The organism is Enterobacter sp. TCD1-1, assembly GCF_020567405.1.
Lineage (GTDB): Bacteria > Pseudomonadota > Gammaproteobacteria > Enterobacterales > Enterobacteriaceae > Enterobacter > Enterobacter quasiroggenkampii.
This window is the reverse complement of the sequence record NZ_JAJCXF010000001.1, coordinates 2,636,913-2,693,466: the sequence shown is the minus strand read 5'-3', so window position 1 is coordinate 2,693,466 and position 56,554 is coordinate 2,636,913. Positions and strand designations below refer to the sequence as shown.

Below are 56,554 nucleotides of genomic sequence, written 5' to 3'. Positions count from 1 at the left end.
CTCAGAAGTGAAACGCCGTAGCGCCGATGGTAGTGTGGGGTCTCCCCATGTGAGAGTAGGGAACTGCCAGGCATCAATTAAGAAGAACCCCGTACCGGAAGGTGCGGGGTTTTTTGCTTTTGTTTTTCCACTCTGGCTTTTGTCTTAATCCCTTATCTTGCTAATGGAATGTGTGATCTCTGTCTCAATGTGATTTATAACAAAATTATAACATTTCATTTACGAGGTTATTGAGTCTCCAGGCTCAATACGCCGCAGTTTATGGCAGGAGCATAATCACAATGACAGAAAGCATGACATCAAACGGGACGCTGGCTCACAGTGATACCCGAAGAAGGGTATGGGCAATCATCAGCGCCTCTTCAGGGAATCTGGTTGAATGGTTCGACTTTTACGTCTACTCATTCTGTTCACTCTACTTTGCACATATTTTCTTCCCCTCCGGCAACACCACCACGCAGCTGCTACAAACGGCAGGAGTCTTCGCCGCAGGCTTCTTGATGCGACCCATCGGGGGATGGCTGTTCGGCCGTATTGCGGATCGTCGCGGGCGTAAGGCCTCTATGCTGATCTCGGTGTGCATGATGTGCTTTGGCTCGCTGGTGATCGCCTGCTTACCGGGATATGCATCGATTGGTACCTGGGCTCCGGCACTACTTTTGCTGGCACGCTTATTCCAGGGATTATCGGTGGGCGGTGAATACGGTACCAGTGCAACCTACATGAGTGAAATTGCACTGGAAGGCCGTAAAGGTTTTTACGCCTCATTCCAGTACGTCACGCTGATTGGCGGTCAACTGCTGGCCATTCTTGTGGTGGTGATCCTGCAGCAAATTCTGACGGACGAACAACTTCACGCCTGGGGATGGCGGATCCCTTTCGCAATGGGCGCTGTACTGGCGGTCGTTGCACTTTGGCTACGCCGTCAGCTAGATGAAACCTCTCAGAAAGAGGTCAGGATGCTGAAGGAGGCGGGAACATTCAAAGGATTATGGCGTAACCGTAAAGCTTTCCTGATGGTGCTGGGCTTCACCGCGGGCGGCTCTCTCAGTTTTTATACGTTCACCACCTATATGCAAAAATACCTGGTAAACACCACCGGCATGCACGCAAACGTCGCCAGCGTGGTCATGACCGTGGCACTGTTTGTCTTTATGCTCATACAGCCGATCGTCGGCGCGCTCTCGGATAAAATTGGCCGACGTACGTCGATGCTCATTTTTGGCGGATTGTCGGCATTATGTACCGTCCCCATTCTGACTGCGCTTCAGCATGTCTCTTCACCGTATGCTGCCTTTGCGCTGGTGATGGTGGCGATGGTGATTGTCAGTTTCTATACCTCCATCAGCGGGATACTGAAAGCCGAGATGTTCCCGGCGCAGGTCCGTGCATTAGGGGTAGGGCTCTCTTATGCGGTCGCCAACGCGGTGTTTGGCGGATCGGCGGAGTACGTAGCGCTGTCGCTTAAATCATGGGGAAGCGAAACGACATTCTTCTGGTACGTAACGGGAATGGGGGCACTGGCGTTTGTTGTCTCCCTGATGCTGCATCGCAAAGGGAAAGGCATTCGACTTTAATACCGCGCCATCTGCCATACGGCATAGCCGGTCGTTGCGCCAGCGACATCCCAGGCGAAATCTTTCCAGCTCCAGCCGCTCCCTGCGGGGCGGCTATCCCACAGTTCTTTTGATGCCCCAAGACTTACTGAGAACATCAGCCCGATCGCCGCGCTACGGTCCCGGCTGTATCCCTGATGCTGGGCATATTCATTACCGGCTGCGGACAACATCGCGGAGGCGAGAAAATGCTGTGCTTTATCCTGTCCGGACCAGCTATCGTTGGCCATATGGCTACAGCCACTCAGGAAAATGACGCTCAGTAACAGAGGAATACGCATCAACGGGCCCCATAAAAAAGCCCTGCGGGTGACAGGGCCTGGACATTACAGAATACGGCTGATAAGTCGGTCGATACGGATACGACGTAAGCGGCGAATAAGCTTGCGAACTTTCACCGGATAATCGGCAATGCTCTGCAGTTCGCGGTAGTGATTCACCACGGTTGTATGGGTGCGAATCAGCTCCAGCTCGCGTTCACGTTGGGCGGCTAACTCATGCTGCGGATCATGGATCAGGATAGCGTTTTCCAGATCCAGTCGCCACGCGCGCGGGTTCAGGTTGTTACCGGTCAGCAGCATCCACTCATCGTCGACCCACATGCCTTTCAGATGGTAACTATTGTCTTCATCTTTCCAGAGACGCACAACCAGCTGGTCAGTGTTGACGTAATACTGTAAGCGGCTCAGGAAACGGCGAAGGTTAATCTCATAGAGATAAGGCAATGCACCGATGATTTTGAACGGCTGATCTTCGGGAATAAAGAAGTCGTTTGCCGTTTTATCACCCACGATGATTTCCACTTTTTTACCCTCGCGCAGCAGCTGAATGATATTACGCACCAGCACGGCAGGAAGGTTGAAATACGGCGTGCAGATAGTGAGTTTCTGCTCCGCGCACGGCATCAGATGGAAAATCGTTTTGTTCAGCAGGCTCGATTTGCCGAGCCCTACCAGCGGGGTAACGGATAACTCTTCGTTATTCGCATCGCCCTGGAAATGATAGACCGCATCGCGCAGCTCCTGGCGGAAGGCGCGAACATCATTTTTGATTTCCGGGCTTTTAGGGCGCTCGGGATCGTCAAGACGATTAACACCACGGCCATGAACCAGATTTTTATCAACCCAGTTGAACATGATATCGGCCATCTGCGGATTACGGATCAGATGGTAACGGTCGTAGCGATATTTATCGAGCTGATGAAGGTAGACATCATTGAGACTGGCGCCGCTGTATAGCACGCTGTCATCAATAATGAACCCCTTGAAATGAAGAACGCCGAGCGCTTCACGGGTATTCACCGGGACGCCATAAACAGGCACGTCAACGCCAGGATTTTCCTGCGCTGTGCGGCAATACCAGTCAGCATTGGTGTTTGACGCGGCAGCGCCAATACGGCCACGCTGGGCGCGATGCCAGTCTACCAGCACGCGTACATCCAGTTCCGGACGCTGACGTTTGGCTTCATAGAGCGCGTTCAGGATCGCGCGCCCGCCTTCATCCTGTTCAAGATACAGTGCCACAATGCAAATGCGTCGCGTAGCGCTGGCAATCTTTTCCAGAAGCGTCTCCCGAAAATGAGCGGGAGCGTAAAAGAACTCTACATCATCAACTGACTGAGAAATCTTCGGTAGTTGAGCAAGGTGTTGTTGATGTTTATTACGCTTAAATTTTGACAACATCACAGTGCGTTTCTTCTCTGTTCATTGAAGGGTTGTCTGTACTATGCAAACAACATAAGCGGACAATGATACCACCAGTCCCGTCCAAAGTGGGTAACATTTCCAGTAGCTTACTCGCGTTTGTCTGCTGATGACAGACTGAGGGACAAGGCAACAATACCTTCGTCCAGCTGAATATCAACGTCAAACCCAAGTTTTCGCGCCAGGGTCACCATACCGCGATTGTTAGGCATAGTAATGCCATTAAGGCGTAACAATCCGTGATCTCGCGTATAACTGATGAGTTTTTCCAGCAGTCGTCTTCCCAGGCCCAGACCTTTAAGATCGGAGCGTACCAGCACGGCAAACTCCGCATCGACGTTATCCGGGTCAGAAATCGCACGCGTGACGCCGAGGATCTCATCACCCTTATCGGCGCGACGAACGGCAACAAACGCCATTTCTCGATCGTAGTCGATCTGGGTCATATTGGCTAAATCATCGTGGGTAAATTCGTTGATTTCGCTAAAATAGCGATAATAGAGATCCTCTTTCGTGACCTGAGAGATAAAGGCCCGCAGCTGGGGCTCATCTTCCGGCAGAATAGGGCGGAACAAGGCGCGTTCCCCATTTTTCATCTCAACCCACTCCTCCAGCTGCAGGGGATACGGGCGGATCGCCAGACGGCTTTCTCTGTCTCCTTCAAAGGGCGCGATATCCAGGGTCACGTCCAGCGCCGTAAACTCATTGCCGGAGGCGAGCAGCGGATGAATGTCCAGCCGCTGGATCTCGGCACAATCCACAATCAGGTTAGAGACCTGTACCAGGAACTGACTTAGCCCGGCAATATCAAGCGGACGCAGCGCGCTCCGGCCGCGGATCTTTTTGCTTTTGATCGCCTGGATAATCAGATAACGCGCCAGGTTCATGTTCAGCGGCGGTAACGCCACCACGGCCTGTTCCTCCGGGCGCCACTCCACACCGCCTTCCCCCAGCATGATGAGCGGGCCGAAGACGGGATCGTGTTCGACCACCACCCGTAACTCCTGAGCGCCTGCGCGGTTAGCCATGCTTTGCACCAGCAAGCCGTGGATCCTTGCCTGTGGCCACGCCATTTTGACCCGGTCAAAAATGGCATCTGCGGCCTGCTGCACCTCAGTCGCCGTTCGCAGGTAGAGCATCACCCCCTGGACGTCAGACTTATGCGGGATATCCGGGGAGCGCAGCTTCAGGGCAACCGGATAGCCAATCTGCTCGGCAATATGCACGGCCTCAGCACTGTCGCTGGCGATCCAGGTCGGCAGGGTCTGCATCCCGTAGCTGCCCAGAATGGGCTGGACTTCATGCGTATCCAGCGACGTCGCGCCTTCTTCGATTGCCTGCTGCAACAGCCGGTGAACGTCGACGGTATTGGCCGTCAGATTACCGGGCAACGCCGGCGTCTCGCGGAGCTGTTTCTGATTGCGGCGATATTCCACCATGTGCATAAACGCGGTAATGGTGCCTTCCGGCGTGCGGTAGGTTGGCAGTCCGGCTTCGCTGAACAGGCGCCGAGCCTCCTGCGAAGAAAACTCACCGCACCAGTTGGTCAGCAGGGTGACATATTTGCCTCGCGGATGATTGCGCACGGCCTCAATGAGCGCGCGCGCGCTTTCGCTGCCCGGCGCGACCGCGCTGGGGGAGTGGATAATCATCAGCGCATCGAAATCCTGGCTATCCAGCAAAATGGAAATGGCCCTGATATAGCGGTCACTGCTGGCGTCATCGCGCAAATCAAGCGGATTGCCTGGCGTCACGCTGGCCGGAAGCGCGTCTTTCAGGCGCTGCAGCGTCTCTTCGCTCAGCGTGGCCAGCTTGCCGAAACGCCGCCACAGCTCATCCAGGGCGAGTGCGGCAGGGGCGGCGCCGTTACTGACAATCATTAACTTCTCGCCGCGCAACGGGCGCATATGGCTTAACGTCTCAACGGCGGAAAAAAGCTCGTGCGTATCCTGTACCCGCAGCAAACCCGCGCGCTGAATGGCGGCGTCCCAGGCGGGATCCATGCCGGAATGCGAATGCAGCAGACGCTGTGCCGCAGGGCTGCGTCCGCTTTTGATCACCAGGATCGGCTTATTGCGCGACGCGCTTCGCGACGCCGAGACAAAACGACGCGCGTCGCTGAGGTGCTCAAGATAAAGCAGGATCGCACTGGTTTTGCCGTCGCGCGCCAGAAAATCCAGTAGCTCATCGACGTCGATATCCAGACTGTCGCCGAGCGCAATGAAGTAGGAGAATCCCATTTCACGCTGCTGCGCCCAGTCGAGAATGGTGTTCGATACTGCAGCCGACTGCGAGATAAACGCGAGCTTGCCTTTGCGGATTGGAACCGGAGAGAAGCTGGCATTCAGCCCCTGCCAGGGGGCGAGCAGGCCCAGACTGTTTGGCCCAAGAATGCGCATTTGATAGCGGCTGGCGCAGGCCAGAAGCTCGGCTTTCTGTTCAGGCGGAGACGAGAGAATAATGCAGGTTTTACAGCCTTTCTTGCCGAGCGATTCCAGCAGTTCCGGATTCCGTTTTGCGTTTGTACACAGTACGGCAAGATCCGGTACGAAAGGCAGGCTCTGTACATCAGGCCATGCAAGCACTCCCTGAACCGCCTTATACGCCGGTGTGACGGGCATGACGGGACCATTAAATCCCCCGGCCAGCAGGTTGCGCATCATCAGATAGCCAGCACGATCCGGTTTCATTGATGCGCCGATGACGGCAATGGATTTAGGACGAAGTAGCGCTTCTAACCCTCGCTGGCTCATGCAGGCCTCCTGTGAATGCAAGCGACCTGATGATTTTAAACGCTTTCCGTCTCGGCTGCTGTGACGCTGCCCTTATGAACGGTTTTTCCCGCCAGATAGCGTTCCCGGAAACAGGAGAAATGGTTGCCCAGGGCGTGAGCCGCAGCGGTATCACCCGCCAGGTCCAGAAGCGCAATGGCCACTTCGGCGGTGCAGTATTGCCCGTCAGCATGCGCTTCACGCAGGCGATAGGCGGAGACGCGGGACAGATCGACAGAAATCACCGGCAGTGCGTCGAGATACGGGCTTTTACGAAACATTTTTCGCGCTTCGGTCCAGGTGCCGTCCAGCATAATAAACAACGGCGGTTTACCGGATGGCGGCGTCGAAAGCACCTGGCGATCGACACCTGCATATGACGCAGGGAAAACGACCATCGGCTGATAGTCCGGGCTTGCCACTAAGTCGAGCAGCGCCTGAGGGGGCTCAGTACGGGACCACTGAAATGCCGAGGTATCCGGCAGAATATCGGCAATGAGGCGACCTGTATTGCTGGGCTTCATCGGCTCGGTATCAAACATGACCAGACAAAAACGGCTCTGGGCCGTACTCGGCGCCAGCGTCTCGCACAGGCAAACCTTCAGCGGCAGCAGGCAGCGCTGACAGCGGCGAATACGGTTTCCGCGCGCGAGGAAGGGGCGGGTAGCGCGCGCAAGGCGTTCGGCGCGTAATTGAAGAACAGCGTTATCAGTCATGGGCGAAATGCAGGAAAAACCCTATTTTCGCAGAGGCGAGAACGGGGCACAAGATGTGCCCCGAGAATGTTACAGCGACTCGTTTAACCAGCTTTCAAAAGGCGCTTTAGGCACCGCACCGTTGAGCATATCGAGCACTTCACCATTTTTGAAAATCATAATGGTCGGGATGCTGCGAATGCGAAAACGGGCGCTCAGTTCAGGTTCAGCTTCAGTATTGACCTTAACGAAACGTATTTTTCCGCTGCGCTCTTCGGCCACGTCTTCGAAGATCGGCGCGAAGCTACGACATGGGCCGCACCAGGGCGCCCAGAAATCAACCACAACAGGAAGATCGTCCTTGAGGAGTTTGTCCAGCGTAGCACCCGTCGCGTTAATGACCTCGCCATCAAACAATTCATGGCCGCAGCGTCCGCATTTCGCACCATCTTCAATCCGATCGTCCGGAATGCGGTTAAGAGCCTGACAGTTGGCACATACGGTATTCATAACTAACCTCTGATAGAGCCGTGGGACAGCGGCAAAATGCCGATAATGTTTCTAATATGTTACATATTATCAATGAGCCTGTTTGAAACAACAATGCGTTTTATTCAATGAGAACAATAGTCACAGGCTTTTGTACGAAATTATGGCTATGCGCTGGCACATCGGGTAATCTGCGCGCTTCGCGCAGCGCTGGTGGAGAAAAGCATGAACGACGAAATGAAAAATAAAAGCGGCAAGGTCAAAGTGATGTATGTCCGCAGTGATGATGACTCTGATAAACGCACCCAAAATCCGCGTACCGGAAAAGGTGGCGGGCGTCCGGCGTCTTCTCGTGCAGACGGTGGCCGTCGCCCCGCCCGCGATGACAGAAACAACCGCGGTGATGACCGCAAACGTGATGACCGCAAGCGTGACGATCGCAAACGCGATGACCGTCCACGGGATGACTTCTCACGTGATAACGCCTCCCCGTGGCGCACCGTTTCTCGTGCCCCTGGCGACGAAACGCCAGAAAAGGCCGATCACGGCGGTATCAGCGGTAAAAGCTTTATCGACCCGGAAGTGCTGCGCCGTCAGCGTGCGGAAGAGACTCGCGTGTATGGTGAAAACGCCTGCCAGGCGCTGTTCCTGAGCCGTCCTGAATGTATCGTCCGCGCCTGGTTTATTCAGAGCGTAACCCCGCGCTTTAAAGAAGCGCTGCGCTGGATGGCGGCAAACCGCAAAGCCTACCACGTGGTTGATGATGCCGAGCTGACCAAAGCATCCGGTACCGAACACCACGGCGGCGTCTGCTTCCTGATCAAAAAACGTAACGGTACGACCGTTCAGCAGTGGGTCAGTCAGGCGGATGCCGATGACTGTGTACTGGCGCTGGAAGACGTGGGCAACCCGCATAACCTGGGCGCAATGATGCGTAGCTGCGCTCACTTTGGCGTGAAAGGCGTGCTGTTGCAGGATGCCGCGCTGCTGGAATCCGGTGCCGCGATCCGTACTGCGGAAGGCGGAGCCGAACACGTACAGCCGATCACCGGCGACAGCGTGCTGGATGCCCTTGAGCAGTTCCGTAAAGCGGGTTATTCCATCGTGACCACCTCGAGCCATGCCGGTACGCCGCTGTTTAAAGCGACGCTGCCACGCAAAATGGTGCTGGTGCTGGGTCAGGAACGCGATGGTCTGTCTGATGCGGCCCTCTCCAGTGCGGATCTGAGCGTCTCTATTGATGGGACAGGCAATGTGGAAAGTCTGAACGTATCCGTTGCGACCGGTGTACTGCTGGCCGAGTGGTGGCGTCAGAATAAGGCATAAGCCCCTTCATGTGCCGGGTCAGACCCGGCACATTCAAATACTATTCGCTCTCTGCCGGTAACACAGGCATCCAGTCAATGGGCGTTTCGCCACGTTTTTTCAGCCATTCGTTCGCCAGAACAAAATGATTACTGCCAAAGAAACCGCGATGTGCAGACAGCGGTGACGGGTGCGGCGCTTTCAACACGTGATGACGCTGACGGTCAATAATCGCCCCTTTCTTCTGCGCGTGCGATCCCCAGAGTAAAAACACGACCCCTTCACGGTGTTCGTTGATCAGGCTGATGACTTTATCGGTGAACGTCTCCCAGCCCAGGCTGGCGTGCGAGTGCGCCTGGCCGGCCCGAACGGTGAGTACCGTGTTCAATAACAGCACGCCCTGACGCGCCCAGCTTTCCAGGTAGCCATGGTTTGGTCGGGTAAACCCGGGCACGGTTCCCTCAAGCTCTTTATACATGTTGAGCAGAGAAGGGGGGATCGCCACGCCGGGACGTACGGAAAACGCCAGCCCATGCGCCTGACCCGGGCCGTGATAGGGATCCTGGCCCAGAATGACCACTTTCACATCGCTCAGTTCGGTGTAGCGAAAGGCGTTGAACACATCTTTCTGCGGCGGGTAAATCGTCTGTCCGGACTGGCGCTCAGCCGCAACGGTGCTGAGCGTATTGATAAAATAGGGCTGCTGCTTTTCTTCTGCCAGCACGTCATGCCAGGTTAAAGGTGTCGTCATCTCGCTCTCCTGCGAATTTCAATCTCTGACTAGCTTACCTGTTAAAGCCCGGTGAGCAAAATAGCACACTGAAATGCGCGCTAAGTGGCTAAATTTATGTTGAAAATGTGCAGGTTAAATTGAATTGGTAAGGTCATGAAATTGATCTAAAGCAATAAATTCAAACCACACTCTTTATGTGGTTGGTGTTTTTGTTGATTTAAATCAATAAATCACCGGGGTGTGAATGATATATATACACACAAGAAACAATGGTTTTACCAATTGGCCGCGAGAGGCCGACATCAGTTAATGTAGCCTAAGGGAGGCAACACATGATTACAGGTATCCAGATTACTAAAGCTGCAAATGACGATCTGCTCAACTCTTTCTGGCTGCTGGACAGCGAGAAAAACGAAGCGCGCTGTGTCGTCGCGAAAGCGGGTTTTGCTGAAGATGAAATCGTGCCGGTGAGCAAACTGGGCGAAATCGAATACCGTGAAATTCCAATGGAAGTGAAACCGGAAGTGCGCGTGGAAGGTGGTCAGCACCTGAACGTAAACGTACTGCGTCGCGAAACGCTGATGGACGCGGTTGAGCACCCAGAAAAATACCCTCAGCTGACCATTCGCGTGTCCGGCTATGCGGTACGCTTCAACTCTCTGACCCCAGAACAGCAGCGCGACGTTATCGCGCGTACCTTTACTGAAAGCCTGTAAGGCTTCAGCTACGGGGGGAATAAAAAAGCCGGGGATTTCCCCGGCTTTTTTTTACTCTTCCGTTTTTGTCTCTGGTGCAGCAGAGCTTGGCTTACGGCGCTTACCAATATTTTTGGTATCGCGGTGGCGCTGCTTCACGCGCGGTTTCTCTTTTTCTTTCTCTTTTCTCTCAGCACGTTTCGCGAGCGCTTTCTTGGACGGTTTACCCGTCATTTTTTCACTCGGCGCACGCGTGGTTGGGCGCAGGCCATCAATAACGCGCGCTTTCAGCGGCTCGTCAACATAGCGGCCAATTTTCTGCAGCAGCAGGTAGTCATGCGCTTCGACCAGTGAAATCGCAATCCCTTTGCGGCCCGCGCGGCCGGTACGGCCAATACGGTGCAGATAGGTATCGCCGCTGCGCGGCATATCGAAGTTAATGACGTGGCTGACGTCAGGGATGTCGATCCCGCGAGCGGCAACGTCTGTAGCAACCAGCACGTTAACGCGGCCATCGGTCAGGCGCTTAATGCCTTCGGTACGCTTGATCTGCGCCATCTCGCCTTCAAGATAGCAGTTGTTGATCCCGGCGTTACGCAGCATTTCTGCCAGCTCATGCACGCGCTCGCGCTTACGGACAAACACGATTGTGCGCAGCGCATCTTCCTGCTTCAGCAGGTGTTTGAGCAATTCGACCTTGTGCTCAAGGTTGTCCGCGCGGTAGTACCACTGGTGGATCTTCTTACGCTCACGGGTGGACGGCGTCGCCGACACTTCTACCGGATCTTCCAGCAGACGCTCTGCGAAGTCTTTAATCGCTTCCCCTTCGAGGGTGGCAGAGAACAGCATCGTCTGGTTACGCCAGCGCGTTTCCCCGGCAATGTGCTCGATATCCTGTGCGAAGCCCATGTCCAGCATACGGTCGGCTTCGTCGAGGATCAGCGTTTCAACCGCACGGCAGTCGAAGTTCTCTTCTTTAATGTACTGCAGCAGGCGGCCCGTCGTCGCAACGACGATGTCCTGGTTTTCGCTGAACACTTCGGCGTGGTTCATATACGCAACGCCGCCGGTGATGGTCGCGATATCCAAGTGGGTATTTGCCGCAAGTTCACGCGCGTGATCGGCCACCTGCATGGCCAGTTCGCGCGTCGGCGTCAGGATTAAAATACGCGGCGGGCCAGATTTTTTACGTGGAAAATCGAGCAGATGCTGCAACACAGGCAGCAAATAGGCTGCTGTCTTCCCCGTGCCGGTTGGCGCAGAACCGAGCACATCGCGGCCCTCAAGCGCAGGCGGAATGGCCGCTGCCTGAATGGCGGTCGGGCGTGTAAAGCCTTTGCTCTCAAGTGCATTGAGCAGGCTTTCATCGAGTTCAAGTTCGGAAAAAGTCGTTACAGTCATGTTCTACCTCTGTGTGGGGCGCTGATTATAGACGTTACGGCTGTAATCTTCATCTGTTTGTATGGATATCGCTTTTCGGCCACTTCGCTTTCCCCTATGCTACTCCAGTTTCACTTAGAAGGTTGCTCCGACATGTCTCAACTCAAAGCGCAGCTGCGCCGCGATGGTTTTACGTTTAAACAATTTTTTGTCGCTCACGATCGCTGTGCCATGAAGGTCGGTACGGACGGTATTTTACTGGGCGCGTGGGCGCCTGTCGCAGGGGTTAAGCGTATTCTTGATATCGGTACCGGCAGCGGGCTGGTGGCGTTAATGCTGGCGCAGCGCACGGAAGAACATGTCACCATCGATGCCGTCGAACTGGATGCGCAGGCGGCAGAGCAGGCAAGTGAAAATGTGGCCGAATCCCCCTGGGCTGCCCGCATGAAAGTGGACTGCGCCGATGTGCTCGCCTGGGCGCCTGAACAAACCGCGCGTTACGACCTGATCGTCAGCAACCCTCCCTACTATGCGCCCGGCGTTGAGTGCGGGACACCCGAGCGCGAACAGGCGCGTTATACCCGTTCCCTCGATCATAAAGCGCTGCTCACCAGTGCGGCCGAACTCATCTCCGAAGAAGGCTTTTTCTGCGTGGTCCTGCCAGAGAGTACCGGCAACACGTTCATCGGTATCGCGCAGGAGATTGGCTGGACGTTACGTCTGCGTACCGATATTTCGGATACGGAAGGGCGACTGCCACACCGCGTGCTGCTGGCGCTCTCGCCGAAAGAGGGTGAATGCTTTAACGATCGAATGGTGATCCGTGGGCCAGACCAGCGTTATTCCGAAGATTACACTGCCCTGACCCAGGCGTTTTATCTGTTTATGTAAACCTGCGGGGCGAGGATCGACGGGCCGGACTCCGCAAGCTGATCCGGATAGTCCAGCGTATAGTGCAACCCGCGACTCTCTTTACGCATCATCGCGCAGCGAACGATCAGCTCGGCAACCTGCACCAGATTGCGCAACTCCAGCAGATTATTCGATACGCGGAAATTGGCATAATACTCATCAATTTCCTGCTGCAGCATGGTGATGCGGCGCAGCGCGCGCTCAAGACGTTTCGTGGTACGCACAATCCCGACGTAATCCCACATGAACAGCCGTAGCTCATGCCAGTTATGCTGGATCACGACCAGCTCGTCCGGATTTTCCACGCGGCTTTCATCCCAGGCAGGCAGGCGCTCTGTCTCGCGGGCGTAGGGCATGCGTTTGGTGATGTCTTCTGCGGCCGACCAGCCGTAGACCAGGCACTCAAGCAGCGAGTTAGACGCCATACGGTTCGCGCCATGAAGCCCGGTATAGCTGACCTCACCGATAGCATACAGGCCATCGACATCGGTACGCCCATGATCGTCAACCATCACCCCACCGCAGGTATAGTGGGCGGCTGGCACAATTGGCACCGGATCGCGCGTTAAATCGATGCCAAGGTTGAGCAGCTTTTCGTAAATCATCGGGAAATGCTGGCGAATAAACTCTGCAGGCTTGTGGCTGATATCAAGATACATGCAATCCACGCCAAGACGCTTCATTTCATGGTCGATGGCGCGGGCAACGATATCGCGCGGAGCCAGTTCGCCACGAGAGTCAAAGTCTGGCATAAAGCGGGTGCCGTCAGGGCGTTTCAGATAGGCGCCTTCGCCGCGCAGGGCTTCCGTCAGCAGGAAGTTGCGCGCCTGAGGATGGAACAGGGCGGTTGGGTGAAACTGATTGAACTCAAGGTTCGCCACCCGGCAGCCGGCGCGCCAGGCCATCGCGATACCGTCTCCGGAGGCAATGTCCGGGTTCGTAGTGTACTGATACACTTTAGAGGCACCGCCCGTGGCCAGCACTACAGCTTTCGCCTGGCAAGTTTCCACCTTCTCTTTATTGCGGTTCCAGACCCAGGCGCCCACCACGCGACGCGTGCCCGGCAGGCCAATCTTGTCGGAGATAATCAGGTCAACGGCGTTACTTCGTTCAAGCACCCGAATATTAGGATGGCTCAGCGCCTTGCCGACCAGCGTGGTCTCCACTTCTTTACCGGTGGCATCCGCTGCGTGCAGGATGCGGCGGTGGCTATGACCGCCTTCGCGCGTCAGATGGTAGCTCTCTTCACCGTTGGGTTGAACCTGCGTATCGAATAAGACGCCCTGGTCGATGAGCCACTGCACGCAATGGCGGGCATTGCTGGCGACAAACTCTGCGGCGTGCGCATCCACGATCCCGGCCCCGGCAATCAGCGTATCGTCGACGTGGGAGGCAATGCTGTCTGTCTCATCAAACACGGCGGCAATCCCGCCCTGGGCATAAAACGTGGAACCCTCGCTTATCGGCCCTTTACTCAGAACGATAACGTTTTGATGCTCGGCCAGGCGTAGCGCCAGAGAGAGACCGGCAGCGCCGCTGCCGATGATCAGTACATCACAATGGAGTTCAGGTGTTGTGTTCATGATTGTTGTTTAATTTACTAAACAGTGTTGGGCCAGAATAGCACCTGAATGCGATTTATCGCACGTTTTTTTTAATGACTGTTGCAATGACTAAACGCGTAAGCAGAGGTAAACGGAGGGTAAATGAGTGAAATTATTTTGCGAAGCAGATCGTTAGCGTCAGATTTTGTGATGAAATAAAGACTGGCTTGCGTTACTCTTCTGGCGGGAAAAAGATGTTTCTTGTCAGAAAGTGGTGCGTATCGTGAACAGACTTATAATGAGAGAAAATGAACAGTCTGCGGCGCGATGAACAAAAACAAAGGCGTTACGGAACTTATTGAAGATCAGACACTCTAATTCGGTGCTTGCTCAAAGTGCGGTATTTTTAGAGTGGCGTTTCGATAACGCGTGGAATTTAGGTTTGGGGAGACATTACCTCGGATGAGCGAGCAGTTAACGGACCAGGTCCTGGTTGAACGGGTCCAGAAGGGAGATCAGAAAGCCTTTAACTTACTGGTGGTGCGCTACCAGCATAAGGTGGCGAGCCTGGTTTCCCGCTATGTACCGTCAGGCGATGTGCCTGATGTGGTGCAAGAGTCTTTTATTAAGGCCTATCGCGCGCTGGATTCGTTCCGGGGAGATAGTGCTTTTTATACCTGGCTGTACCGTATTGCGGTCAATACGGCAAAGAATTATCTGGTCGCTCAGGGCCGTCGTCCGCCTTCTAGTGATGTGGACGCAATCGACGCCGAAAACTTCGAAAGTGGCGGCGCATTGAAAGAAATTTCGAACCCTGAGAACTTAATGTTGTCAGAAGAACTGAGACAAATCGTTTTTCGCACGATCGAGTCGCTTCCGGAAGATTTACGCATGGCAATTACGTTACGGGAGCTGGATGGTCTGAGCTATGAAGAGATAGCCGCTATCATGGATTGTCCGGTCGGCACGGTACGTTCACGAATTTTCCGTGCGCGAGAAGCTATTGATAATAAAGTTCAACCGCTTATCAGGCGTTGACGATAGCGGGATACTGGAAAAGGTATTAGGCATGCAGAAAGAAAAACTTTCCGCTTTAATGGATGGTGAAACGGTGGATAGTGAGCTGCTCAACGAGCTGTCTCATTCTCCCGAAATGCAAGAGACCTGGGAGAGTTACCATCTCATCCGTGACACCCTTCGCGGTGACACCGGCGAGGTTCTCCATTTCGATATCTCAGCCCGCGTCATGGCGGCGATTGAGAATGAGCCTGTTCATCAGACCACTCCGCTGATTCCTGAAGCTCAACCCGCGCCTCACCAGTGGCAGAAAATGCCATTCTGGCAAAAGGTGCGTCCGTGGGCCAGCCAGCTTACCCAAATGGGTGTGGCTGCATGCGTATCGCTTGCAGTTATCGTTGGCGTCCAGCACTATAATACTCAGTCTGAAACTAATCAGCAGCCAGAAGCGCCAGTGTTTAACACACTGCCGATGATGGGCAAAGCCAGCCCGGTAAGCCTGGGCGTACCGGCTGATGCTTCCGCCAGCGGCGGTCAGCAACAGCAGGTTCAGGAGCAGCGCCGTCGCATTAATGCGATGTTGCAGGATTACGAGTTGCAGCGTCGTCTGCACTCTGAACAGCTTCAGTTTGAGCAGGCGCAGACACAGCAAGCTGCTGTGCAGGTGCCCGGAAACCAAACTTTAGGAACGCAATCGCAGTAATGAAGCAACTTTGGTTCGCCATGTCTCTGATGGCGGGTAGCCTGTTCTTCTCTGCCAACGCCTCGGCTGATGTATCATCCGGGGCGTTGTTGCAGCAAATGAATCTGGCCAGCCAGTCACTCAATTACGAGTTGGCATTTATCAGCATCAATAAGCAGGGCGTCGAGTCGTTACGCTATCGCCATGCCCGTCTTGATAATCAGCCGCTCGCCCAGCTTTTACAGATGGATGGCCCGCGTCGGGAAGTTGTCCAGCGTGGTAACGAAATCAGCTATTTCGAGCCCGGCCTGGAGCCTTTCACGCTGAATGGCGACTATATCGTTGATTCTCTGCCGTCACTCATTTACACCGACTTCAAACGGCTGGCCCCTTACTACGATTTTATCTCGGTAGGGCGTACGCGTATTGCGGACAGACTGTGTGAGGTGATCCGTGTTGTCGCCCGGGATGGAACGCGCTACAGCTATATTGTCTGGATCGACGCGGAAACCAAGCTCCCCATGCGTGTAGATCTGCTTGACCGTGACGGTGAAACGCTGGAACAGTTCCGCGTTATCTCCTTCAGCGTGAACAATCAGGTTGGCAACAGCATGCAGAATCTGGCTAAGGCCAGCCTGCCGCCGCTGCTTTCCGTTCCGGCAGGCGATTCCGTTAATTTCAACTGGGTACCTGCCTGGATCCCACAAGGGTTTAGCGAAGTGTCCAGCAGCCGTCGTCAACTGCCAACGATTGAAACGCCGGTGGAATCGCGCCTGTATTCCGATGGTTTGTTCAGCTTCTCGGTGAATATCAATCGCGCAACGGCAAACAGCGCCGAACAAATGCTGCGTACCGGGCGCCGTACGGTGAGCACAACGGTACGCGATAACGCAGAGATCACCATTGTGGGTGAACTTCCTCCGCAAACGGCGAAGCGCATCTCCGACAGCATTAAATTCAGGGCCGCACAATGATCAAAGAGTGGGCGACGGTAGTCTCGTGGCAAAACGGCATTGCGCTGGTGAGTTGCGATGTAAAAGCCTCATGCAATAGCTGCGCATCCCGAGCCGGTTGCGGCAGCCGCGTGCTGAATAAGCTCGGGCCGCAAACATCGCACACGATTTCTGTGCCAAGCGAACAGCCGCTGATGGCCGGGCAGAAGGTTGAACTGGGCATCGCGGAAGGCAGTCTGCTCAGCTCCGCCATGCTGGTCTATCTCTCTCCGCTGATCGGGCTGTTTATTATGGGCGGCGTTTTCCAGATGCTGTTTGGCACCGACGGAGCCGCCATGTGCGGTGCCGCATTAGGTGGTCTGGGGGGATTCTGGCTTGCCAAAGGCCTCTCCCCGACGCTTGCCGCGCGCGAGGAGTGGCAGCCTGTCATTCTCAGCGTTGGGCTGGCACCAGACCAGCTTCGCGTAGAGACGCTCTCTTCTGAGGCCCGGTGATTCATCGGGCTTTATCATTTTTACGTCTTAAAACAGAAAACGTCCTTTCTTCACGCTATACCCGGCGCTAAGTCCATTTCCAGGTAGCGGAGATGTAGTGTAGAATGCTGCGTTTTCGCACTGAAAAACGTCAGGCTAAGAACAGCGGCCTCCAGGAATTCGTAAGGCATAATTATTTAACTATATGAAGAACATACGTAACTTTTCGATCATTGCTCACATTGACCACGGTAAGTCGACGCTGTCTGACCGTATTATCCAGATTTGCGGTGGCCTGTCTGATCGTGAAATGGAAGCCCAGGTTCTGGACTCCATGGACCTGGAACGCGAACGCGGTATCACCATCAAAGCGCAGAGCGTCACGCTGGATTACAAGGCGGCTGATGGCGAAACCTATCAGCTGAACTTTATCGACACCCCAGGCCACGTTGACTTCTCCTATGAGGTTTCACGCTCGCTCGCTGCCTGTGAAGGCGCGCTGCTGGTAGTCGATGCCGGGCAGGGCGTAGAAGCCCAGACCCTGGCAAACTGCTACACCGCGATGGAAATGGACCTCGAAGTTGTGCCGGTTCTGAACAAGATTGACCTGCCAGCCGCCGATCCTGAGCGCGTCGCGGAAGAGATTGAAGATATTGTCGGCATTGACGCGACCGATGCCGTGCGCTGCTCTGCTAAAACCGGTGTCGGCGTGACCGACGTGCTGGAACGCCTGGTGCGTGATATTCCGGCCCCGGAAGGCGATCCGGATGCCCCGCTGCAGGCGCTGATTATCGACTCCTGGTTCGATAACTATCTGGGCGTTGTCTCCCTGGTGCGTATTAAAAACGGCACTATGCGCAAAGGCGACAAAATCAAGGTTATGAGTACCGGACAGGTTTACAACGCCGACCGTCTGGGTATCTTCACGCCAAAACAGGTTGACCGTACCGAGCTGACATGCGGCGAGGTAGGCTGGCTGGTATGCGCCATCAAAGACATCCTCGGTGCACCGGTGGGCGATACCCTGACCGGTGCGCGTAATCCGGCAGAAAAAGCGCTGCCGGGCTTTAAAAAGGTGAAGCCGCAGGTTTACGCGGGCCTGTTCCCGGTTAGCTCTGACGACTATGAAAACTTCCGTGATGCGCTTGGCAAGCTGAGCCTGAACGATGCCTCCCTGTTCTACGAGCCAGAAAGCTCAACGGCGCTGGGCTTCGGCTTCCGCTGCGGCTTCCTCGGCCTGCTGCACATGGAGATCATTCAGGAACGTCTGGAGCGTGAATACGATCTGGACCTGATCACCACCGCGCCGACGGTAGTGTATGAAGTTGAAACCACCTCGAAAGAAGTGATCTACGTCGACAGCCCGTCCAAGCTGCCGCCGCTGAACAATATTCACGAGCTGCGTGAGCCTATTGCCGAATGTCACATGCTGCTGCCGCAGGAATTCCTCGGTAACGTCATTACGCTGTGTATTGAGAAGCGCGGCGTGCAGACCAACATGGTTTACCACGGTAACCAGGTCGCGCTGACCTACGAAATCCCGATGGCGGAAGTGGTACTCGACTTCTTCGACCGTCTGAAGTCCACCTCCCGTGGCTATGCGTCACTGGATTACAACTTCAAACGCTTCCAGGCCTCCAACATGGTGCGTGTGGACGTGCTGATCAACGGCGAGCGTGTGGATGCGCTGGCGCTGATCACCCACAACGACAATGCGCCATACCGTGGTCGCGAACTGGTTGAGAAGATGAAAGATCTGATCCCGCGTCAGCAGTTCGATATCGCGATTCAGGCGGCGATTGGCAACCACATTATCGCGCGATCCACCGTGAAACAGCTGCGTAAAAACGTTCTGGCGAAGTGCTATGGCGGTGACGTCAGCCGTAAGAAAAAGCTGCTCCAGAAGCAGAAAGAAGGTAAGAAGCGTATGAAGCAGGTCGGTAACGTCGAGCTGCCGCAGGAAGCATTCCTTGCCATCCTTCATGTTGGTAAAGACGGCAAATAACCCTAAGGAGTTGGCATGGCGAACATGTTTGCCCTGATCCTGGTCATTGCTACCCTGGTGACAGGTCTGCTGTGGTGTCTGGATAAGTTTATCTTCGCCCCAAAACGTCGTGAACGTCAGGCTGCCGCACAGGCAGCCACAGGCGATGGTATTGACGCGAAAACCCTGAAGAAAGTCGGTCCGAAACCGGGCTGGCTGGAAACGGGCGCCTCGGTGTTTCCGGTGCTGGCGATTGTGCTGGTGGTACGTTCGTTTATTTACGAACCGTTCCAGATCCCATCAGGTTCAATGATGCCAACGCTGCTGATTGGTGATTTTATTCTGGTAGAGAAGTTTGCCTACGGCATTAAAGATCCGATCTACCAGAAAACGCTGATCGAAACCGGTCATCCGAAACGTGGCGACATCGTGGTGTTCAAATATCCGGAAGATCCGCGCCTGGACTACATCAAGCGTGCGGTAGGTCTGCCGGGTGACAAAGTGACTTACGATCCGGTTGCGAAAGAAGTCACCGTTCAGCCAGGCTGCAGTTCCGGTACCGCATGTGAAAACGCGCTGCCAATCACCTACTCAAACGTCGAGCCAAGTGATTTTGTGCAGACCTTTGCCCGTCATAACGGCGGTGAAGCGACCAGCGGATTCTTCCAGGTACCGAAAGGCGAAACCAAAGATAACGGTATCCGTCTGGTTGAGCGCAAAGAGACGCTGGGCGACGTGACGCACCGGATCCTCACCGTGCCAATCGCGCAGGATCAGCTGGGTATGTACTATCGTCAGCCGGGTCAGCAGCTGGCAAGCTGGATTGTACCGCCGGGCCATTACTTCATGATGGGTGACAACCGCGATAATTCTGCGGACAGCCGTTACTGGGGCTTTGTGCCGGAAGCGAATCTGGTGGGTAAAGCGACCGCGATCTGGATGAGTTTTGAGAAGCAGGAAGGCGAATGGCCGACCGGCGTACGCCTGAATCGTATTGGCGGAATCCATTAATTCTCACTAAATGAACGTGTAGCCGCTAATTAAAGCGGCTACACGAATTATTTCACCGATAAATCTCTTCGAACTAACGACATCCCCTGTCGTTGTGTATAGAATATTCCCCCGAAGTTTAAGGTTGGCCCTGCAAGGGTGCCACGGCACACGAAACCGCGTTGGTTTTCTCAGGTCGGTTTCGTGTGCTGCATTTTTGACGCATTCATTTATTGGTATCGCATGAACCCCATCGTAATTAATCGGCTTCAACGGAAGCTGGGCTACACTTTTCATCATCAGGAGTTGTTGCAACAGGCATTAACCCACCGCAGTGCCAGCAGCAAACATAATGAGCGTCTCGAGTTTTTAGGCGACTCTATTTTAAGTTTCGTGATTGCGAATGCGCTTTATCATCGTTTCCCGCGTGTGGATGAAGGGGATATGAGCCGCATGCGTGCCACGCTGGTTCGGGGTAATACCCTTGCGGAAATCGCGCGCGAATTTGAACTGGGCGAATGTCTGCGTCTTGGGCCGGGTGAACTGAAAAGCGGCGGCTTCCGTCGTGAATCTATTCTTGCCGATACGGTCGAAGCATTAATTGGTGGTGTGTTCCTGGACAGCGATATCCAGACCGTCGAAAAGCTGATCCTGAACTGGTATCAGACCCGTCTGGACGAAATTAGCCCGGGCGATAAACAAAAAGATCCGAAAACGCGCCTGCAGGAATATTTGCAGGGTCGTCATCTGCCGCTGCCATCTTATCTGGTGGTGCAGGTTCGTGGCGAAGCGCACGATCAGGAATTTACCATCCATTGCCAGGTCAGTGGCCTGAGTGAACCGGTGGTGGGCACAGGTTCAAGCCGTCGTAAGGCTGAACAGGCTGCCGCCGAACAGGCGTTAAAAATGCTGGAGCTGGAATGAGCGAAGAAAAGACCTATTGCGGATTTATTGCCATCGTCGGACGTCCGAACGTTGGCAAATCTACTCTGCTGAATAATCTGCTTGGGCAGAAGATTTCTATCACCTCGCGTAAGGCGCAGACCACGCGTCACCGCATCGTCGGGATCCATACTGAAGGCGCGTATCAGGCGATTTACGTCGATACCCCGGGCCTGCACATGGAAGAGAAGCGTGCCATCAACCGTCTGATGAACAAGGCGGCGAGCAGCTCGATTGGCGACGTGGAGCTGGTGATTTTCGTTGTGGAAGGCACCCGCTGGACGCCGGACGACGAGATGGTGCTGAACAAGCTGCGCGACGGTAAAACGCCGGTCATCCTCGCCGTCAACAAAGTTGACAACGTGCAGGAAAAGGCCGATCTGCTGCCGCATCTGCAGTGGCTCGGTAGCCAGATGAACTTCCTTGATATCGTCCCGCTGTCTGCGGAGACGGGGCTGAACGTGGACACCATCGCGGGCATCGTGCGTAAGCACCTCCCGGAAGCGATTCACCACTTCCCGGAAGAGTACATCACCGATCGTTCTCAGCGCTTTATGGCGTCTGAAATCATCCGTGAAAAGCTGATGCGTTTCCTGGGTGCTGAACTGCCGTACTCTGTGACGGTGGAGATCGAGCGTTTCCAGAGCAACGAGCGTGGCGGCTACGACATCAACGGCCTGATCCTCGTTGAGCGTGAAGGGCAGAAGAAGATGGTGATCGGCAACAAAGGCGCCAAGATCAAAACCATCGGTATCGAAGCCCGTAAGGACATGCAGGAGATGTTCGAAGCGCCGGTTCACCTCGAACTGTGGGTGAAAGTGAAATCTGGCTGGGCCGATGATGAGCGTGCTCTGCGCAGCCTCGGTTACGGCGAAGACCAGTAACTCAAGACGACGAGCATATGGATGGATGGCAGCGTGCTTTCGTCCTGCATAGTCGTCCCTGGAGCGAAACCAGCCTGATGCTGGACGTCTTCACGGAAGAGTCGGGCCGCGTGCGCCTTGTTGCGAAAGGCGCACGTTCCAAACGTTCTAACCTGAAAGGCGCCTTACAGCCTTTCACGCCGCTGCTGGTACGTTTTGGTGGGCGAGGGGAAGTTAAAACCCTGCGCAGCGCCGAAGCCGTCTCCCTGGCGCTTCCTCTCTCGGGCATCACGCTCTACAGCGGCCTGTATGTCAATGAACTCATCTCACGCGTTCTTGAACATGAGACGCGCTTCTCTGAACTTTTCTTTGATTATCTGCACTGTATCCAGGCGCTGGCTGGCGCAACCGGCACGCCCGAGCCTGCGCTGCGGCGTTTTGAACTGGCGCTGCTGGGCCATCTTGGGTACGGGGTCGATTTTCTGCACTGTGCGGGCAGCGGTGACGAAGTGGAAGACACCATGACCTACCGCTACCGCGAAGAAAAGGGTTTTATTGCCAGCATCGTGATCGACAACAGCACCTTTACCGGGCGCCAGCTCCGGGCGCTGTATGAGCGCGAGTTTCCCGATCAGGATACCCTGCGCGCAGCAAAACGCTTTACCCGGATTGCCCTCAAGCCGTATCTTGGCGGCAAGCCCTTAAAGAGCCGCGAATTATTCAGGCAGTTTGTGCCGAAACGTTAGACTACAGAATCGAAAAGAAAACCGAGGATTGTCATGGCTGAATTACTGTTAGGCGTCAACATCGATCACATCGCCACGCTGCGTAATGCGCGCGGCACGGCGTATCCCGATCCGGTTCAGGCGGCGTTTATCGCTGAACAGGCTGGCGCCGACGGCATTACCGTTCATCTGCGTGAAGACCGTCGCCACATCACCGACCGCGACGTGCGCATTCTGCGCCAGACGCTGGATACCCGTATGAATCTGGAGATGGCGGTCACCGAAGAGATGCTGGCGATTGCCTGTGAGACTCAGCCGCACTTCTGCTGCCTGGTGCCGGAAAAACGCCAGGAAGTGACGACCGAAGGCGGTCTGGATGTGGCCGGTCAGCTCGACAAAATGCGCGATGCCTGCAAGCGCCTGGCGGATGCCGGTATCCTGGTTTCGCTGTTTATTGACGCCGATTTCACCCAGATTAAAGCGGCAGCCGACGTGGGCGCGCCGTATATCGAAATTCACACCGGCTGCTATGCCGATGCCAAAAATGATGAAGAGCAGGCGAAAGAGCTGGAGCGTATTGCCAAAGCGGCTACCTACGCGGCGAGCCTGGGTCTGAAGGTCAATGCCGGTCACGGCCTGACCTACCATAACGTGAAGCCCATTGCCGCCATCCCGGAAATGCACGAGCTGAACATCGGTCACGCGATTATTGGCCGTGCGGTGATGAGCGGCCTGAAAGAGGCGGTCTCAGAAATGAAACGCCTGATGCAGGAAGCGCGTCAGTAATGGCCATTTTGGGCTTAGGCACCGATATCGTTGAAATAGCTCGCATTGAAGCGGTGATCGCCCGCAGCGGCGATCGCCTCGCAAGACGCGTGCTGAGCGATAACGAATGGGCCATCTGGGAAGCGCATCAGCAGCCGGTGCGTTTCCTGGCGAAGCGCTTTGCGGTAAAAGAGGCGGCCGCCAAAGCCTTCGGAACAGGTATTCGTAACGGTCTGGCGTTCAACCAGTTTGAAGTGTTTAACGATGAGCTGGGTAAGCCCAGCCTGCGCTTATGGGGCGAGGCGCAAAAGCTGGCCGAGAAGCTGGGCGTGAATCACGTGCACGTGACGATCGCCGATGAGCGCCACTATGCCAGCGCAACGGTGATCATCGAAAGTTAAAGTTTGTCCGCGTGGTGCATCAGGACAAACTTATCCCACAGCTGCTCTTCGCTCTCGACGTGTGCCGGATCCTTCAGGATGGTATTGGGGATCGGGCACACTTTCTGACAGGTCGGCGTTTCATAGTGGCCGATGCATTCGGTGCAGCGGTCGCTGTTAATCTCATAAATGCTGTCGCCCATCGAAATGGCCTGGTTCGGGCATTCGGGCTCGCACATATCGCAATTAATGCATTTTTTGGTAATTAACAGCGCCATCAGGAAATTCTCAGAAACAACACAAACTGGGCGGGCATTATACGCGTCAAACCAGTTTCTTTACCAGTTCTTCGCTGTGGCGAATGCGCTCGGGCGCACGCTCCAGATCCTGCTGCACCAGCGCCATAAACAGCAGGTCCGTCAGCATCATTTGTGCGCTGGTGGACGAGATAGCCGCACTGCGCGTGGCCTGCTCCTCGGCAATGGTATATAAACAGCGCGTGGCTCGCTGCTGCAGGGCATTCGGCGTAAAACCGGTGATCGCCAGAATTTTACCGCCGACGCGCAGGACTTCATCGGTGGCCATGTTGATCTCGCGGCGCTCGCCGGAATAGGAGATCGCCAGCAGCAGATCGTCAGGATCCATCGCCTGTACGGTCGCCAGCAGGGCGTGCATATCCTGCTCGACGATGGCGTTAAGGCCAATTTTTGTCAGCTTCCAGCCAAAGTTACGCGCCACAAGTCCGGACGCGCCGATGCCGGTCAGAATGATTCGCCGCGCGCCGCGCAACATCGCCACGCTCTCCAGCAGCTTCTCTTCCGTATTCACATCGAGCGTCGCATGCATGGCCGCCACGTTCTCTTTGATCAGCTTTTCGCCGACCAGCCGCATCGGATCGTCTCCGCGGATCTGATTATGCACCGGCATGGACTGCGGATTGGGGTTACTGACCAGCGCTTCACTGATCGCCAGCTTGAGGGCGGGGAATCCCTTAAAGCCAATCTTCTGCGCAAATTTCACCACGCTGGACTGGCTCACCCCGGCTTCACTCGCCAGCTGCTGCGAGCTGAGATGGCGCGCGTGATCGGGTTGAGAAAGCAGAAAATCCGCCAGCTTCTTGTCGCTTTGGGCAAAGCCTGCGTAGCGCTGGCGAATGCGAATTAAACAGTTCATACGGTCTCCTGGCGAAAATGTGATTATCTGCGCAAATACGGATTTTGCTCGCCTGAATGAATTTTATATTCCATTATAGTGTGATTATTATGAATTAAAAATTCTTGAGGTACAAAAATGAATCTTGGCTCACTTGTTTCTGAAACGCGTAACCCGCAAACCATGGATCTGGATGCGCTCTCCACCCTGGAGCTGGTTAACCGCTTTAATCAACAGGATACGCTGGTCGCGCAGGCAGTGAAAGAGACATTACCTGAGGTGGCGAAAGCGGTAGATGCGGCGGCGGAAGCCCTCAAGGCAGGTGGACGTATTATTTACATGGGGGCGGGGACCAGCGGGCGTCTTGGGGTCCTGGACGCGTCAGAATGTCCGCCCACCTTTGGAGTGCCGCATGGTCTGGTGGTTGGGCTGATTGCCGGTGGACCCGGTGCGCTGCTGAAAGCCGTTGAAGGGGCGGAAGATAACAAACAGCTGGGCGAGGATGACCTGAAGGCGCTGAATCTGACGGCGAAGGATCTGGTGGTCGGGCTGGCGGCATCCGGGCGCACGCCGTACGTGATTGGCGGGCTGGAATACGCTAACCAGACCGGCTGCACGACGGTCGCCATCTCCTGTAACCCTGGCTCACCGATTGCACAGGTGGCCGCTATCGCTATCTCTCCGGTGGTTGGGCCGGAAGCGCTCACCGGCTCCACGCGCCTGAAATCCGGGACCGCGCAAAAGCTGGTGCTCAATATGATCTCCACCGGCGCGATGGTGAAGTTCGGCAAGGTGTATCAGAACCTGATGGTGGATATGCAGGCCACCAACGTCAAGCTGGTGGACAGAGCCTGCCGCATGGTGATGGAGGCGACCGGCGCAGGGCGTGAAGAGGCGGAAGCGGTGCTCAAACAGACCGATCACGATGTTAAGCCTGCCATTCTGATGATCTTAAGCGGGCTGGATGCGGCGAGCGCGAGAGCCAAACTCGATGCGCATAACGGCTTCTTACGGGCGGCATTAGAAAACTAACAGAGGCGTGTATGGACAAAACAGCAGCGCTCGCCAGCGGTATCCTGCAGGGGATCGGTGGGGAAAAAAATATTCAGCGTCTCGAAAACTGCATGACGCGCGTACGCGTCGAGGTGCATAACGACGACCAGCTTGACGTGCCACGTCTGAAGCAACTGTCCGGGGTCAGCGGCTACGTGAAACAGGGTCAGCAGCATCAGCTGATTGTCGGCCCGGGGAAAGCGGCGCAGGTTGTCGATGCCATGCGGGCGCTGATGGGCGTTAGCGCGAGCGTGTCGATTGACGATGCTGAGCGCACCAAAGCGCAGGTGAAGGCCAAATATAAAGCCCCGATGAGCGACGCGCTGCGACAGCTCGCAAACGTCTTTATTCCGCTGATCCCGGCGTTTATTGCTTCGGGCCTGATCACCGGGATCATCAATATCCTCAAGCGACCGGATATTGTGGGGGATTTCGCCACGCAGTATCCGAACCTACTGGGGATTCTTGGGATCTTCGGCAGCGCGGTGTTCGCCATCATGAACATTCTGGTCGGGGTCAATACCGCGAAGGTGTTTGGCGGATCGCTGGCGATGGGCGGGGTGATGGCGGGCATCTTGTCCAGCCCGCAGCTGGCGCAGATCACGCTGTTTGGTGAGGCGCTTCAGCCGGGCCGCGGCGGGGTGATCGCGGTGCTGCTGGTGGTCATCCTGATGTGCTGGATCGAGAAACGGCTGCGCGCGGTTCTGCCAGGCTCGATTGAGCTGATTCTCAACCCGCTGCTGACTACGCTGATTACCGGTAGCGTAGCGATTGTCGCCCTCCAGCCGTTAGGCGGGTGGATCTCTGAAGCCATCGCCCACGGTGCGTCGCTGGCGATTGACCGCGGCGGCCTGTTAGTGGGCGCGGTGCTGTCGGGTACTTTCCTGCCGCTGGTGCTGACCGGGCTGCATCAGGGTCTGGTGCCGATCCACGTCGAGCTGGTGCAGGCGCATGGCTATAATGCGCTGCTGCCTATCCTGTCGATGGCGGGGGTAGGGCAGGTCGGCGCGGCAATTGCGGTACTGATGAAAACCCGCAACGCGCGTCTGAAAAAGGTGATTAAAGGCGCACTCCCGGTCGGCCTGCTCGGTATTGGCGAGCCGCTGATTTTTGGCGTCACGCTGCCGCTGGGTAAACCGTTCCTCGCGGCCTGTCTGGGCGGCGCAGTAGGCGGGGCGCTGATCAGCTACTGGAAGGTCGCAACCGTTATTACCTTTGGCATTTCGGGTTTACCGCTGGCATTAACCATCGTGACCGGAAAAGTGATGCTCTATCTGTTAGGCTATTTAGTAGCGGTGATCGCCGGGTTCCTGTTTACCTGGCTATTAGGATTCAACGACCCAGAGGAGTAAGGTTTGGCAAATCACGCGCGTCGCGTTGTCTTTTTCGACCTGGATGGCACGCTGCATCAGCAGGATATGTTTGGTACGTTTATGCGTTACCTGCTGCGGCGTCTACCTCTGAATGCGCTGCTCGTGCTACCGCTCTTACCGGCGATCGGTATCGCGCTGCTGGTGAAAGGCCGTGCGGCGCGATGGCCGATGAGCCTGCTGCTGTGGGGATGTACGTTTGGGCACAGCGAAGCGCGGCTTAAGCAGCTGGAGCAGGATTTTGCGCACTGGTTTCGCGGCCACGTTGCCGCCTTTCCGGTGGTGCAGGCGCGCCTTACCGGCTATCTCGACGCGAACGATGCCGACATCTGGCTGATTACCGGCTCCCCGCAGACGCTGGTGGAGCAAGTCTATTTTGATACCCCCTGGCTACCGCGCGTGAATCTTATCGCCACGCAAATTGCCCGCGGCTACGGCGGTTGGGTACTGACGATGCGCTGCCTGGGGCATGAAAAAGTGGTCCAGCTGGAGAAACGCATCGGTACGCCGCTGCGCCTGTACAGCGGCTACAGCGACAGTAAACAGGACAACCCGCTGCTCTATTTTTGCCAGCATCGCTGGCGCGTTACGCCATCAGGTGAACTCCAGCAACTCGAATAGTCTTATCCATAATCGGCGTGTATAATGCCGCCCGCTTTTCGACTGGAGTATCAACCGTTGTCCAACCCTGAACTCGACCATGAATACTGGATGCGCCATGCGCTGACGCTGGCTCAGCGTGCCTGGGACGAGGGCGAAGTGCCCGTGGGCGCCGTGCTGGTCCACAATAACCAGGTGATTGGTGAAGGATGGAACCGCCCCATTGGCCGCCACGATCCTACCGCGCACGCCGAAATCATGGCGCTTCGTCAGGGCGGTCTGGTGCTGCAAAACTATCGCCTGCTTGATACCACGCTGTATGTGACGCTTGAGCCATGCGTGATGTGTTCCGGGGCGATGGTGCACAGCCGGATCGGGACTTTAGTCTTCGGTGCGCGGGATGAAAAAACCGGCGCGGCCGGTTCACTGATGGACGTGCTGGGTCACCCGGGGATGAACCACCAGGTGAAGACTATCGGCGGGGTGCTTGCACCAGAGTGTTCGGGGCTATTAAGCGATTTCTTTCGAATGCGCCGTCAGCAGAAAAAGCAGCAAAAGGCAGAATTGAAGCCGTCGGCCGATTAAGCTCGTCCGGCGCCACGACAGGGTAGCTTTGGGCCAGCTGTTTGGCCTCTGTCGCCTCTTTTTCTTTCTCCAGCAGATACCCGACCAGGCTAATCTGATATTTACGGATATTTTCCACGTAGGCGTAGGCTTCATGCCCGCGCGCGTAGCCGTACGTCAGCTTGTTATACCATGGCTTCTGGCTCAGCAGCGGCAGCCGCTGCTTTACGTCTGACCAGCTGTCCGGGTTGCCTTTCGTTTTGGCCGTCAGCGCTCGCGCATCCAGCATATGCGCATAGCCCATATTGTAGGCCGCCAGCGCGAACCAGATCCGCTCCTCTTCCGGCACCGTTTCCGGGACTTTGGCCATCATATCCTGCAGGTAGCGCGCACCGCCGCTGATGCTCTGTTCCGCATCGGTACGGTCATTGACGCCCAGGCTCAGCGCGGTATTTTTGGTTAACATCATCAAACCACGTACGCCAGTCGGAGACGTTGCCTGGGTATCCCAGTGGGATTCCTGATACGAAATAGCCGCCAGCAGTTTCCAGTCAATTTCCTGAGCGTATTTTTCGAACAGCGGCTGCAGGTCCGGCAGGACGCTGTCTACCGCACGCAGGAAGCTGCGGGTGTCAACGTAATCAAAGTCATCACCATGCCCGAGGTACTTCTCCTCCAGGCGCGCCAGCGTACCGTCTTCATTCATGGTGTTGAAGAAATCGAGCATCGCGGCAGAGAGGGTCTGATCGTCATCGAGCTGAGTAAACCAGGTCACAGGCTGCTCGTCGGTGACGTCCAGCGCCACGGCGATTTCAGGATGCACCCGCTGGAACAGGCTGATCGCGACCGAATCGGCGATGGTGTAGGGGACTTTCTGATCTTTTACCTGCTCCAGCAGCTCCGTCGTGCCGAGTTTCGCATCCACTGTCCAGCTCAGGTCCGGATATTTCTTCTCCTTGAGCTCACGCAGATCGTCAATCACCACGTGACCGGGGGCAATCGTCAGCTGCCGATCGTTAATCGAGGCCAGCGAGCGCGGGCGCAGGCTCCCGACGCGATAAACCAGCTGCTGCGAAACGGAGTAGTAGGTCGGGCCTGGCTGGTAGTTTTTGCTGCGCTCGCTGTTATACACCAGCCCGGCGGCAAGCATATCGGCATCGTCGTTATCGAGGTCATCAAACAGCTGGTTGATATTCTGGCGGACGGTGATTTTTAGCTTCACGCCAAGATAATCGGCGAACTGTTGTGCCAGTTCATAATCCAGACCAATGATTTTGCCGTTGATGTCGCTGTAAATCAGCGGAGAGTTAAGGGTACTGACGCGCAATTCCCCCCGCTCCTGAATGGCGGCGATACGGTTTTCGGCTTTGCCGATCCAGGGGAGGGAAGGCCAGAGGGCCACTGCCAGCAGCAACGTTACAATGCCGATGAGCAGATAATTAATCTTTAATTTTTTCAATTAGTTAATTCTCTGCGACGCCGGTTGCCTCAGTCTGCTGTAGCCATGTTAACAATAAGGTTTGCCATTGAATGAGCGGCATTTTGCGTAAACTTGCGCCACTTGGCAACCAATTAGAGAGACAGGTCACATCTATTGTTAAATCTCTTCGTCAATTTTATTTCGACGCAAACGGTTTCGTCGGCGCTCAGGATTCTCTATAATGACGCCCGTTTTCCCCCCTTGCGCACACTGTAAGCGCCCCGGCGCTTCGAAGACGAGAGACTTATGATGGAAATTCTGCGTGGTTCGCCTGCACTGTCTGCCTTCCGTATTACCAAACTGCTGGCACGTTTTCAGGCGGCCGACCTTCCGGTAAGCAATATTTACGCTGAGTATGTCCATTTTGCTGACCTGAATGCCCCCCTGAATGCAGAGGAGCGCGTACAGCTGGAACGCCTGCTCAAGTATGGCCCAAGCCTCAGCAGCCATACGCCAACCGGCAAACTGATCCTTGCGACGCCGCGTCCGGGCACCATCTCCCCCTGGTCTTCCAAAGCCACCGACATCGCCCACAACTGTGGCCTGAGCCAGATTAACCGTCTGGAGCGCGGCGTGGCGTACTACGTGGAAGCCTCTACCCTGAGCGACGCGCAGTGGCAGGCGGTTGCGGCTGAACTGCACGACCGCATGATGGAGAGCGTATTTGCCTCTCTTGATGACGCGCAGAAGCTTTTCTCCCACCATCAGCCTGCGCCGGTACAGAGCGTGGACCTGCTGGGGCAGGGCCGTCAGGCACTGATTGACGCCAACCTGCGTCTCGGCCTGGCGCTGGCAGAAGACGAAATCGACTACCTGCAGGATGCGTTCGTTAAGCTCAACCGTAACCCGAACGACATCGAACTCTATATGTTCGCGCAGGCGAACTCTGAGCACTGCCGTCACAAGATTTTCAATGCCGACTGGATTATTGACGGCGAACAGCAGCCAAAGTCGCTGTTCAAAATGATCAAAAACACCATGGAGCAAACCCCTGACCACGTGCTGTCTGCCTATAAAGACAACGCCGCGGTGATGGAAGGTTCCGAGGTGGGCCGCTTCTTCGCCGATCGCGAAGCAGGGCGCTATGACTTCCATCAGGAGCCCGCGCATATCCTGATGAAGGTTGAAACCCACAACCACCCGACCGCGATCTCCCCGTGGCCGGGTGCGGCGACCGGCTCCGGCGGTGAAATCCGTGACGAAGGGGCGACCGGTCGTGGTGCAAAACCCAAAGCCGGTCTGGTCGGTTTCTCCGTCTCCAACCTGCGTATCCCGGGCTTTGAACAGCCGTGGGAAGAAGATTTCGGCAAGCCAGAGCGCATTGTGACCGCGCTGGATATCATGACCGAAGGCCCGCTGGGCGGCGCGGCGTTTAACAACGAATTTGGTCGTCCGGCGCTGAACGGTTACTTCCGTACCTATGAAGAGAAAGTGGACAGTCACAACGGCGAAGAGCTGCGCGGCTACCACAAACCGATCATGCTGGCGGGCGGGATCGGCAACATCCGTGCCGATCACGTGCAGAAAGGCGAGATCGTCGTCGGCGCGAAGCTGATCGTGCTCGGCGGCCCGGCGATGAACATCGGTCTGGGCGGTGGTGCGGCCTCTTCGATGGCCTCCGGCCAGTCTGATGCGGATCTCGACTTCGCGTCCGTGCAGCGTGACAACCCTGAGATGGAGCGTCGCTGCCAGGAAGTGATCGACCGCTGCTGGCAGCTGGGCGACGCTAACCCGATCCTCTTCATCCACGACGTGGGCGCGGGCGGTCTGTCTAATGCCATGCCGGAGCTGGTGAGCGACGGCGGCCGCGGTGGTCGTTTCAACCTGCGCGATATCCTGAGCGATGAGCCGGGCATGAGCCCACTGGAAATCTGGTGTAACGAATCCCAGGAGCGCTACGTGCTGGCCGTTGCGGCGGATCAGCTGCCGCTGTTTGACGAGCTGTGCCGCCGCGAGCGCGCGCCGTATGCCGTCATCGGTGAAGCGACCGAAGAGCAGCACCTGACTCTGAGCGACACCCATTTCGACAACCAGCCGATCGATCTGCCGCTCGACGTCCTGCTCGGTAAAACGCCGAAGATGACCCGCGACGTGCAGACCCGTAAAGCGGCGGGCAAAGCGCTGGATCGCCAGGGCATTACCGTGGCTGAAGCCGTTAATCGCGTGCTGCACCTGCCAGCTGTTGCTGAGAAAACCTTCCTGGTGACCATCGGCGACCGTACCGTGACCGGTATGGTATCCCGCGATCAGATGGTTGGCCCGTGGCAGATCCCGGTGGCGAACTGCGCCGTGACCACCGCGAGCCTCGACAGCTACTACGGCGAAGCGATGGCGCTGGGTGAACGCACCCCGGTCGCGCTGCTGGACTTCGCGGCCTCTGCCCGTCTGGCGGTCGGTGAAGCGCTGACCAACATCGCCGCGACGCAGATTGGCGATATCAAACGTATCAAGCTCTCCGCAAACTGGATGGCCGCTGCCGGTCACCCAGGCGAAGATGCGGGCCTGTATGAAGCCGTGAAGGCGGTGGGTGAGGAGCTGTGTCCTGCCCTCGGCCTGACCATTCCGGTGGGCAAAGACTCCATGTCGATGAAAACCCGCTGGCAGGAAGGTAACGAGCAGCGCGAGATGACCTCCCCGCTGTCGCTGGTGATCACCGCGTTTGCCCGCGTGGAAGACGTGCGTCACACCGTTACGCCGCAGCTGGCGACCGAAGATAACGCCCTGCTGCTGATTGACCTGGGTAAAGGCCACAACGCGCTGGGCGCCACCGCGCTGGCGCAGGTTTACCGTCAGCTTGGCGATAAGCCAGCCGACGTGCGCGACGTGGCGCAGCTAAAAGGCTTCTACGACGCCATCCAGGCGCTGGTGGCGCAGCGTAAGCTGCTGGCCTACCACGACCGTTCCGACGGCGGCCTGCTGGTGACCCTGGCAGAGATGGCCTTCACCGGCCACTGCGGGGTTGAAGCCAACATCGCTACGCTGGGTGAAGATCGTCTGGCGGCGCTGTTTAACGAAGAGCTGGGCGCCGTGATTCAGGTGCGTGCGGCAGATCGCGACGCGGTTGAAGCGATTCTGGCGCAGCACGGTCTGGCTGACTGCGTGCACTATCTGGGTAAAGCCGTTAAGGGCGATCGCTTCGTCATTGAAGCTGACGGTCACGCCGTGTTCAGCGAAAGCCGCACCACGCTGCGCATGTGGTGGGCGGAAACCACCTGGCAGATGCAGCGCCTGCGTGATAACCCGGAATGTGCCGATCAGGAGCACAACGCGAAGGCCAATGACCAGGATCCAGGCCTGAACGTGAAGCTCTCCTTCGACATCAACGAAGACATCGCCGCGCCGTACATTGCGACTGGTGCGCGTCCGAAAGTGGCCGTGCTGCGCGAGCAGGGCGTTAACTCCCACGTTGAGATGGCTGCCGCCTTCCACCGCGCGGGCTTTGACGCTATCGACGTTCACATGAGCGACCTGCTGGCCGGACGTACCGGTCTGGAAGATTTCCAGGCGCTGGTGGCGTGCGGTGGTTTCTCCTACGGTGACGTGCTGGGTGCGGGCGAGGGCTGGGCGAAATCTATCCTCTTCAACAGCCGCGTGCGCGACGAGTTCGAAACCTTCTTCCATCGTCCGCAGACCCTGGCGCTGGGCGTGTGTAATGGCTGCCAGATGATGTCTAACCTGCGCGAGCTGATCCCGGGCAGCGAAGCCTGGCCGCGCTTTGTGCGTAACCAGTCTGACCGCTTCGAAGCGCGCTTCAGCCTGGTGGAAGTGACCCAGAGCCCGTCTCTGCTGCTGCAGGGAATGGTCGGGTCGCAGATGCCAATCGCGGTGTCCCATGGCGAAGGTCAGGTCGAAGTGCGTGATGCCGCGCATCTGGCTCAGCTGGAGAGCAAAGGTCTGGTAGCGCTGCGCTTTGTCGATAACTTCGGCAAGGTCACCGAAACCTACCCGGCCAACCCGAACGGTTCGGTGAACGGTATTACTGCGGTAACCAGCGAAAGCGGTCGTGCAACCATCATGATGCCGCATCCTGAACGTGTGTTCCGTACCGTGAGCAATTCCTGGCACCCGGAAAACTGGGGCGAGGACAGCCCGTGGATGCGTATCTTCCGCAACGCGCGTAAGCAGCTGGGTTAAGTTTCAGCGTCCTGACTGTAGGCCCGGTGAGCGCGAGCGCCACCGGGCTTTTTTGTCTCTGTCGCAAAATCGCGACAACCCTTTGGTTTGAGTGTCTCCAAAAGGAGACATTTAACTTATTGATTTATATGTGGCAGGAAAGGTTCCCGTTAAGGTGTTGCTGAACAGCGACACTTAGCCTGAAAATCATTCAACCGATAACGAACGGGTTAAGCGAGTAAAAACTATATATTTCAAGGTGTTAATTTTTTGTTTTGCATTCTGGCACGGGTGTTGCATAATATTAACCAGTGGCTCATTCACCTTCTTATGTCAGCCCCTTCGGGACGTGCTACATAAACTTCGAATGACGCACAAAAAGGTGCCTGCCGTCCAACTACTGATCATAGCGATGCTTTATCAGGCCAGGGCGAAACGTCGAGTTAGGCACCGCCTCATTCCATGACAAAGCCGGGTTTTTACCCGGCTTTGTTGTATCTGAAGGGCAGACTCAGTTACGCTCTGCGTAAACCCCATTAAGAGAGTAATGCGTTGAAACGCTGGCCCGTTTTTCCCCGCTCCCTGCGACAGCTCGTCATGATGGCCTTTCTGCTGATCCTGCTGCCGTTGCTGATCCTTGCCTGGCAGGCGTGGCAAAGCCTGAACGCGCTGAGCGCGCAGGCGGCATTAACCAACCGCACGACGCTTATTGACGCCCGGCGCAGTGAGGCCATGACCAACGCCGCCCTGGAGATGGAGCGCAGCTATCGTCAGTACTGCGTGCTTGACGATCGCACGCTGGAAAAGGTGTACCAGAGTCAGCGCAAGCGCTACAGCGAAATGCTGGACGCCCACGCCGGCGTATTGCCTGACGACAAGCTGTATCAGGCGTTACGTCAGGATCTGAACGATCTCGCACAGCTGCAGTGCCAAAATAGTGGACCCGATGCCGCCGCCGCCGCGCGCCTGGAAGCCTTCGCCAACGCCAACACCGAGATGGTGCAGTCAACCCGCACGGTGATTTTCTCGCGCGGCCAGCAGCTTCAGCAGGAGATTGCCGAGCGCGGCCAGTTCTTCGGCTGGCAGGCGCTGGTGCTGTTCCTCGTGAGCCTCGGGCTGGTTCTGCTCTTTACCCGCATGATCATCGGCCCGGTGAAGGGGATCCAGCGGATGATCAACCGCCTGGGGGAGGGAAAATCGCTGGGTGATACAGTCGCTTTTAAAGGTCCCCGGGAACTGCGATCGGTGGGTCAGCGTATTATCTGGCTGTCCGAGCGCCTGGCGTGGCTTGAATCACAGCGTCATCAGTTCCTGCGCCATATCTCCCATGAGCTTAAAACGCCGCTCGCCAGCATGCGCGAAGGGACGGAACTGCTGGCGGACGAAGTGGCTGGGCCGCTTACGCCCGAACAGAAAGAAATTGTCGAGATCCTGGATAACAGCAGCCGCAATCTGCAGAAGCTGATTGAGCAACTGCTGGATTACAACCGCAAGCTGGCTGACGGGGCGGTTGTACTGGAAAACGTCGACATTGAACCGCTGGTGGATATGGTGATCTCCGCCCATAGCTTGCCAGCAAGAGCTAAAATGATGAATACCGGTGTAGAGCTGAATGCGCCGACCTGTCTCGCTGAACCCATGCTGCTAATGAGCGTGCTGGATAATCTTTATTCCAATGCGGTGCACTATGGTACTGAATCCGGTAACATTTATATCCGAAGCTATATGAAGGGTTCCCGGGTGTTTATAGACGTCGCTAACACCGGCACCCCGATCCCCGATGACGAAAAAACCATGATCTTCGAGCCCTTTTTCCAGGGGAGTCATCAGCGGAAAGGTGCGGTGAAAGGCAGTGGTCTGGGCTTAAGCATCGCCCGGGACTGCATACGACGCATGCAGGGTGAGCTAAACATTGCCACGGACGAACGTTCGGATGTTTGCTTCCGTATTGAACTGCCCCTGAGCCGGAAAAATCAATAAAATGAATCTATGTCTGGTGAGTATGTCACACGTCTTTTCCCGCGCCGTACGCGCGGTGTTTTCCCGCAGCACGCTTCGCCTGAGCCTGCCCAGTTTATTTCTGGCTGGGTGTGTTTCCCATGTGCCGCAAAGTGCGATTAGCGATAAACAAGAAGATAAATGGCCCGATAACCAGCTGGCCGATTTCCTCTCAACCCGCTGTGACGACATCTGGAACCTGTCGGGGCATGACGTCGAAAGTAACCCGCTGTTCTGGCTGCGCGGGATAGACTGCGCCCAGCGTCTGGCGCCGGTTGACGCCCGCGCGAAAGCGGCGATGTTGGATGATGATACCTGGCAGGACGCGTTCAAGCGTGGGATTTTGCTGGCGGATGCGAAAATCACTCCCGTTGAACGCCGCGCCAACGTGACCCGACTGGACACGTTTGTGGTCAATCTTCCGGTACAGATCCGCCCGGTATACCAGCTCTGGCGTGAGGGACAGACGCTACAGCTTCAGCTTTCTGAAGAGCGCTCCCGCTACAGCAAGCTGCAACAGTCAACCGATAGCGAGCTTGATACACTGCGCCAACAGCAGCAACATTTACGTACGCAGCTGGATACCACGACGCGTAAGCTGGAGAACCTGACCGATATCGAAAGACAGCTCTCGTCGCGTAAATATCAGCCGGGGAGTTCATCCGCTGCGCCGGACAGCGATACGCCGAAACAAGAGGATGTGAAGCATGACGAGCCGTAAACCAGCCCATCTCTTACTGGTGGATGACGATCCCGGTCTGTTAAAGCTGCTGGGGATGCGTCTGGTGAGTGAAGGTTACAGCGTCGTGACCGCGGAAAGCGGGCTGGAGGGGCTGAAAATTCTCAGCCGCGAGAAAATCGATCTGGTGATAAGCGACCTGCGGATGGATGAAATGGACGGCCTGCAGCTGTTTGCGGAGATCCAGAAGCAGCAGCCGGGGATGCCCGTGATTATCCTGACCGCGCACGGGTCGATCCCGGATGCGGTTGCCGCGACGCAGCAGGGGGTATTCAGCTTCCTGACCAAGCCGGTGGACAAAGATGCGCTGTATAAGGCTATCGACAGCGCACTGGAACATGCCGCTCCGGCGGGGGATGAAGCGTGGCGGGAGCCTATCGTCACCCGCAGCCCCGTGATGCTGCGCCTGCTGGAACAGGCGAGGATGGTGGCGCAGTCTGACGTCAGCGTGCTCATCAACGGCCAGAGCGGAACCGGGAAAGAGATCCTCGCGCAGGCGATTCATAACGCCAGCCCGCGCAGCAAGAACGCCTTTATTGCGATTAACTGCGGCGCGCTCCCGGAGCAGCTGCTTGAATCTGAACTGTTTGGTCATGCCCGCGGCGCATTCACCGGCGCGGTAAGCAGCCGTGAAGGGCTGTTCCAGGCGGCGGAAGGCGGCACGCTGTTCCTGGACGAGATTGGCGACATGCCCGCGCCGCTGCAGGTCAAGCTGCTGCGCGTGCTGCAGGAGCGCAAAGTGCGCCCGCTGGGCAGCAACCGCGATATCGATATTAACGTGCGAATTATCTCCGCTACCCACCGCGATCTGCCAAAAGTGATGGCCCGCAACGAGTTCCGCGAAGATCTCTACTACCGTCTGAACGTGGTCAACCTGAAGATCCCGGCGCTGGCCGAACGTGCGGAAGACATCCCGCTACTGGCGAACCATCTTTTGCGCCAGGCGGCCGATCGTCATAAACCGTTCGTGCGCGCGTTTTCCACCGATGCGATGAAGCGGCTGATGGCCGCAAGCTGGCCGGGTAACGTGCGTCAGCTGGTGAACGTGATTGAGCAGTGCGTGGCGCTGACCTCCTCACCGGTCATCAGCGACGCGCTGGTGGAGCAGGCGCTGGAAGGGGAAAACACGGCGCTGCCGACGTTTGCCGAAGCGCGTAACCAGTTTGAGCTGAACTATCTGCGTAAGCTGCTGCAGATCACCAAAGGCAACGTGACCCACGCGGCGCGGATGGCCGGGCGCAACCGCACCGAGTTTTACAAGCTGCTCTCGCGTCACGAGCTGGAAGCGAACGATTTTAAAGAGTAGTACCGCAAAATTCGCCTGAATATGGTACTGTGAGCAATCGATTACGAGGCAGCTTACAGGCAAGAGTTTAAGGACCCACCATGAAAAAGATTGATGCGATTATTAAACCTTTCAAACTGGATGATGTGCGTGAAGCGCTGGCGGAAGTCGGCATCACCGGGATGACCGTGACGGAAGTGAAAGGTTTTGGTCGTCAGAAAGGTCACACCGAGCTTTACCGTGGCGCAGAATACATGGTCGACTTTCTGCCGAAAGTGAAAATTGAAATCGTGGTCAGCGATGATATCGTGGACACCTGTGTGGACACCATTATCCGCACGGCGCAAACCGGCAAAATTGGCGACGGTAAAATCTTCGTCTTTGACGTGGCGCGCGTGATCCGTATCCGTACCGGCGAAGAAGACGACGCCGCAATTTAACGTTCTTGCCGGGTGGCGCTGCGCTTACCCGGCCTACAAAACTCTTCGTAGGCCCGCGCAAGCGAAGCGCCGCCGGGCGATTACAGCACCTTATGCGGGCCGAAGCACTCGTAATGAATGCTGTCTTTGTTCACACCCAGCCCCACCAGCTGCTGCGCGGCATACTGCATAAATGCCACCGGTCCACAGACGTAGAACTGCATGTCCGGCGCGCTAAACGCCCCTTCCATCTGGCTTAAATTCATCAGACCTTCGCTGTCAAACCGTGCGGCTGCGCGGTCTGCTTCCGTCGGCAGGCGATACCAGGTGTGCGCGGTGAAACGCGGCAGGGAGGCCCCGAGCGTTTTCACCTCATCCGCAAAAGCGTGCACGTCGCCGTTTTCGGCGGCATGGAACCAGTTAACCTGTGCACCGTGGTGTGATTTTGCCAGCGTATCAAGCATCGCCAACATCGGCGTCTGGCCGACGCCCGCAGAGATCAGCGTGACCGGCGTATGGGCTTCAACGGCCATAAAGAAGTCGCCCGCTGGCGCGGCCAGATGGACCACGTCGCCCACGTTCGCTTCGTTGTGCAGCCAGCTGGAAACCTGACCGCCGTCCTCACGCTTCACCGCAATGCGGTAGCCTTTACCGTTTGGCTTGCTGGTAAGAGAATACTGACGTATCTCCTGATGCGGGAAACCTTCAGGCTTCAGCCACACGCCCAGATACTGCCCTGGCTGGTAATCGGCCACCGGTTGACCGTCCACCGGCTCAAACTCGAAGCTGGTGATTAACGCACTGCGCGGCGTTTTCTCAACGATGCGGAACGCGCGCGTGCCTTCCCAGCCGCCGTTCTTACTGGCGTTTTCGCTGTAGATCTGCGCTTCACGGTTGATAAACACGTTTGCCAGCACTCCGTAGGCTTTACCCCACGCGTCCAGCACCTCCTGGCCCGGGCTGAACATCTCGTCCAGCGTTGCCAGCAGGTGACCACCCACGATGTCGTACTGCTCGGGTTTGATCTGGAAGCTGGTATGTTTCTGCGCGATTTTTTCCACCGCAGGCAGCAACGCTGGCAGGTTTTCAATATTGCTGGCGTACGCCGCGATGGCGTTGAACAGCGCTTCACGTTGATCGCCGTTACGCTGGTTGCTCATGTTGAAAATCTCTTTGAGCTCCGGGTTGTGCGTGAACATGCGATCGTAGAAATGGGCGGTGAGTTTAGGGCCGGTTTGCACCAGCAGGGGAATGGTGGCTTTTACGGTAGCGATGGTTTGAGCGTCGAGCATGAGCGCGTCCTTTTGATGTTACTTTAATGATGTATTTTAAATGCATCTTATAAAAAATACCCCTGCGTTGTAAATGGTTCTTTGCAAGATGAAAAATATGCATCACAAACCTGAAAAGAAATCCGCTGGAAAGGGCGAGAGCTTTATTCCTCAAACCCTTGCGTGGCGGGTAGGAAAACGTTTGCGTAAAATCGTTTGTCAAGACCTGTTATCACAGAACTAATCAGTTATACTGTTGCCCGTCGTCCAACAGGACTGCCTTTTCAGGCCAAAATTTACTTGTTAGCTGAGTCAGGAGATGCGGATGTTAAAGCGTGAAATGAACATTGCCGATTATGATGCCGAACTGTGGCAGGCTATGGAGCAGGAAAAAGTACGTCAGGAAGAGCACATCGAACTGATCGCCTCCGAAAACTACACCAGCCCGCGCGTTATGCAGGCGCAGGGTTCTCAGCTGACCAACAAATACGCTGAAGGTTACCCGGGCAAACGCTATTACGGCGGTTGCGAGTACGTTGATATCGTTGAGCAGCTGGCTATCGATCGTGCGAAAGAACTTTTTGGCGCTGACTATGCAAACGTCCAGCCGCACTCTGGCTCTCAGGCTAACTTCGCGGTCTACACCGCGCTGCTGCAGCCGGGCGATACCGTTCTGGGTATGAACCTGGCGCAGGGCGGCCACCTGACTCACGGCTCCCCGGTTAACTTCTCCGGCAAACTGTACAACATCATCCCTTACGGTATTGATGAGTCCGGTAAAATTGACTACGAAGACATGGCGAAGCAGGCTAAAGAGCACAAACCGAAGATGATCATCGGTGGCTTCTCTGCTTACTCCGGTATCGTTGACTGGGCAAAAATGCGCGAAATCGCAGACAGCATCGGTGCTTACCTGTTCGTTGACATGGCGCACGTTGCGGGTCTGATCGCTGCAGGCGTTTACCCGAACCCGGTTCCACACGCTCACGTTGTGACCACCACCACCCACAAAACCCTGGCGGGTCCACGCGGTGGCCTGATCCTGGCGAAAGGCGGTGACGAAGAGCTGTACAAAAAACTGAACTCCGCGGTGTTCCCAAGCGCGCAGGGCGGCCCACTGATGCACGTTATCGCGGCAAAAGCGGTCGCGCTGAAAGAAGCGATGGAGCCAGAGTTCAAGGTTTACCAGCAGCAGGTTGCTAAGAACGCCAAAGCGATGGTGGAAGTGTTCCTGAACCGTGGCTACAAAGTGGTATCCGGCGGGACTGAAAACCACCTGTTCCTGCTGGATCTGGTTGATAAGAACCTGACCGGTAAAGAAGCTGACGCAGCCCTGGGCCGCGCCAACATCACCGTGAACAAAAACAGCGTGCCAAACGATCCGAAGAGCCCGTTCGTGACGTCCGGTATCCGTATCGGTTCTCCGGCCGTGACTCGCCGCGGTTTCAAAGAAGCAGAAGTGAAAGAACTGGCTGGCTGGATGTGTGACGTTCTGGACAACATCAATGACGAAGCGGTTATCGAGCGCGTCAAAGGTAAAGTTCTGGATATCTGCGCACGCTTCCCGGTTTACGCATAATTCCTCTGCTTTGCAGAAATAAAAAAGGCCGCGCATGCGGCCTTTTTTTATGGCTTAACGCCGGTCCAGGGAGATGGCGCCTGGCCCCACAATCGCCAGCAAAATAAAGGCGCCAGCAATACTGACGTTCTTGTAGAAGTTAATCATGTTCGGTACGACCGCATCACCGGTCATATCCCAGTAATGATGCCCAATCACCGCCGTTCCGAGAGTGTAGAACACAAACAGTACCGCGAGAGGACGGGTGAAAAACCCCAGTACGATCAGAATAGCGGCAGGCACTTCCATGACTACCGCAATAATGGCCGCCAGCATGGGCATCGGCGTGCCCAGCGAGGTCATGTATTGTACGGTGCCGCTAAACCCCGTCAGTTTTGGATAACCAAAGATAATAAACAGCACGACAAGCGCGATGCGGCCAATGAGCAGCAGCAGGTGACGTGACTGGCCGAAATCAAGATAACGTAGTGAGTTCATGGCAGAAAAACCTCTGCAAGTGGAGTAATTTAAACGTAATACATATTTTCATTCCCTGCCATAAGCCAGACGATTGCACAAGATGTTAATTTTTCGTTAATTTATAGCAGGCTATCTACTTGCTTAATTTTTATATTCTCGCCAGACTATGGCCTCGATTTCGGGAGGGATTCATGGTCTTGCATTCCACGCGCTGGCTGGCGCTCAGTTATTTCACCTATTTCTTTAGCTACGGCATTTTTCTGCCTTTCTGGAGCGTCTGGCTTAAGGGTATCGGCCTGACGCCCGAGACCATCGGCGTCCTGCTGGGGGCCGGGCTGGTGGCGCGTTTCCTCGGCAGCCTGCTGATCGCCCCGCGCGTCAGCGATCCCTCCTTACTGATTAAGGCCGTGCGTATTCTTGCTCTGTTGACCCTGGTCTTTGTGGCCTGCTTCTGGGTCAGCCACCAGTTTGCCTGGCTGATGGTGGTGATGGTTGGCTTTAACCTGTTCTTCTCACCGCTGGTGCCGCTGACGGATGCCCTGGCGAACACCTGGCAAAAGCAGATCACCATGGACTACGGTGGCGTGCGCCTGTGGGGCTCTATCGCTTTTGTGATTGGCTCGGCGCTGGTGGGCAAACTGGTCAGCCTGTACGATTACCGCGCCATTCTTGCCCTGTTGAGCATCGGTATTGCCTCGATGCTGCTGGGCATGCTGCTGCGACCATCGGTGATGCCGCAAGGGGAAAGCCGCCATCAGGAGAGCGCTGGCTGGCCCGCATGGCGGAGCCTGGTCGCACAGAGCTGGCGTTTTCTGGCATGCGTGTGCCTCCTTCAGGGGGCACATGCGGCGTACTATGGTTTCAGCGCCATCTACTGGCAAGGCGCAGGATATTCCGCTTCCGCCGTGGGCTATCTGTGGTCGCTGGGCGTGGTGGCCGAAGTCATTATCTTTGCCCTGAGCAAAAAACTGTTCCGCCGCTTTGGCGCGCGTGACCTGCTGCTGCTTTCCGCCGTGTGCGGCGTGGCGCGCTGGGGGATTATGGGCTGGACGACCAATCTGCCGTGGCTGATTGTGGCGCAAATTCTTCACTGCGGCACCTTTACCGTGTGCCATCTGGCGGCCATGCGCTATATCGCTGCGCGCGAGGGCGGGGACGTGATTCGCCTGCAGGCCGTCTATTCGGCAGTGGCAATGGGGGGCAGTATCGCGATCATGACGGTGTTTGCGGGGTTCCTCTATCAGCACCTGGGGCACGGCGTCTTCTGGGTGATGGCGCTGGTCGCCTTGCCCGCCATCGTTGTTCGCCCTAAAGTGGCCGCACGCGCGTAACTACGATTCCAGCATGGCGCGAATATGTTCTTGCTGCTGCGCGTTCAATGTCTCAACGGCATGGATCAGCGGCGGCGAGAACAGCGGCAGGGCAGTCGGGTAGGGGGTGATAACTAGCGCAGCTTCGCGCGGCGCTCCCTCTTTCTGGAAAGCCTGCAGCGTCAGATAACGAATGTTGAGCGGCAGCAGCGTCAGCTCGCGAAGCTGCTGTTCGATCTGCTCCTCACTGGCTTTGTCTTCTCCCGTCAGCAGGATCACCTGTTTTTCATGCAGGTCAGTCTCCTGCATCAGCCAGGCCCCAAAAATCACCGCCACGAGGCTCATCTCTTCATCGGAAAAACGTAGCCCAAATTCCGCCTCCAGCTCAAACAGCGCCTCTTTCGTCGTGCGTAACAGTCGGGGATAAAGGCGGTGGATCTCCTCCGGCAGGCTATTGTCGATGCCGATCTCAAACAGCGAACGGTCCAGCGCCTGAGCCAGATGGATATACAGCTGATCGGTCAGACCTTGTTCATCGCTGAAGTTCATCCCGGTCTGCGAACGAAAGCGGGCCACCATGCGCACGATGGCCCGGCGCAGACGCTGATCCTGCTGGTGCTTATCAAGCACCGGATCGGGGGTGCGGAGCATCATAAACAGCAGCGCCAGAAACAGCTGTTCATCCCCGTGGGCACCCTGCGGGACGCGCCGTCTCCAGTGGCGCACGATCTCCTGTGCCGTAAAATACTCCCCTCTCGACTGGGTCCAGCTGCGCTGAACGTGGGAAAACTGCGGCGTATTCCCGAGCTGGTGCTGAATAAGGCAGTATTGCAGATAGAGCTGTAAAAACTGGACGTCGCGGCATTCAAACTGGCGCTGGAGCTTGCGTGAGCAGAAGCCGATCAGCGCCCGCAGGTTCGCATCGTCGTAAAGCGGGCGCGCGATGCCGTGTTGTTTAAGCGCGGTTTTTAATGCGGGGGTAAACTGGTGCGAGACGAACTGCGGGCAAAGCCGTAGCGCCCGACGCAGCCAGTGCAGCAGGCATAAACGCTGATTCAGGGCTGTGCCTTCAATCCGGTAGCAGCCGTCGTGGTGCGTAACGATATCCAGCCGGTGATAGCGCTGGATTTCATCGCGCGTCTCGGCTATATCTTGCCGTGCCATCGCGTCGTCCACGCCGTTGGCAGCGATTATGCTCTGTGCGGTGACGGCAGCATCGGGCAGGTAAAGCATCAAAAGCACCTGGCAGCGGCGCTGCGAACTGGAAAGCACAGATGGAATTTCAAGCGTCGTCATCATCTGTCGGGTATCCAGTGTGAATGTTTGATAAGAATAGCTAAAGGATGAGCGCTGAAAAGCGCGCCGGCAGGCCTTTCATTCAGGATTGCTGGGGAACATCACAGAATTTTTGACGTGAGGAATTGATGCAAACAGTTAAACAATGTGCGATAGCGTTATTTTTGGCGGTTATCAGCTTAACTGCCAGCGCACACCCTCACAGCTTTATTGACCTTAAAACCGAGCTGGTCACCGACGGCACGCAATTGAGCGGCCTGAAAATGCGCTGGACGATGGATGAAATCACCTCGGCTGACCTGCTCTATGACGCGGGAAACGCGAAGCCCGGCGACGAGATCTGGAAAAAGCTGGCAGCGGAAGTAATGGCCAACGTGCTCGGCCAGCACTACTTCACCGAGTTCTGGCATAACGGCCAAAAGGTCAAATTTCTGAACCGACCAACGGAATACGGGATGACGCGTGAAGGGCACCAGGCGGTGCTGACGTTCGTGCTTCCGCTGGCGCATCCTCAGCCGCTGGCCGGGCAAACGTACACGTTTTCCACTTTTGATCCCACCTACTATGTTGATATGCGCTATGACAAAGACAGTGACGTACGACTGCCGGACGCGCTGCAAAAAAGCTGCAAAATTGGCGTTCATACCCCGAAGCCCAGCGAAGAGATGCTGAACTTTGCGGTCTCACTCGACAAGGACGATGCCCCACCCGAGGATATGGAATTGGGTAAACAGTTCGCACAGGAGGTGACGTTACAATGTCAGTGATCTCCTCTCCGGTTCGGAAACCTCGCCGCTGGCTGCATCTCTGGCCGCTGGCGCTCTTTTTGCTGTTAGCGGTTTGCGGCGCGCTGTGGCTGTGGCACGCCTGGCCGCAGGTCATGATGAAAAGCATTATCTGGCAGCGTGAGGTCAACCTGCAGATGAGCGGACTGCTGAAGGCGGTGGCGGAGAACCCGACCAAAGCGGGCGGATCCCTGCTGGCGTTCAGTTTTGTCTATGGCGTTCTGCACGCGCTGGGGCCGGGGCACGGCAAAATCGTGATTACGACCTGGCTCGCCACCCATCCGTCAAAGCTGAAATCGAGCATCGGCCTGACGCTGGCCTCCTCGCTGCTGCAGGGCGGCGTGGCGATTGCGCTGGTCGTTGTTGTGCTTTCACTTTTGCAGCTTCCGGCGCGCCAGCTGCATATGAGCAGCTTCTGGCTGGAGAAAGGGAGCTACGCGCTGGTGGGCGTGCTGGGGCTGATCCTGTGCTGGCGGGCGCTGAAAAAGCTGCGCGTGCTATTGCAAAAACCGACATTCAAAGCCTTTACGCCGCACCACGTTCATGATGAACACTGCGGCTGCGGACATCAACATTTGCCCACGCAGGAACAATTACAGAACGGCGACGACTGGCGCGCGCGGTTGATGATTGTTCTCTCGATGGGCATGCGCCCGTGCTCGGGTGCCATCATGGTGCTGCTGTTCAGTAAGGTCATCGGCGTGTTCGGCTGGGGCATGCTGTCCGCGCTGGCGATGGCGGCTGGAACCTCTCTCACCATTTCGTCTTTAGCGCTGCTGGTACACAGCTTCCGTCAGCTGGCGGTCAAACTCAGCGGCAATAAAACGCCGGTGCTGTGGCGACAGATAGGGTGGACCACGCTTGCGCTGGCGGGTGGAGTGATTCTGCTGGCGGCGGCGGTGACGATGTGGATGAGTGCGGTACCGGTGGGAAGGGGATTACGGCCTTTCTAGCGTACTGAGGGATTTTGTAGGCCCGGTAAGCGTAGCGCCACCGGGCTTAACAAACTGGATTAACGCTTCAGCGCATCGCTCAGTTCATCACGCATGTTGGCCAGCATGGCTTTAACAACGCGTGGGTTACCCGCAACGATGTTGCCGGTAGACATATAGTTATGGCCGCCGGTGAAGTCGCAAACAATGGCGCCTGCTTCACGCGCGATCAGCTCGCCCGCAGCAAAATCCCATGGCTTCAGTGAGAGTTCGAAGTAACCGTCAACGCGGCCGGTTGCCACGTAGGCCAGATCCAGCGCAGCAGAACCGGTGCGACGGAAGTCCGCGCATTCGGTGAACAGTTTGCCCAGGATATTCATATAGGTGGTCGCGTGCTGTTTCGCCTTGAACGGGAAACCGGTCGCCAGGATGGTGCCGTCCAGATCGCGTGCGTTGCTGCAGCGCAGACGGTAGCCGTTCAGCTGCGCGCCCTGACCGCGGGTCGCGGTGAACAGTTCGTTACGCATTGGATCGTACACAACGGCGACTTCAGTACGGCCTTTAATGCGTACTGCGATAGACACAGAGAAGTGTGGCAGGCGTTTGACGAAGTTGGTGGTGCCATCCAGTGGATCGATAACCCATTGAACATCCTGATCGGTACCTTCATGTTCACCGCTTTCTTCGGTGATGATGGTGTGCTGTGGGTAAGATTTGCGGATCGTTTCGATAATAATCGCTTCTGCGGCTTTATCGACGTTTGTCACGAAATCATTGCTGCCTTTCTGGCTGGTTTCTACGGAGTCTGGCGTTTCGTAGTGTTTGGCAATTACATTACCCGCCTTGCGCGCTGCGCGCACGGCGATGGTCAGCATCGGATGCATCGGTCTCTCTCACTGGATGTTAAAGAACAGGAAAATCGGCGCAGAGTATAGCAGCGGGATCGGATTATGTCTCCCGTTTATGATAATATGCCCGAATATTCTTCAGACACTGAATTCAGACATTAAAAATTATGCTGCAAAACATTCGAATTGTGCTGGTCGAAACATCGCATACCGGCAACATGGGCTCCGTTGCCCGCGCTATGAAAACCATGGGCTTAACGAACCTGTGGCTGGTTAACCCGCTGGTGAAACCTGACTCGCAGGCTATTGCGCTGGCGGCCGGGGCCAGCGACGTGATCGGCAATGCCCAGATCGTCGATACCCTTGACGAAGCGCTGGCTGGCTGCAGCCTCGTTGTCGGTACCAGCGCGCGTTCGCGCACGCTGCCGTGGCCAATGCTCGATCCGCGTGAATGCGGCCTGAAAAGTGTCTCGGAAGCAGAACAGGCACCGGTTGCGCTGGTGTTTGGCCGCGAACGCGTTGGCCTGACCAACGATGAACTGCAGAAGTGTCATTATCACGTCGCGATTGCGGCAAACCCGGAGTACAGCTCGCTGAACCTGGCGATGGCGGTGCAGGTTATCGCCTATGAAGTGCGTATGGCGTGGCTGGCAACGCAGGAAAAAGAGGTTGAGCCTAAAGAAGAGACGGCTTACCCGCTGGTGGACGACCTTGAGCGTTTCTACGGTCACCTGGAGCAGACGCTGCTCTCGACCGGCTTTATCCGCGAAGGCCACCCGGGTCAGGTGATGAATAAGCTGCGCCGTCTGTTCACCCGCGCGCGTCCGGAAAGCCAGGAGCTGAACATCCTGCGCGGGATCCTGGCGTCGATTGAGCAGAAGAATAAAGAGTAGTGTCGTCTGTTCGCCGGGTGGCGCTTCGCTTACCCGGCCTACAAAACCGTCGGTCGGGTACGCGAAGCGTCACCCGACAAAAAACGGCACAGAAGGTTAAATACCTGACTAAAACAGTCAAGTAAATAGTTGACCATTTTAGTCAGGAATGTCAGACTTGGCCCTGCTATGCAATACCCCATTTTACAATAAAAAACCCCGGGCAGGGGCGAGTTTGAGGTTAAGTAAGACATGAGACTGACATCTAAAGGGCGTTATGCCGTGACCGCGATGCTGGACGTTGCGCTCAACTCCGAAGCGGGCCCGGTTCCGTTGGCTGATATTTCTGAACGACAAGGGATCTCCCTCTCTTATCTGGAACAGCTGTTCTCCAGACTGCGTAAAAATGGACTGGTTTCCAGCGTTCGTGGCCCAGGCGGCGGTTATTTGCTGGGTAAAGACGCGGGCAGTATTGCAGTTGGCGAAGTGATCAGCGCAGTTGACGAATCCGTTGACGCGACCCGTTGCCAGGGTAAAGGCGGCTGCCAGGGCGGCGATAAGTGCCTGACCCACGCGCTGTGGCGCGATCTGAGCGACCGTCTGACCGGCTTCCTGAACAATATCACCCTCGGTGAGCTGGTGAATAACCAGGAAGTTCTGGACGTATCGGGCCGTCAGCACGGCCATGATTCCCAACGCAGCACCCGCGCGCAGGACGCTATCGACGTCAAATTACGCGCGTAATAAAACGATAAGTATTTCAGAATCAGGCCGGGGCGAAGACTCGCCCCGTGTACTCGGTCGTACATCCAGCCGGTTGCCTGATTCCTTGCATTGAAGCGATGTACGGAGTTTATAGAGCAATGAAATTACCGATTTATCTCGACTACTCCGCAACCACGCCGGTGGACCCGCGTGTTGCCGAGAAAATGATGCAGTGTCTGACCCTGGACGGAAACTTTGGTAACCCAGCTTCCCGTTCACACCGTTTTGGCTGGCATGCTGAAGAGGCGGTCGATATCGCCCGTAATCAGATTGCTGACCTGGTGGGTGCCGACCCGCGTGAGATTGTTTTCACCTCCGGTGCGACCGAATCCGACAACCTGGCGATCAAAGGTGCAGCCAACTTTTATCAGAAAAAAGGCAAGCACATCATCACCAGCAAAACCGAACACAAAGCCGTGCTGGACACTTGCCGTCAGCTGGAGCGTGAAGGCTATGAAGTCACCTACCTGGCGCCACAGAGCAACGGCATTATCGATCTGAAAGAGCTCGAAGCGGCCATGCGTGATGACACCATTCTGGTCTCCATCATGCACGTCAACAACGAAATCGGCGTGGTACAAGACATCGCGACCATCGGCGAAATGTGCCGCGCGCGCGGTATCATCTACCACGTTGACGCGACCCAGAGCGTGGGCAAACTGCCTATCGACCTGAGCCAGCTGAAAGTGGACCTGATGTCCTTCTCCGGCCACAAGATCTACGGCCCGAAAGGGATTGGCGCGCTGTACGTTCGTCGTAAACCACGTATCCGCATCGAAGCGCAGATGCACGGTGGCGGTCACGAGCGCGGCATGCGTTCCGGTACGCTGCCTGTTCACCAGATCGTGGGCATGGGCGAAGCCTACCGCATTGCAAAAGAAGAGATGGAAACCGAGATGGCACGCCTGCGCACGCTGCGTAACCGTCTGTGGGACGGCGTGAAAGATATGGAAGAAGTGTATCTGAACGGCGATCTTGAGCAGGGTGCTCCGAACATCCTCAACGTCAGCTTCAACTATGTTGAAGGCGAGTCGCTGATCATGGCGCTCAAAGACCTGGCGGTTTCTTCCGGTTCTGCCTGTACGTCTGCAAGCCTTGAGCCATCCTACGTGCTGCGTGCGCTGGGCATGACTGACGAGCTGGCACATAGCTCTATCCGTTTCTCTTTAGGTCGTTTCACTACCGAAGAAGAGATTGACTACACCATCAAGCTGGTTCGCAACTCCATTGGCCGTCTGCGCGACCTTTCTCCACTGTGGGAAATGTTCAAGCAGGGCGTGGATCTGAACAGCATTGAATGGTCACATCACTAATCGGTACATAAGGAGAATTCAATCATGGCATACAGCGAAAAAGTCATCGATCATTACGAAAACCCACGCAACGTTGGCTCTTTTGACAACAGCGACGAATCTGTTGGTAGCGGCATGGTCGGTGCGCCAGCGTGCGGCGACGTGATGAAGTTGCAGATTAAAGTCAACAATGAAGGTATCATTGAAGACGCGCGCTTCAAGACCTACGGCTGCGGTTCTGCAATTGCGTCCAGCTCCCTGGTCACCGAATGGGTGAAGGGCAAGTCTCTGGACGAAGCACAGGCAATCAAGAACACGGATATTGCTGAAGAACTCGAACTGCCACCGGTGAAAATTCACTGCTCAATTCTGGCAGAAGACGCGATCAAAGCCGCCATTGCGGATTACAAAAGCAAACGTGAAGCAAAATAATTGAGGTTTGAGTATGTCGATTACCCTTAGCGACAGCGCTGCCGCGCGAGTAAGCTCTTTTCTGGCGAACCGTGGTAAAGGCTTTGGCCTGCGACTGGGCGTACGTACCTCCGGCTGTTCTGGTATGGCTTACGTACTGGAGTTTGTTGACGAACCGGCGTCTGACGACACCGTGTTTGAAGACAAGGGCGTGAAGGTGGTGGTCGATGGCAAAAGCCTGCAATTCCTCAACGGCACTCAGCTGGACTTCGTTAAAGAAGGCCTGAACGAAGGGTTCAAATTCACGAACCCGAACGTCAAAGACGAGTGTGGTTGCGGCGAAAGCTTCCACGTTTAACCGCGCGTCATCCGAAACCCCACCGTGGCGTTACCCGCTACGCGTGGGGTTTGTTTTAACAGGCTACCCCTGAGATTGTTATGGATTACTTCACTCTCTTCGGACTACCCGCTCAATACCCGATTGATCTCCAGGCGTTGACGATCCGTTTTCAGGATCTGCAGCGTCAGTACCATCCGGACAAATTCGCGAGCGGTACTCAGGCAGAGCAGCTGGCTGCGGTTTCCCACTCTGCCACCATCAACCAGGCCTGGCAGACGCTGCGCCATCCGCTGGCGCGCGCTGAATATCTGCTCTCGCTCCACGGTTTTGATCTGGCGAGCGAACAGCATACCGTGCGTGACACGGCGTTTCTGATGGAGCAGCTGGAGCTTCGCGAAGAGCTCGATGAGATTGAACAGGCCAAAGACGAAGCGCGTCTGGAAAGCTTTATTACGCGCGTGAAGGGCATGTTCGATACCCGCCATCAGCAGATGGTGGAGCAACTGAACAACGAGACCTGGGACGTGGCGGCAGATACTGTGCGCAAACTCCGTTTTCTCGATAAACTGCGAAGCAGTGCTGAACAACTCGAAGAAAAGCTGCTCGATTTTTAATTTCGGAAGCAATTATGGCCTTATTACAAATTAGTGAGCCTGGCTTAAGTGCCGCACCGCACCAGCGTCGTCTGGCGGTGGGTATTGACCTGGGCACCACCAATTCCCTCGTGGCGACCGTGCGCAGCGGCCAGGCGGAAACGCTGGCTGACGAGCAGGGGCGCCATCTGCTGCCTTCCGTGGTCCACTACCAGCAGCAGGGTCACGCGGTAGGCTATGACGCCCGCGCTAATGCCGCGCGCGATCCGGCGAATACCATCAGCTCCGTCAAGCGCATGATGGGCCGCTCGCTGGCCGATATTCAGACCCGCTACCCGCATCTGCCGTATCAGCTGCAGGCAAGTGAAAACGGCCTGCCGATGATTGCGACCGCGGCCGGTCTGCTGAACCCGATTCGTGTTTCTGCTGACATCCTCAAAGCGCTGGCTGAGCGCGCTACGGCAACGCTCGGTGGCGATCTGGACGGCGTGGTGATTACCGTTCCGGCCTACTTTGACGATGCACAGCGTCAGGGCACCAAAGACGCCGCGCGTCTGGCGGGCCTGCATGTGCTGCGTCTGCTGAACGAACCGACGGCGGCGGCGATTGCCTACGGCCTCGATTCCGGTCAGGAAGGGGTGATCGCGGTTTACGATCTCGGCGGCGGGACGTTTGATATCTCTATCCTGCGCCTGAGCCGCGGGGTGTTTGAAGTGCTGGCGACCGGCGGGGATTCCGCGCTGGGCGGTGATGACTTCGACCATCTGCTGGCGGACTACATCCGCGAGCAGGCGGGCATCAGCGATCGCAGCGATGCGCGCGTACAGCGTGAACTGCTGGATGCGGCCATCGACGCCAAAATCGCCCTGAGCGATGCGCAGACGGTTACCGTCAATGTTGCGGGCTGGCAGGGTGATATCACGCGCGATCAGTTCAGCGATCTGATTGCCCCACTGGTGAAACGCACCCTGCTGGCCTGCCGTCGCGCATTGAAAGATGCGGGCGTTGAGGCGAACGAGGTGCTGGAAGTGGTCATGGTGGGCGGTTCGACCCGCGTGCCGCTGGTGCGCGAGCGCGTGGGCGAATTCTTTGGCCGCACGCCGCTGACCTCCATCGACCCGGACAAAGTGGTTGCCGTAGGTGCCGCAATCCAGGCCGATATTCTGGTTGGCAACAAGCCGGACAGCGAAATGCTGCTGCTGGACGTCATCCCGCTGTCGCTGGGCTTAGAAACCATGGGCGGCCTGGTGGAGAAAGTGATCCCGCGTAACACCACCATTCCGGTGGCGCGCGCGCAGGAGTTCACCACCTTTAAAGACGGCCAGACCGCGATGTCCATCCACGTGATGCAGGGCGAACGCGAGCTGGTGCAGGACTGCCGTTCTCTGGCGCGCTTTGCGCTGCGCGGTATCCCGGCGCTGCCTGCGGGCGGGGCGCATATTCGCGTCACCTTCCAGGTGGATGCCGACGGCCTGCTGAGCGTCACGGCGATGGAAAAATCCACCGGCGTGGAATCGTCCATCCAGGTGAAGCCGTCCTACGGCCTGACCGATGGCGAAATCGCCTCCATGATTCAGGACTCAATGAGCTACGCCGAGCAGGATGTGAAGGCGCGTATGCTGGCGGAACAGAAAGTGGAAGCCGCACGCGTGCTGGAGAGCCTGAACGGCGCGCTCGCTGCCGATGCCGCGCTGTTAAGCGCCGCTGAGCGCCAGGTGATTGACGAAGCCGCCGCGCGCTTAAGCGCCGTGGCCGAAGGTAATGACGCTGACGCAATAGAAGAAGCCATTAAAAACGTTGATAAACAAACCCAGGACTTTGCTGCTCGCCGCATGGACAAATCTGTCCGCGTCGCGCTGAAAGGCCAGTCCGTGGACGAGGTTTAATATGCCAAAGATTGTAATTTTGCCTCATGCGGACCTCTGTCCGGATGGCGCTGTACTGGAAGCGAAGACCGGTGAAACCATTCTCGATGTTGCCCTGCGTGCAGGTATCGAAGTGGAACACGCCTGTGAAAAATCCTGTGCCTGCACCACCTGCCACTGCATCGTGCGTGAAGGTTTTGACTCTCTCGCCGAGAGCACCGAAGACGAAGACGACATGCTGGATAAAGCATGGGGTCTGGAGCCAGACAGCCGCTTAAGCTGCCAGGCTGCGGTGACCGATGAAGATCTGGTCGTGGAGTTCCCACGCTACACCATCAACCACGCACGCGAGCATTAATATGGGACTGAAGTGGACAGACAGCCGTGAAATCGGCGAAGCGCTCTACGACGCGAACCCGGATCTCGATCCGAAGACCGTACGATTCACCGATATGCATCAGTGGATCTGCGATCTGGAAGATTTCGACGACGATCCAAACGCATCCAATGAAAAAATTCTGGAGGCGATTCTGTTAGTCTGGTTAGATGAAGCAGAATAAATAACAAAACGGGCTGCCTTCAGGCGGCCCGTTTGCTAGTTGCTAATAAGGAAAAATAAAATGACCGAAGCGATGAAGATTACGCTCTCTACGCAGCCCGCTGACGCACGCTGGGGCGAGAAAGCCAGCTACAGCATCAACAACGACGGTATTACCCTGCACCTGACGGGCAACGATGATTTGGGCCTGATCCAGCGCGCCGCGCGTAAAATTGACGGTCTGGGCATTAAGCATGTCTCGCTGGAAGGCGAAGGCTGGGACACCGACCGCAGCTGGGCGTTCTGGGCGGGTTACAAAGGGCCGAAAGGCACCCGCAAAATTGAGTGGGCGAACCTCGACGAAGCCGGTCAGAAAGAGCTGGAAAGCCGACTGCAAATCATCGACTGGGTACGCGACACCATTAACGCTCCGGCGGAAGAGTTAGGCCCTGAGCAGCTGGCGCAGCGCGCCGTTGACCTGCTGTGCGGCGTGGCGGGCGACAAGATGTCCTACCGCATCACCAAGGGTGAAGACCTGCGCGAGCAGAACTACATGGGTATCCACACCGTGGGCCGTGGTTCTGAGCGTCCACCGGTGCTGCTGGCGCTGGACTACAACCCAACCGGCGATAAAGACGCCCCTGTCTTTGCCTGCCTGGTAGGTAAAGGTATCACCTTCGACACCGGCGGCTACAGCCTGAAGCAGAGCGCGTTCATGGACTCCATGAAGTCCGACATGGGCGGCGCGGCCACCATCACCGGTGCGCTGGCGTTTGCCATCACCCGCGGTCTGAAAAAGCGCGTGAAGCTGTACCTGTGCTGCGCGGACAACATGGTCAGCGGTAACGCCTTCAAGCTGGGCGACATCATTCGCTACCGTAACGGCAAAAACGTTGAGGTGATGAACACTGACGCCGAAGGCCGTCTGGTGCTGGCCGATGGCCTGATCGACGCGTCTGCCCAGAAGCCTGAGCTGATCATCGACATGGCGACTCTGACCGGTGCGGCGAAAACCGCGCTGGGTAACGACTACCACGCGCTGTTCAGCTTTGACGACAAGCTGGCCGCACGCCTGCTGGCCAGCGCTGCGGCGGAAAACGAACCGTTCTGGCGTCTGCCGCTGGCCGAGTTCCACCGTAGCCAGCTGCCGTCCAACTTTGCCGAACTGAACAATACCGCCAGCGCGGCGTACCCGGCGGGGGCAAGCACCGCAGCAGGCTTCCTGTCTCACTTTGTTGAGAACTACCATGAAGGCTGGTTGCACATTGACTGCTCCGCAACGTACCGCAAAGCGGCGGTTGAGCAGTGGTCCGCGGGCGCGACCGGTCTGGGCGTGCGTACCGTAGCGAACCTGCTGACGGCTGAGTAATCTTTTTAGCCGGGTGGCGCTACGCTTACGCGCGCCTTCGGAGTCATCATATTGCCCGGCGGCGCTGCGCTTGCACGGACCTACGGTTTTGTAGGCCGGGTAAGCGAAGCGCCACCCGGCGTTTTTTGAAGTAGCCAAACTATGTCAGATACCAAAAACGAATTAGAGACTCTGCTGGAACAGGCGGCGACCGAGCCCGCCCACCGTCCGGCATTTTTCCGCACGCTGCTGGAGTCCACCGTCTGGGTACCAGGTACCGCCGCGGAAGGTGAGCAGGTCGTGGAAGACAGCGCGCTGGATCTGCTGCACTGGGAGAAAGACGACGGCACGTCGGTGATCCCGTTCTTCACCTCGCTGGAAGCGCTGCAGGAAGCGGTTGAAGACGAACAGGCGTTCGTGGTGATGCCGGTGCGTACCCTGTTTGAAATGACGCTCGGCCAGACGCTGTTCCTCAACGCCAAGTTGCCGACCGGGAAAGAGTTTACGCCGCGTGAAATCAGCCACCTGATTGGCGAAGAGGGCAACCCGCTCAGCACGCAGGAAGTGCTGGAAGGGGGCGAAACGCTGCTGCTGTCTGAAGTGGCCGAGCCGCCCACGCAGATGATTGATTCTCTGACGACGTTGTTCAAAACGCTCAAGCCCGTCAGGCGCGCGTTTCTCTGCTCCATCAAAGAGCGCGCGGACGAAAAGCCGGTGCTGTTGATCGGTATTGAAGCCGATGGCGATTTCGACGAGATCGTTCAGGCGGCGGGCAGCGTGGCGACCGACACGCTACCGGGCGATGAACCAATTGATATCTGTCAGGTGAAAAACGGTGAGAAGGGCATCAGCCACTTTATTACCGAGCACATCACGCCGTTCTATGAGCGTCGCTGGGGCGGGTTCCTGCGCGATCTCAAAACCAACCGCATCATCTGATTTCTGCGGGGTGAATGTCACCCCGTTGCTTCCAGCAGCAGTAAATCCATCAGCAGCACCAGATTCGACTCAAACGACGTCACCCCTGCGGCTTCGGCGGCGTAGTGCACCGCTTCGTCATAGAGCGCAAAGTGAACGTCGGCCATCTCCGCCAGCGTGTTGGCCGAGGCGCGGGTAAACGCGACGATGGTCATGCCGACGTTTTTGGCTATCCGCGCTTTATCCAGCACCTGCTCCGTTTCGCCGCTGCGCGAGACGGCAATAAACACCTGATAGCGGGCGGCATTGCTGAGAAAAATGTTCCGGCTGTCGCCCGGTCCGGAGATAAACGCCGTTTTGCCCAGCACCTGCAGCTTCTTGGTCAGGTACTCCGCAAACAGATAAGAGAACCCGGCTCCGTAGAGAAAGAAACTCTCTTTCTGGCGCAGCAGGTTAGCAAACTGCTGGCGTTTGTCCTGGGTGACCCACTGAAAGGTGTGCTGATAGTTGGCGATAAACTGATTAAACAGCGCCGGGAGCTCAGGGGGCGATTGCCCCTGAACGGCAATGTGCGGCGTGTCGGTGAGCAACTGCTTGCAGTGCCAGATAAACTCGCTAAAGCCGCTGAACCCCAGCTTCTGGCACAGCCGCATAATGGTGGCGGTAGAAACGAATGTCGCCTGTGCCAGCTCGCGAACCGTAATATTGCCCACCAGCAGCGGATGCTCCGTGAGGTGGGCGA

56 protein-coding genes (1 of these 56 running past the window's edge) are annotated in these 56,554 nt (G+C 56.5%); 40 read left to right on the top strand and 16 right to left on the bottom strand.

All coding sequences use genetic code 11. The features are described 5' to 3' along the window. The first annotated feature begins 281 nt into the window (after positions 1-281). Positions 282-1,577: an MFS transporter gene (locus LJA86_RS12815; protein ID WP_045908524.1), complete on the top strand. Its 1,296-nt coding sequence runs from the start codon at positions 282-284 to the stop codon at positions 1,575-1,577. Here LJA86_RS12815 and LJA86_RS12810 read toward each other — a convergent pair. From LJA86_RS12810 to trxC, 5 genes are all read right to left on the bottom strand, one after another. Beyond that, complete coding sequence (locus tag LJA86_RS12810; protein WP_045908525.1) at positions 1,574-1,897, bottom strand: YfiM family lipoprotein; 324 nt, start codon at positions 1,895-1,897, stop codon at positions 1,574-1,576. The genes LJA86_RS12815 and LJA86_RS12810 overlap by 4 nt on opposite strands. A 45-nt stretch (positions 1,898-1,942) precedes the next feature. Continuing rightward, positions 1,943-3,298, bottom strand: coding sequence for a CDP-diacylglycerol--serine O-phosphatidyltransferase (pssA, locus tag LJA86_RS12805; RefSeq protein ID WP_023294337.1), 1,356 nt, complete (start codon positions 3,296-3,298; stop codon positions 1,943-1,945). Positions 3,299-3,408: 110 nt separating this feature from the next. Beyond that, complete coding sequence (locus LJA86_RS12795; protein WP_048029571.1) at positions 3,409-6,072, bottom strand: bifunctional acetate--CoA ligase family protein/GNAT family N-acetyltransferase; 2,664 nt, start codon at positions 6,070-6,072, stop codon at positions 3,409-3,411. A 35-nt stretch (positions 6,073-6,107) separates the two neighbouring features. After that, positions 6,108-6,806 (bottom strand): tRNA-uridine aminocarboxypropyltransferase, encoded by a 699-nt coding sequence (tapT, locus tag LJA86_RS12790; RefSeq protein ID WP_045908527.1) that lies wholly within the window; start codon positions 6,804-6,806, stop codon positions 6,108-6,110. Positions 6,807-6,875: 69 nt separating this feature from the next. Continuing rightward, positions 6,876-7,295 (bottom strand): thioredoxin TrxC, encoded by a 420-nt coding sequence (trxC, locus tag LJA86_RS12785; RefSeq protein ID WP_045908528.1) that lies wholly within the window; start codon positions 7,293-7,295, stop codon positions 6,876-6,878. A 204-nt stretch (positions 7,296-7,499) separates the two neighbouring features. Here trxC and LJA86_RS12780 point away from each other — a divergent pair, with 204 nt between their 5' ends. After that, complete coding sequence (locus tag LJA86_RS12780; RefSeq protein WP_045908529.1) at positions 7,500-8,600, top strand: tRNA/rRNA methyltransferase; 1,101 nt, start codon at positions 7,500-7,502, stop codon at positions 8,598-8,600. A 40-nt stretch (positions 8,601-8,640) separates the two neighbouring features. Here the strand turns inward: LJA86_RS12780 and ung are convergent, their stop codons facing one another. Then, positions 8,641-9,330 (bottom strand): uracil-DNA glycosylase, encoded by a 690-nt coding sequence (ung, locus tag LJA86_RS12775; RefSeq protein ID WP_111967874.1) that lies wholly within the window; start codon positions 9,328-9,330, stop codon positions 8,641-8,643. 314 nt (positions 9,331-9,644) lie between these two features. On the opposite strand from ung, the gene grcA reads away from it, so the two are divergent. Beyond that, positions 9,645-10,028 (top strand): autonomous glycyl radical cofactor GrcA, encoded by a 384-nt coding sequence (grcA, locus tag LJA86_RS12770; protein WP_008502190.1) that lies wholly within the window; start codon positions 9,645-9,647, stop codon positions 10,026-10,028. Between the two features lie 51 nt (positions 10,029-10,079). Here the strand turns inward: grcA and srmB are convergent, their stop codons facing one another. Further along, the gene (gene srmB, locus LJA86_RS12765; RefSeq protein WP_023344704.1) at positions 10,080-11,408 is read right to left on the bottom strand and encodes an ATP-dependent RNA helicase SrmB; all 1,329 of its coding nucleotides are present in this window, start codon (positions 11,406-11,408) and stop codon (positions 10,080-10,082) included. A gap of 132 nt (positions 11,409-11,540) precedes the next feature. Here srmB and trmN point away from each other — a divergent pair, with 132 nt between their 5' ends. After that, positions 11,541-12,278 carry a tRNA(1)(Val) (adenine(37)-N(6))-methyltransferase TrmN gene (gene trmN, locus LJA86_RS12760; protein WP_045908530.1) on the top strand — a complete coding sequence of 246 codons (738 nt, stop codon included), beginning with the start codon at positions 11,541-11,543 and terminating at the stop codon, positions 12,276-12,278. On the opposite strand, the gene nadB is transcribed toward trmN, so the two are convergent. Beyond that, entirely contained in the window at positions 12,263-13,882 is a 1,620-nt protein-coding gene (nadB, locus tag LJA86_RS12755; protein ID WP_045908531.1) for an L-aspartate oxidase, read from the bottom strand. The two genes, trmN and nadB, sit on opposite strands and share 16 nt — an antisense overlap. A gap of 343 nt (positions 13,883-14,225) precedes the next feature. Here nadB and rseD point away from each other — a divergent pair, with 343 nt between their 5' ends. The 12 genes from rseD to acpS all read left to right on the top strand — a co-directional run bounded on the left by rseD (position 14,226) and on the right by acpS (position 23,638). After that, complete coding sequence (gene rseD, locus LJA86_RS22285; protein WP_223605340.1) at positions 14,226-14,309, top strand: rpoE leader peptide RseD; 84 nt, start codon at positions 14,226-14,228, stop codon at positions 14,307-14,309. Continuing rightward, a complete protein-coding gene (rpoE, locus tag LJA86_RS12745) occupies positions 14,306-14,881 on the top strand; it encodes an RNA polymerase sigma factor RpoE (RefSeq protein WP_006176728.1) in 576 nt (191 codons plus the stop codon). Before rseD ends, rpoE begins: the two co-directional genes overlap by 4 nt. Positions 14,882-14,912: 31 nt before the next feature. Beyond that, positions 14,913-15,563 carry an anti-sigma-E factor RseA gene (rseA, locus tag LJA86_RS12740; RefSeq protein ID WP_008502186.1) on the top strand — a complete coding sequence of 217 codons (651 nt, stop codon included), beginning with the start codon at positions 14,913-14,915 and terminating at the stop codon, positions 15,561-15,563. Further along, the gene (gene rseB / locus LJA86_RS12735) at positions 15,563-16,516 is read left to right on the top strand and encodes a sigma-E factor regulatory protein RseB (RefSeq protein ID WP_023308851.1); all 954 of its coding nucleotides are present in this window, start codon (positions 15,563-15,565) and stop codon (positions 16,514-16,516) included. Before rseA ends, rseB begins: the two co-directional genes overlap by 1 nt. Continuing rightward, positions 16,513-16,989 (top strand): SoxR-reducing system protein RseC, encoded by a 477-nt coding sequence (rseC, locus tag LJA86_RS12730; protein ID WP_032653064.1) that lies wholly within the window; start codon positions 16,513-16,515, stop codon positions 16,987-16,989. The genes rseB and rseC overlap by 4 nt, the downstream gene beginning before the upstream one ends. Positions 16,990-17,173: 184 nt before the next feature. Beyond that, positions 17,174-18,973 (top strand): translation elongation factor 4, encoded by a 1,800-nt coding sequence (gene lepA / locus LJA86_RS12725; RefSeq protein WP_008502183.1) that lies wholly within the window; start codon positions 17,174-17,176, stop codon positions 18,971-18,973. 15 nt (positions 18,974-18,988) lie between these two features. Further along, complete coding sequence (lepB, locus tag LJA86_RS12720) at positions 18,989-19,963, top strand: signal peptidase I (RefSeq protein WP_045908532.1); 975 nt, start codon at positions 18,989-18,991, stop codon at positions 19,961-19,963. Positions 19,964-20,185: 222 nt separating this feature from the next. Further along, positions 20,186-20,866, top strand: coding sequence for a ribonuclease III (rnc, locus tag LJA86_RS12715; RefSeq protein WP_003860711.1), 681 nt, complete (start codon positions 20,186-20,188; stop codon positions 20,864-20,866). Beyond that, positions 20,863-21,768, top strand: coding sequence for a GTPase Era (gene era / locus LJA86_RS12710; protein WP_008502181.1), 906 nt, complete (start codon positions 20,863-20,865; stop codon positions 21,766-21,768). The genes rnc and era overlap by 4 nt, the downstream gene beginning before the upstream one ends. 17 nt (positions 21,769-21,785) lie before the next feature. Continuing rightward, on the top strand, positions 21,786-22,493 hold the full coding sequence (recO, locus tag LJA86_RS12705; RefSeq protein ID WP_023333058.1) for a DNA repair protein RecO: 708 nt from the start codon (positions 21,786-21,788) through the stop codon (positions 22,491-22,493). Positions 22,494-22,526: 33 nt separating this feature from the next. Further along, positions 22,527-23,258: a pyridoxine 5'-phosphate synthase gene (gene pdxJ / locus LJA86_RS12700; protein ID WP_045908533.1), complete on the top strand. Its 732-nt coding sequence runs from the start codon at positions 22,527-22,529 to the stop codon at positions 23,256-23,258. Further along, entirely contained in the window at positions 23,258-23,638 is a 381-nt protein-coding gene (acpS, locus tag LJA86_RS12695; protein WP_008502178.1) for a holo-ACP synthase, read from the top strand. Before pdxJ ends, acpS begins: the two co-directional genes overlap by 1 nt. On the opposite strand, the gene LJA86_RS12690 is transcribed toward acpS, so the two are convergent. Both LJA86_RS12690 and LJA86_RS12685 read right to left on the bottom strand, forming a co-directional pair. After that, complete coding sequence (locus LJA86_RS12690) at positions 23,635-23,895, bottom strand: YfhL family 4Fe-4S dicluster ferredoxin (protein ID WP_008502177.1); 261 nt, start codon at positions 23,893-23,895, stop codon at positions 23,635-23,637. The genes acpS and LJA86_RS12690 overlap by 4 nt on opposite strands. 46 nt (positions 23,896-23,941) lie before the next feature. Next, positions 23,942-24,790 carry a MurR/RpiR family transcriptional regulator gene (locus tag LJA86_RS12685; RefSeq protein ID WP_045908534.1) on the bottom strand — a complete coding sequence of 283 codons (849 nt, stop codon included), beginning with the start codon at positions 24,788-24,790 and terminating at the stop codon, positions 23,942-23,944. 117 nt (positions 24,791-24,907) lie between these two features. On the opposite strand from LJA86_RS12685, the gene murQ reads away from it, so the two are divergent. The 4 genes from murQ to tadA are packed head-to-tail and all read left to right on the top strand — an operon-like array spanning position 24,908 to position 28,377. Then, positions 24,908-25,801 (top strand): N-acetylmuramic acid 6-phosphate etherase, encoded by an 894-nt coding sequence (gene murQ / locus LJA86_RS12680; RefSeq protein WP_045908535.1) that lies wholly within the window; start codon positions 24,908-24,910, stop codon positions 25,799-25,801. A gap of 11 nt (positions 25,802-25,812) precedes the next feature. Beyond that, complete coding sequence (locus LJA86_RS12675) at positions 25,813-27,174, top strand: PTS transporter subunit EIIC (RefSeq protein WP_045908536.1); 1,362 nt, start codon at positions 25,813-25,815, stop codon at positions 27,172-27,174. A gap of 3 nt (positions 27,175-27,177) precedes the next feature. Continuing rightward, complete coding sequence (gene yfhb / locus LJA86_RS12670) at positions 27,178-27,813, top strand: phosphatidylglycerophosphatase C (protein ID WP_045908537.1); 636 nt, start codon at positions 27,178-27,180, stop codon at positions 27,811-27,813. Positions 27,814-27,837: 24 nt separating this feature from the next. Then, positions 27,838-28,377 (top strand): tRNA adenosine(34) deaminase TadA, encoded by a 540-nt coding sequence (gene tadA, locus LJA86_RS12665; protein WP_045908538.1) that lies wholly within the window; start codon positions 27,838-27,840, stop codon positions 28,375-28,377. Here tadA and mltF read toward each other — a convergent pair. Continuing rightward, on the bottom strand, positions 28,265-29,815 hold the full coding sequence (mltF, locus tag LJA86_RS12660) for a membrane-bound lytic murein transglycosylase MltF (RefSeq protein ID WP_048029578.1): 1,551 nt from the start codon (positions 29,813-29,815) through the stop codon (positions 28,265-28,267). The genes tadA and mltF overlap by 113 nt on opposite strands. Positions 29,816-30,082: 267 nt before the next feature. Here mltF and purL point away from each other — a divergent pair, with 267 nt between their 5' ends. From purL to glnB, 5 genes are all read left to right on the top strand, one after another. Then, entirely contained in the window at positions 30,083-33,970 is a 3,888-nt protein-coding gene (gene purL / locus LJA86_RS12655; protein WP_045908540.1) for a phosphoribosylformylglycinamidine synthase, read from the top strand. 531 nt (positions 33,971-34,501) lie between these two features. After that, entirely contained in the window at positions 34,502-35,929 is a 1,428-nt protein-coding gene (qseE, locus tag LJA86_RS12650; RefSeq protein ID WP_229226240.1) for a two component system sensor histidine kinase QseE/GlrK, read from the top strand. 1 nt (position 35,930) lies between these two features. Further along, positions 35,931-36,668 carry a two-component system QseEF-associated lipoprotein QseG gene (gene qseG / locus LJA86_RS12645; RefSeq protein ID WP_048029581.1) on the top strand — a complete coding sequence of 246 codons (738 nt, stop codon included), beginning with the start codon at positions 35,931-35,933 and terminating at the stop codon, positions 36,666-36,668. After that, positions 36,655-37,992 (top strand): two-component system response regulator GlrR, encoded by a 1,338-nt coding sequence (gene glrR / locus LJA86_RS12640; protein WP_045908542.1) that lies wholly within the window; start codon positions 36,655-36,657, stop codon positions 37,990-37,992. Before qseG ends, glrR begins: the two co-directional genes overlap by 14 nt. 80 nt (positions 37,993-38,072) lie before the next feature. Beyond that, a complete protein-coding gene (glnB, locus tag LJA86_RS12635; RefSeq protein ID WP_003860685.1) occupies positions 38,073-38,411 on the top strand; it encodes a nitrogen regulatory protein P-II in 339 nt (112 codons plus the stop codon). A gap of 80 nt (positions 38,412-38,491) precedes the next feature. Here glnB and hmpA read toward each other — a convergent pair whose 3' ends face one another. Continuing rightward, positions 38,492-39,682 (bottom strand): NO-inducible flavohemoprotein, encoded by a 1,191-nt coding sequence (gene hmpA, locus LJA86_RS12630; RefSeq protein ID WP_196365178.1) that lies wholly within the window; start codon positions 39,680-39,682, stop codon positions 38,492-38,494. Positions 39,683-39,986: 304 nt separating this feature from the next. On the opposite strand from hmpA, the gene glyA reads away from it, so the two are divergent. Then, entirely contained in the window at positions 39,987-41,240 is a 1,254-nt protein-coding gene (gene glyA, locus LJA86_RS12625; RefSeq protein WP_008502165.1) for a serine hydroxymethyltransferase, read from the top strand. A gap of 54 nt (positions 41,241-41,294) precedes the next feature. On the opposite strand, the gene LJA86_RS12620 is transcribed toward glyA, so the two are convergent. Beyond that, entirely contained in the window at positions 41,295-41,717 is a 423-nt protein-coding gene (locus LJA86_RS12620; protein WP_008502164.1) for a DoxX family protein, read from the bottom strand. A 173-nt stretch (positions 41,718-41,890) separates the two neighbouring features. Here LJA86_RS12620 and LJA86_RS12615 point away from each other — a divergent pair, with 173 nt between their 5' ends. Further along, complete coding sequence (locus LJA86_RS12615) at positions 41,891-43,030, top strand: 3-phenylpropionate MFS transporter (RefSeq protein ID WP_229226239.1); 1,140 nt, start codon at positions 41,891-41,893, stop codon at positions 43,028-43,030. On the opposite strand, the gene csiE is transcribed toward LJA86_RS12615, so the two are convergent. Next, on the bottom strand, positions 43,031-44,308 hold the full coding sequence (gene csiE, locus LJA86_RS12610; RefSeq protein ID WP_045908545.1) for a stationary phase inducible protein CsiE: 1,278 nt from the start codon (positions 44,306-44,308) through the stop codon (positions 43,031-43,033). Positions 44,309-44,433: 125 nt separating this feature from the next. Between csiE and LJA86_RS12605 the strand changes: the two genes are divergently transcribed. Together LJA86_RS12605 and LJA86_RS12600 are read left to right on the top strand one after the other, a co-directional pair. After that, positions 44,434-45,072, top strand: a complete 639-nt coding sequence (locus LJA86_RS12605; protein WP_048029583.1) for a DUF1007 family protein — start codon at positions 44,434-44,436, stop codon at positions 45,070-45,072. Beyond that, complete coding sequence (locus tag LJA86_RS12600) at positions 45,063-46,043, top strand: nickel/cobalt transporter (RefSeq protein WP_229226238.1); 981 nt, start codon at positions 45,063-45,065, stop codon at positions 46,041-46,043. The genes LJA86_RS12605 and LJA86_RS12600 overlap by 10 nt, the downstream gene beginning before the upstream one ends. 59 nt (positions 46,044-46,102) lie before the next feature. Here LJA86_RS12600 and suhB read toward each other — a convergent pair whose 3' ends face one another. Further along, positions 46,103-46,906: an inositol-1-monophosphatase gene (suhB, locus tag LJA86_RS12595; protein WP_003860668.1), complete on the bottom strand. Its 804-nt coding sequence runs from the start codon at positions 46,904-46,906 to the stop codon at positions 46,103-46,105. Positions 46,907-47,037: 131 nt separating this feature from the next. On the opposite strand from suhB, the gene trmJ reads away from it, so the two are divergent. From trmJ to sseB, 11 genes are all read left to right on the top strand, one after another. Next, the gene (gene trmJ, locus LJA86_RS12590; protein WP_008502159.1) at positions 47,038-47,763 is read left to right on the top strand and encodes a tRNA (cytosine(32)/uridine(32)-2'-O)-methyltransferase TrmJ; all 726 of its coding nucleotides are present in this window, start codon (positions 47,038-47,040) and stop codon (positions 47,761-47,763) included. Between the two features lie 231 nt (positions 47,764-47,994). Next, on the top strand, positions 47,995-48,486 hold the full coding sequence (gene iscR, locus LJA86_RS12585) for a Fe-S cluster assembly transcriptional regulator IscR (protein ID WP_045399615.1): 492 nt from the start codon (positions 47,995-47,997) through the stop codon (positions 48,484-48,486). Between the two features lie 119 nt (positions 48,487-48,605). After that, complete coding sequence (iscS, locus tag LJA86_RS12580; protein WP_008502157.1) at positions 48,606-49,820, top strand: cysteine desulfurase; 1,215 nt, start codon at positions 48,606-48,608, stop codon at positions 49,818-49,820. 24 nt (positions 49,821-49,844) lie between these two features. Continuing rightward, positions 49,845-50,231 (top strand): Fe-S cluster assembly scaffold IscU, encoded by a 387-nt coding sequence (gene iscU / locus LJA86_RS12575; RefSeq protein WP_003860661.1) that lies wholly within the window; start codon positions 49,845-49,847, stop codon positions 50,229-50,231. A 13-nt stretch (positions 50,232-50,244) separates the two neighbouring features. Beyond that, positions 50,245-50,568: an iron-sulfur cluster assembly protein IscA gene (gene iscA / locus LJA86_RS12570; RefSeq protein WP_003860659.1), complete on the top strand. Its 324-nt coding sequence runs from the start codon at positions 50,245-50,247 to the stop codon at positions 50,566-50,568. 80 nt (positions 50,569-50,648) lie between these two features. Beyond that, positions 50,649-51,164, top strand: a complete 516-nt coding sequence (gene hscB, locus LJA86_RS12565) for a co-chaperone HscB (protein ID WP_024908642.1) — start codon at positions 50,649-50,651, stop codon at positions 51,162-51,164. Positions 51,165-51,178: 14 nt separating this feature from the next. Next, complete coding sequence (gene hscA, locus LJA86_RS12560; RefSeq protein WP_048226243.1) at positions 51,179-53,029, top strand: Fe-S protein assembly chaperone HscA; 1,851 nt, start codon at positions 51,179-51,181, stop codon at positions 53,027-53,029. 1 nt (position 53,030) lies between these two features. Continuing rightward, complete coding sequence (gene fdx, locus LJA86_RS12555; protein WP_003860652.1) at positions 53,031-53,366, top strand: ISC system 2Fe-2S type ferredoxin; 336 nt, start codon at positions 53,031-53,033, stop codon at positions 53,364-53,366. A 1-nt stretch (position 53,367) separates the two neighbouring features. Beyond that, entirely contained in the window at positions 53,368-53,568 is a 201-nt protein-coding gene (gene iscX, locus LJA86_RS12550) for a Fe-S cluster assembly protein IscX (protein ID WP_003860650.1), read from the top strand. 60 nt (positions 53,569-53,628) lie between these two features. After that, entirely contained in the window at positions 53,629-54,915 is a 1,287-nt protein-coding gene (gene pepB, locus LJA86_RS12545) for an aminopeptidase PepB (protein ID WP_024908644.1), read from the top strand. Positions 54,916-55,056: 141 nt separating this feature from the next. Beyond that, positions 55,057-55,833 (top strand): enhanced serine sensitivity protein SseB, encoded by a 777-nt coding sequence (gene sseB, locus LJA86_RS12540; RefSeq protein WP_090392991.1) that lies wholly within the window; start codon positions 55,057-55,059, stop codon positions 55,831-55,833. 17 nt (positions 55,834-55,850) lie between these two features. On the opposite strand, the gene LJA86_RS12535 is transcribed toward sseB, so the two are convergent. Then, positions 55,851-56,554: the 3' portion of a MurR/RpiR family transcriptional regulator gene (locus LJA86_RS12535; RefSeq protein ID WP_045908551.1), read on the bottom strand. 67 nt of this gene lie beyond the right edge of the window; only the last 704 of its 771 coding nucleotides appear in the window; its start codon lies off the right edge, out of view; the stop codon is at positions 55,851-55,853.

Excerpts from the sequence above, each read along its gene's own strand:
- LJA86_RS12815 (WP_045908524.1), top strand. The coding sequence starts at position 282 with ATGACAGAAAGCATGACATCAAACGGGACGCTGGCTCACAGTGATACC.
- LJA86_RS12810 (WP_045908525.1), bottom strand. The coding sequence starts at position 1,897 with ATGCGTATTCCTCTGTTACTGAGCGTCATTTTCCTGAGTGGCTGTAGC.
- pssA (WP_023294337.1), bottom strand. The coding sequence starts at position 3,298 with ATGTTGTCAAAATTTAAGCGTAATAAACATCAACAACACCTTGCTCAA.
- LJA86_RS12795 (WP_048029571.1), bottom strand. The coding sequence starts at position 6,072 with ATGAGCCAGCGAGGGTTAGAAGCGCTACTTCGTCCTAAATCCATTGCC.
- tapT (WP_045908527.1), bottom strand. The coding sequence starts at position 6,806 with ATGACTGATAACGCTGTTCTTCAATTACGCGCCGAACGCCTTGCGCGC.
- trxC (WP_045908528.1), bottom strand. The coding sequence starts at position 7,295 with ATGAATACCGTATGTGCCAACTGTCAGGCTCTTAACCGCATTCCGGAC.
- LJA86_RS12780 (WP_045908529.1), top strand. The coding sequence starts at position 7,500 with ATGAACGACGAAATGAAAAATAAAAGCGGCAAGGTCAAAGTGATGTAT.
- ung (WP_111967874.1), bottom strand. The coding sequence starts at position 9,330 with ATGACGACACCTTTAACCTGGCATGACGTGCTGGCAGAAGAAAAGCAG.
- grcA (WP_008502190.1), top strand. The coding sequence starts at position 9,645 with ATGATTACAGGTATCCAGATTACTAAAGCTGCAAATGACGATCTGCTC.
- srmB (WP_023344704.1), bottom strand. The coding sequence starts at position 11,408 with ATGACTGTAACGACTTTTTCCGAACTTGAACTCGATGAAAGCCTGCTC.
- trmN (WP_045908530.1), top strand. The coding sequence starts at position 11,541 with ATGTCTCAACTCAAAGCGCAGCTGCGCCGCGATGGTTTTACGTTTAAA.
- nadB (WP_045908531.1), bottom strand. The coding sequence starts at position 13,882 with ATGAACACAACACCTGAACTCCATTGTGATGTACTGATCATCGGCAGC.
- rpoE (WP_006176728.1), top strand. The coding sequence starts at position 14,306 with ATGAGCGAGCAGTTAACGGACCAGGTCCTGGTTGAACGGGTCCAGAAG.
- rseA (WP_008502186.1), top strand. The coding sequence starts at position 14,913 with ATGCAGAAAGAAAAACTTTCCGCTTTAATGGATGGTGAAACGGTGGAT.
- rseB (WP_023308851.1), top strand. The coding sequence starts at position 15,563 with ATGAAGCAACTTTGGTTCGCCATGTCTCTGATGGCGGGTAGCCTGTTC.
- rseC (WP_032653064.1), top strand. The coding sequence starts at position 16,513 with ATGATCAAAGAGTGGGCGACGGTAGTCTCGTGGCAAAACGGCATTGCG.
- lepA (WP_008502183.1), top strand. The coding sequence starts at position 17,174 with ATGAAGAACATACGTAACTTTTCGATCATTGCTCACATTGACCACGGT.
- lepB (WP_045908532.1), top strand. The coding sequence starts at position 18,989 with ATGGCGAACATGTTTGCCCTGATCCTGGTCATTGCTACCCTGGTGACA.
- rnc (WP_003860711.1), top strand. The coding sequence starts at position 20,186 with ATGAACCCCATCGTAATTAATCGGCTTCAACGGAAGCTGGGCTACACT.
- era (WP_008502181.1), top strand. The coding sequence starts at position 20,863 with ATGAGCGAAGAAAAGACCTATTGCGGATTTATTGCCATCGTCGGACGT.
- recO (WP_023333058.1), top strand. The coding sequence starts at position 21,786 with ATGGATGGATGGCAGCGTGCTTTCGTCCTGCATAGTCGTCCCTGGAGC.
- pdxJ (WP_045908533.1), top strand. The coding sequence starts at position 22,527 with ATGGCTGAATTACTGTTAGGCGTCAACATCGATCACATCGCCACGCTG.
- acpS (WP_008502178.1), top strand. The coding sequence starts at position 23,258 with ATGGCCATTTTGGGCTTAGGCACCGATATCGTTGAAATAGCTCGCATT.
- LJA86_RS12690 (WP_008502177.1), bottom strand. The coding sequence starts at position 23,895 with ATGGCGCTGTTAATTACCAAAAAATGCATTAATTGCGATATGTGCGAG.
- LJA86_RS12685 (WP_045908534.1), bottom strand. The coding sequence starts at position 24,790 with ATGAACTGTTTAATTCGCATTCGCCAGCGCTACGCAGGCTTTGCCCAA.
- murQ (WP_045908535.1), top strand. The coding sequence starts at position 24,908 with ATGAATCTTGGCTCACTTGTTTCTGAAACGCGTAACCCGCAAACCATG.
- LJA86_RS12675 (WP_045908536.1), top strand. The coding sequence starts at position 25,813 with ATGGACAAAACAGCAGCGCTCGCCAGCGGTATCCTGCAGGGGATCGGT.
- tadA (WP_045908538.1), top strand. The coding sequence starts at position 27,838 with ATGCCGCCCGCTTTTCGACTGGAGTATCAACCGTTGTCCAACCCTGAA.
- purL (WP_045908540.1), top strand. The coding sequence starts at position 30,083 with ATGATGGAAATTCTGCGTGGTTCGCCTGCACTGTCTGCCTTCCGTATT.
- qseG (WP_048029581.1), top strand. The coding sequence starts at position 35,931 with ATGAATCTATGTCTGGTGAGTATGTCACACGTCTTTTCCCGCGCCGTA.
- glrR (WP_045908542.1), top strand. The coding sequence starts at position 36,655 with ATGACGAGCCGTAAACCAGCCCATCTCTTACTGGTGGATGACGATCCC.
- glnB (WP_003860685.1), top strand. The coding sequence starts at position 38,073 with ATGAAAAAGATTGATGCGATTATTAAACCTTTCAAACTGGATGATGTG.
- hmpA (WP_196365178.1), bottom strand. The coding sequence starts at position 39,682 with ATGCTCGACGCTCAAACCATCGCTACCGTAAAAGCCACCATTCCCCTG.
- glyA (WP_008502165.1), top strand. The coding sequence starts at position 39,987 with ATGTTAAAGCGTGAAATGAACATTGCCGATTATGATGCCGAACTGTGG.
- LJA86_RS12620 (WP_008502164.1), bottom strand. The coding sequence starts at position 41,717 with ATGAACTCACTACGTTATCTTGATTTCGGCCAGTCACGTCACCTGCTG.
- LJA86_RS12615 (WP_229226239.1), top strand. The coding sequence starts at position 41,891 with ATGGTCTTGCATTCCACGCGCTGGCTGGCGCTCAGTTATTTCACCTAT.
- csiE (WP_045908545.1), bottom strand. The coding sequence starts at position 44,308 with ATGATGACGACGCTTGAAATTCCATCTGTGCTTTCCAGTTCGCAGCGC.
- LJA86_RS12605 (WP_048029583.1), top strand. The coding sequence starts at position 44,434 with ATGCAAACAGTTAAACAATGTGCGATAGCGTTATTTTTGGCGGTTATC.
- LJA86_RS12600 (WP_229226238.1), top strand. The coding sequence starts at position 45,063 with ATGTCAGTGATCTCCTCTCCGGTTCGGAAACCTCGCCGCTGGCTGCAT.
- suhB (WP_003860668.1), bottom strand. The coding sequence starts at position 46,906 with ATGCATCCGATGCTGACCATCGCCGTGCGCGCAGCGCGCAAGGCGGGT.
- trmJ (WP_008502159.1), top strand. The coding sequence starts at position 47,038 with ATGCTGCAAAACATTCGAATTGTGCTGGTCGAAACATCGCATACCGGC.
- iscR (WP_045399615.1), top strand. The coding sequence starts at position 47,995 with ATGAGACTGACATCTAAAGGGCGTTATGCCGTGACCGCGATGCTGGAC.
- iscS (WP_008502157.1), top strand. The coding sequence starts at position 48,606 with ATGAAATTACCGATTTATCTCGACTACTCCGCAACCACGCCGGTGGAC.
- iscU (WP_003860661.1), top strand. The coding sequence starts at position 49,845 with ATGGCATACAGCGAAAAAGTCATCGATCATTACGAAAACCCACGCAAC.
- iscA (WP_003860659.1), top strand. The coding sequence starts at position 50,245 with ATGTCGATTACCCTTAGCGACAGCGCTGCCGCGCGAGTAAGCTCTTTT.
- hscB (WP_024908642.1), top strand. The coding sequence starts at position 50,649 with ATGGATTACTTCACTCTCTTCGGACTACCCGCTCAATACCCGATTGAT.
- hscA (WP_048226243.1), top strand. The coding sequence starts at position 51,179 with ATGGCCTTATTACAAATTAGTGAGCCTGGCTTAAGTGCCGCACCGCAC.
- fdx (WP_003860652.1), top strand. The coding sequence starts at position 53,031 with ATGCCAAAGATTGTAATTTTGCCTCATGCGGACCTCTGTCCGGATGGC.
- iscX (WP_003860650.1), top strand. The coding sequence starts at position 53,368 with ATGGGACTGAAGTGGACAGACAGCCGTGAAATCGGCGAAGCGCTCTAC.
- pepB (WP_024908644.1), top strand. The coding sequence starts at position 53,629 with ATGACCGAAGCGATGAAGATTACGCTCTCTACGCAGCCCGCTGACGCA.
- sseB (WP_090392991.1), top strand. The coding sequence starts at position 55,057 with ATGTCAGATACCAAAAACGAATTAGAGACTCTGCTGGAACAGGCGGCG.